The sequence below is a fragment of the Arthrobacter agilis genome (assembly GCF_030816075.1).
Classification (GTDB): Bacteria; Actinomycetota; Actinomycetes; order Actinomycetales; family Micrococcaceae; genus Arthrobacter_D; species Arthrobacter_D agilis_E.
The window spans coordinates 452,836-508,968 of record NZ_JAUSXO010000001.1 but is presented as its reverse complement, the minus strand read 5'-3'; the positions used below and the strand labels follow the sequence as shown (position 1 = coordinate 508,968).

At 71.3% G+C, this 56,133-nt stretch carries 53 protein-coding genes, 1 tRNA gene and 1 pseudogene (2 of these 55 cut by a window edge); 24 read left to right on the top strand and 31 right to left on the bottom strand.

Annotation, left to right across the window (positions count from 1 at the left end; translation table 11 throughout):
* On the bottom strand, positions 1 to 200 hold the 5' portion of the coding sequence (locus QFZ50_RS02355; protein WP_307081545.1) for a stage II sporulation protein M. 793 nt of this gene lie to the left of the window's left edge; the window shows 200 of its 993 coding nt (coding positions 1-200); its start codon is at positions 198 to 200; the stop codon falls past the left edge of the window.
* A gap of 91 nt (positions 201 to 291) precedes the next feature.
* On the opposite strand from QFZ50_RS02355, the gene QFZ50_RS02350 reads away from it, so the two are divergent.
* A complete protein-coding gene (locus QFZ50_RS02350; RefSeq protein WP_307081544.1) occupies positions 292 to 1,092 on the top strand; it encodes an RDD family protein in 801 nt (266 codons plus the stop codon).
* Positions 1,093 to 1,130: 38 nt separating this feature from the next.
* On the opposite strand, the gene QFZ50_RS02345 is transcribed toward QFZ50_RS02350, so the two are convergent.
* From QFZ50_RS02345 to QFZ50_RS02330, 4 genes and pseudogenes are all read right to left on the bottom strand, one after another.
* Positions 1,131 to 2,402 (bottom strand): L,D-transpeptidase, encoded by a 1,272-nt coding sequence (locus QFZ50_RS02345; RefSeq protein ID WP_307081542.1) that lies wholly within the window; start codon positions 2,400 to 2,402, stop codon positions 1,131 to 1,133.
* A gap of 144 nt (positions 2,403 to 2,546) precedes the next feature.
* Positions 2,547 to 4,044: pseudogene (gene ahcY, locus QFZ50_RS02340) on the bottom strand (adenosylhomocysteinase).
* 49 nt (positions 4,045 to 4,093) lie between these two features.
* A complete protein-coding gene (locus QFZ50_RS02335) occupies positions 4,094 to 4,288 on the bottom strand; it encodes a Trm112 family protein (RefSeq protein ID WP_307081540.1) in 195 nt (64 codons plus the stop codon).
* Between the two features lie 86 nt (positions 4,289 to 4,374).
* The gene (locus tag QFZ50_RS02330) at positions 4,375 to 4,761 is read right to left on the bottom strand and encodes a DUF3499 domain-containing protein (RefSeq protein WP_307081538.1); all 387 of its coding nucleotides are present in this window, start codon (positions 4,759 to 4,761) and stop codon (positions 4,375 to 4,377) included.
* Positions 4,762 to 4,898: 137 nt separating this feature from the next.
* Here QFZ50_RS02330 and QFZ50_RS02325 point away from each other — a divergent pair, with 137 nt between their 5' ends.
* Positions 4,899 to 5,393 carry a metallopeptidase family protein gene (locus QFZ50_RS02325; protein WP_307081536.1) on the top strand — a complete coding sequence of 165 codons (495 nt, stop codon included), beginning with the start codon at positions 4,899 to 4,901 and terminating at the stop codon, positions 5,391 to 5,393.
* A gap of 15 nt (positions 5,394 to 5,408) precedes the next feature.
* On the opposite strand, the gene QFZ50_RS02320 is transcribed toward QFZ50_RS02325, so the two are convergent.
* The 3 genes from QFZ50_RS02320 to QFZ50_RS02310 all read right to left on the bottom strand — a co-directional run bounded on the left by QFZ50_RS02320 (position 5,409) and on the right by QFZ50_RS02310 (position 11,304).
* Positions 5,409 to 7,199 (bottom strand): DUF5719 family protein, encoded by a 1,791-nt coding sequence (locus QFZ50_RS02320; protein WP_307081534.1) that lies wholly within the window; start codon positions 7,197 to 7,199, stop codon positions 5,409 to 5,411.
* An 89-nt stretch (positions 7,200 to 7,288) separates the two neighbouring features.
* Entirely contained in the window at positions 7,289 to 10,708 is a 3,420-nt protein-coding gene (locus tag QFZ50_RS02315) for a glycosyltransferase family 2 protein (protein WP_307086597.1), read from the bottom strand.
* A gap of 5 nt (positions 10,709 to 10,713) precedes the next feature.
* A complete protein-coding gene (locus tag QFZ50_RS02310) occupies positions 10,714 to 11,304 on the bottom strand; it encodes a WhiB family transcriptional regulator (RefSeq protein ID WP_307081532.1) in 591 nt (196 codons plus the stop codon).
* 228 nt (positions 11,305 to 11,532) lie between these two features.
* On the opposite strand from QFZ50_RS02310, the gene QFZ50_RS02305 reads away from it, so the two are divergent.
* The gene (locus QFZ50_RS02305) at positions 11,533 to 12,267 is read left to right on the top strand and encodes a TIGR03089 family protein (RefSeq protein ID WP_307081530.1); all 735 of its coding nucleotides are present in this window, start codon (positions 11,533 to 11,535) and stop codon (positions 12,265 to 12,267) included.
* On the opposite strand, the gene QFZ50_RS02300 is transcribed toward QFZ50_RS02305, so the two are convergent.
* Entirely contained in the window at positions 12,242 to 12,811 is a 570-nt protein-coding gene (locus QFZ50_RS02300; RefSeq protein ID WP_307081529.1) for a GtrA family protein, read from the bottom strand. The genes QFZ50_RS02305 and QFZ50_RS02300 overlap by 26 nt on opposite strands.
* Positions 12,812 to 13,089: 278 nt before the next feature.
* On the opposite strand from QFZ50_RS02300, the gene QFZ50_RS02295 reads away from it, so the two are divergent.
* From QFZ50_RS02295 to manA, 4 genes are all read left to right on the top strand, one after another.
* Positions 13,090 to 14,265, top strand: coding sequence for a 5-(carboxyamino)imidazole ribonucleotide synthase (locus QFZ50_RS02295; RefSeq protein ID WP_307081527.1), 1,176 nt, complete (start codon positions 13,090 to 13,092; stop codon positions 14,263 to 14,265).
* A gap of 41 nt (positions 14,266 to 14,306) precedes the next feature.
* Entirely contained in the window at positions 14,307 to 14,810 is a 504-nt protein-coding gene (gene purE, locus QFZ50_RS02290) for a 5-(carboxyamino)imidazole ribonucleotide mutase (protein ID WP_307086595.1), read from the top strand.
* A complete protein-coding gene (locus QFZ50_RS02285) occupies positions 14,807 to 16,381 on the top strand; it encodes an LCP family glycopolymer transferase (protein ID WP_307081525.1) in 1,575 nt (524 codons plus the stop codon). Before purE ends, QFZ50_RS02285 begins: the two co-directional genes overlap by 4 nt.
* A gap of 63 nt (positions 16,382 to 16,444) precedes the next feature.
* Entirely contained in the window at positions 16,445 to 17,788 is a 1,344-nt protein-coding gene (gene manA / locus QFZ50_RS02280) for a mannose-6-phosphate isomerase, class I (protein WP_307081523.1), read from the top strand.
* Positions 17,789 to 17,810: 22 nt separating this feature from the next.
* Here the strand turns inward: manA and QFZ50_RS02275 are convergent, their stop codons facing one another.
* Together QFZ50_RS02275 and glpX are read right to left on the bottom strand one after the other, a co-directional pair.
* Positions 17,811 to 18,845, bottom strand: a complete 1,035-nt coding sequence (locus QFZ50_RS02275; RefSeq protein WP_307081521.1) for a lipid II:glycine glycyltransferase FemX — start codon at positions 18,843 to 18,845, stop codon at positions 17,811 to 17,813.
* Between the two features lie 73 nt (positions 18,846 to 18,918).
* Entirely contained in the window at positions 18,919 to 19,971 is a 1,053-nt protein-coding gene (gene glpX / locus QFZ50_RS02270) for a class II fructose-bisphosphatase (RefSeq protein WP_307081519.1), read from the bottom strand.
* Positions 19,972 to 20,125: 154 nt separating this feature from the next.
* Between glpX and QFZ50_RS02265 the strand changes: the two genes are divergently transcribed.
* From QFZ50_RS02265 to QFZ50_RS02245, 5 genes are all read left to right on the top strand, one after another.
* Positions 20,126 to 20,794, top strand: coding sequence for a DUF4245 domain-containing protein (locus tag QFZ50_RS02265; protein WP_307081517.1), 669 nt, complete (start codon positions 20,126 to 20,128; stop codon positions 20,792 to 20,794).
* A gap of 65 nt (positions 20,795 to 20,859) precedes the next feature.
* Positions 20,860 to 21,480 carry a carbonic anhydrase gene (locus QFZ50_RS02260; RefSeq protein WP_307081515.1) on the top strand — a complete coding sequence of 207 codons (621 nt, stop codon included), beginning with the start codon at positions 20,860 to 20,862 and terminating at the stop codon, positions 21,478 to 21,480.
* A 16-nt stretch (positions 21,481 to 21,496) separates the two neighbouring features.
* The gene (locus tag QFZ50_RS02255; RefSeq protein WP_307081513.1) at positions 21,497 to 22,927 is read left to right on the top strand and encodes a class II fumarate hydratase; all 1,431 of its coding nucleotides are present in this window, start codon (positions 21,497 to 21,499) and stop codon (positions 22,925 to 22,927) included.
* A 111-nt stretch (positions 22,928 to 23,038) separates the two neighbouring features.
* The gene (locus QFZ50_RS02250) at positions 23,039 to 23,719 is read left to right on the top strand and encodes a TetR/AcrR family transcriptional regulator (protein WP_307081510.1); all 681 of its coding nucleotides are present in this window, start codon (positions 23,039 to 23,041) and stop codon (positions 23,717 to 23,719) included.
* Complete coding sequence (locus tag QFZ50_RS02245) at positions 23,716 to 25,401, top strand: MDR family MFS transporter (RefSeq protein ID WP_307081508.1); 1,686 nt, start codon at positions 23,716 to 23,718, stop codon at positions 25,399 to 25,401. The genes QFZ50_RS02250 and QFZ50_RS02245 overlap by 4 nt, the downstream gene beginning before the upstream one ends.
* A 61-nt stretch (positions 25,402 to 25,462) precedes the next feature.
* Here QFZ50_RS02245 and QFZ50_RS02240 read toward each other — a convergent pair whose 3' ends face one another.
* The gene (locus QFZ50_RS02240) at positions 25,463 to 25,933 is read right to left on the bottom strand and encodes an NUDIX hydrolase (RefSeq protein ID WP_307081506.1); all 471 of its coding nucleotides are present in this window, start codon (positions 25,931 to 25,933) and stop codon (positions 25,463 to 25,465) included.
* 5 nt (positions 25,934 to 25,938) lie between these two features.
* Positions 25,939 to 26,445 (bottom strand): prepilin peptidase, encoded by a 507-nt coding sequence (locus QFZ50_RS02235; protein ID WP_307081504.1) that lies wholly within the window; start codon positions 26,443 to 26,445, stop codon positions 25,939 to 25,941.
* Positions 26,446 to 26,502: 57 nt separating this feature from the next.
* On the opposite strand from QFZ50_RS02235, the gene QFZ50_RS02230 reads away from it, so the two are divergent.
* Positions 26,503 to 27,270 (top strand): hypothetical protein, encoded by a 768-nt coding sequence (locus QFZ50_RS02230; RefSeq protein WP_307081502.1) that lies wholly within the window; start codon positions 26,503 to 26,505, stop codon positions 27,268 to 27,270.
* A 9-nt stretch (positions 27,271 to 27,279) separates the two neighbouring features.
* Here QFZ50_RS02230 and QFZ50_RS02225 read toward each other — a convergent pair whose 3' ends face one another.
* Positions 27,280 to 28,611: a PhoH family protein gene (locus QFZ50_RS02225; protein WP_307081499.1), complete on the bottom strand. Its 1,332-nt coding sequence runs from the start codon at positions 28,609 to 28,611 to the stop codon at positions 27,280 to 27,282.
* Positions 28,612 to 28,834: 223 nt separating this feature from the next.
* Entirely contained in the window at positions 28,835 to 29,596 is a 762-nt protein-coding gene (locus QFZ50_RS02220; protein WP_307086593.1) for an isoprenyl transferase, read from the bottom strand.
* 306 nt (positions 29,597 to 29,902) lie between these two features.
* On the opposite strand from QFZ50_RS02220, the gene trhA reads away from it, so the two are divergent.
* Positions 29,903 to 30,544 (top strand): PAQR family membrane homeostasis protein TrhA, encoded by a 642-nt coding sequence (gene trhA / locus QFZ50_RS02215; RefSeq protein ID WP_307086591.1) that lies wholly within the window; start codon positions 29,903 to 29,905, stop codon positions 30,542 to 30,544.
* Between the two features lie 48 nt (positions 30,545 to 30,592).
* Here trhA and QFZ50_RS02210 read toward each other — a convergent pair whose 3' ends face one another.
* Positions 30,593 to 30,931 carry a hypothetical protein gene (locus tag QFZ50_RS02210; protein WP_307081497.1) on the bottom strand — a complete coding sequence of 113 codons (339 nt, stop codon included), beginning with the start codon at positions 30,929 to 30,931 and terminating at the stop codon, positions 30,593 to 30,595.
* Positions 30,932 to 31,014: 83 nt separating this feature from the next.
* Positions 31,015 to 31,941: a mycothiol conjugate amidase Mca gene (gene mca, locus QFZ50_RS02205; RefSeq protein WP_307081495.1), complete on the bottom strand. Its 927-nt coding sequence runs from the start codon at positions 31,939 to 31,941 to the stop codon at positions 31,015 to 31,017.
* Positions 31,942 to 32,022: 81 nt separating this feature from the next.
* Between mca and QFZ50_RS02200 the strand changes: the two genes are divergently transcribed.
* Together QFZ50_RS02200 and greA are read left to right on the top strand one after the other, a co-directional pair.
* A complete protein-coding gene (locus tag QFZ50_RS02200; protein WP_307081493.1) occupies positions 32,023 to 32,454 on the top strand; it encodes a DUF4307 domain-containing protein in 432 nt (143 codons plus the stop codon).
* A gap of 201 nt (positions 32,455 to 32,655) precedes the next feature.
* Positions 32,656 to 33,147 carry a transcription elongation factor GreA gene (greA, locus tag QFZ50_RS02195; RefSeq protein WP_307081491.1) on the top strand — a complete coding sequence of 164 codons (492 nt, stop codon included), beginning with the start codon at positions 32,656 to 32,658 and terminating at the stop codon, positions 33,145 to 33,147.
* 27 nt (positions 33,148 to 33,174) lie between these two features.
* Here greA and QFZ50_RS02190 read toward each other — a convergent pair whose 3' ends face one another.
* From QFZ50_RS02190 to QFZ50_RS02175, 4 genes are all read right to left on the bottom strand, one after another.
* Positions 33,175 to 33,768 carry a rhomboid family intramembrane serine protease gene (locus QFZ50_RS02190; RefSeq protein ID WP_307081489.1) on the bottom strand — a complete coding sequence of 198 codons (594 nt, stop codon included), beginning with the start codon at positions 33,766 to 33,768 and terminating at the stop codon, positions 33,175 to 33,177.
* Positions 33,769 to 33,780: 12 nt separating this feature from the next.
* The gene (gene ilvA, locus QFZ50_RS02185; protein WP_307086590.1) at positions 33,781 to 35,010 is read right to left on the bottom strand and encodes a threonine ammonia-lyase; all 1,230 of its coding nucleotides are present in this window, start codon (positions 35,008 to 35,010) and stop codon (positions 33,781 to 33,783) included.
* Between the two features lie 158 nt (positions 35,011 to 35,168).
* Positions 35,169 to 36,515, bottom strand: coding sequence for an AI-2E family transporter (locus tag QFZ50_RS02180; protein ID WP_307081484.1), 1,347 nt, complete (start codon positions 36,513 to 36,515; stop codon positions 35,169 to 35,171).
* Between the two features lie 34 nt (positions 36,516 to 36,549).
* Positions 36,550 to 37,464, bottom strand: coding sequence for an aldose 1-epimerase family protein (locus QFZ50_RS02175; RefSeq protein ID WP_307081482.1), 915 nt, complete (start codon positions 37,462 to 37,464; stop codon positions 36,550 to 36,552).
* 132 nt (positions 37,465 to 37,596) lie between these two features.
* Between QFZ50_RS02175 and QFZ50_RS02170 the strand changes: the two genes are divergently transcribed.
* From QFZ50_RS02170 to galK, 3 genes are read left to right on the top strand one after another with little or no spacing between them, the layout of a single operon-like run.
* A complete protein-coding gene (locus QFZ50_RS02170; protein ID WP_307081480.1) occupies positions 37,597 to 38,397 on the top strand; it encodes a DeoR/GlpR family DNA-binding transcription regulator in 801 nt (266 codons plus the stop codon).
* A complete protein-coding gene (galT, locus tag QFZ50_RS02165; RefSeq protein WP_307081477.1) occupies positions 38,394 to 39,521 on the top strand; it encodes a galactose-1-phosphate uridylyltransferase in 1,128 nt (375 codons plus the stop codon). Before QFZ50_RS02170 ends, galT begins: the two co-directional genes overlap by 4 nt.
* Positions 39,518 to 40,675, top strand: a complete 1,158-nt coding sequence (gene galK, locus QFZ50_RS02160; protein WP_307081475.1) for a galactokinase — start codon at positions 39,518 to 39,520, stop codon at positions 40,673 to 40,675. Before galT ends, galK begins: the two co-directional genes overlap by 4 nt.
* Positions 40,676 to 40,755: 80 nt before the next feature.
* Here the strand turns inward: galK and QFZ50_RS02155 are convergent, their stop codons facing one another.
* Positions 40,756 to 41,610 (bottom strand): Bax inhibitor-1/YccA family protein, encoded by an 855-nt coding sequence (locus QFZ50_RS02155; RefSeq protein WP_307081473.1) that lies wholly within the window; start codon positions 41,608 to 41,610, stop codon positions 40,756 to 40,758.
* A 298-nt stretch (positions 41,611 to 41,908) separates the two neighbouring features.
* On the opposite strand from QFZ50_RS02155, the gene QFZ50_RS02150 reads away from it, so the two are divergent.
* The 5 genes from QFZ50_RS02150 to QFZ50_RS02130 all read left to right on the top strand — a co-directional run bounded on the left by QFZ50_RS02150 (position 41,909) and on the right by QFZ50_RS02130 (position 46,966).
* Positions 41,909 to 43,261, top strand: coding sequence for a branched-chain amino acid ABC transporter permease (locus QFZ50_RS02150; protein WP_307081471.1), 1,353 nt, complete (start codon positions 41,909 to 41,911; stop codon positions 43,259 to 43,261).
* Between the two features lie 9 nt (positions 43,262 to 43,270).
* Positions 43,271 to 44,251: a branched-chain amino acid ABC transporter permease gene (locus QFZ50_RS02145; RefSeq protein ID WP_307081469.1), complete on the top strand. Its 981-nt coding sequence runs from the start codon at positions 43,271 to 43,273 to the stop codon at positions 44,249 to 44,251.
* A 149-nt stretch (positions 44,252 to 44,400) separates the two neighbouring features.
* A complete protein-coding gene (locus QFZ50_RS02140; RefSeq protein WP_307086588.1) occupies positions 44,401 to 45,387 on the top strand; it encodes an ABC transporter ATP-binding protein in 987 nt (328 codons plus the stop codon).
* On the top strand, positions 45,387 to 46,127 hold the full coding sequence (locus QFZ50_RS02135; RefSeq protein ID WP_307081467.1) for an ABC transporter ATP-binding protein: 741 nt from the start codon (positions 45,387 to 45,389) through the stop codon (positions 46,125 to 46,127). The genes QFZ50_RS02140 and QFZ50_RS02135 overlap by 1 nt, the downstream gene beginning before the upstream one ends.
* A gap of 128 nt (positions 46,128 to 46,255) precedes the next feature.
* Positions 46,256 to 46,966 (top strand): hypothetical protein, encoded by a 711-nt coding sequence (locus QFZ50_RS02130; protein ID WP_307081465.1) that lies wholly within the window; start codon positions 46,256 to 46,258, stop codon positions 46,964 to 46,966.
* A gap of 121 nt (positions 46,967 to 47,087) precedes the next feature.
* On the opposite strand, the gene QFZ50_RS02125 is transcribed toward QFZ50_RS02130, so the two are convergent.
* The 9 genes from QFZ50_RS02125 to QFZ50_RS02085 form a co-directional block, all read right to left on the bottom strand.
* The gene (locus tag QFZ50_RS02125; protein WP_307081463.1) at positions 47,088 to 48,485 is read right to left on the bottom strand and encodes an ABC transporter substrate-binding protein; all 1,398 of its coding nucleotides are present in this window, start codon (positions 48,483 to 48,485) and stop codon (positions 47,088 to 47,090) included.
* Positions 48,486 to 48,713: 228 nt separating this feature from the next.
* Positions 48,714 to 48,786: transfer RNA gene (locus tag QFZ50_RS02120), tRNA-Leu, on the bottom strand.
* A gap of 119 nt (positions 48,787 to 48,905) precedes the next feature.
* Positions 48,906 to 50,345, bottom strand: coding sequence for an NAD(P)/FAD-dependent oxidoreductase (locus QFZ50_RS02115; RefSeq protein WP_307081460.1), 1,440 nt, complete (start codon positions 50,343 to 50,345; stop codon positions 48,906 to 48,908).
* 91 nt (positions 50,346 to 50,436) lie between these two features.
* A complete protein-coding gene (locus QFZ50_RS02110) occupies positions 50,437 to 51,873 on the bottom strand; it encodes a S8 family serine peptidase (protein ID WP_307081458.1) in 1,437 nt (478 codons plus the stop codon).
* 4 nt (positions 51,874 to 51,877) lie between these two features.
* Positions 51,878 to 52,822, bottom strand: a complete 945-nt coding sequence (locus QFZ50_RS02105; protein ID WP_307081456.1) for a Ppx/GppA phosphatase family protein — start codon at positions 52,820 to 52,822, stop codon at positions 51,878 to 51,880.
* Positions 52,822 to 53,466: a DUF501 domain-containing protein gene (locus tag QFZ50_RS02100; RefSeq protein ID WP_307086587.1), complete on the bottom strand. Its 645-nt coding sequence runs from the start codon at positions 53,464 to 53,466 to the stop codon at positions 52,822 to 52,824. The genes QFZ50_RS02105 and QFZ50_RS02100 overlap by 1 nt, the downstream gene beginning before the upstream one ends.
* A gap of 197 nt (positions 53,467 to 53,663) precedes the next feature.
* The gene (locus QFZ50_RS02095) at positions 53,664 to 54,497 is read right to left on the bottom strand and encodes an FtsB family cell division protein (protein ID WP_307081454.1); all 834 of its coding nucleotides are present in this window, start codon (positions 54,495 to 54,497) and stop codon (positions 53,664 to 53,666) included.
* A 97-nt stretch (positions 54,498 to 54,594) separates the two neighbouring features.
* Positions 54,595 to 55,875: a phosphopyruvate hydratase gene (gene eno, locus QFZ50_RS02090; protein ID WP_307081452.1), complete on the bottom strand. Its 1,281-nt coding sequence runs from the start codon at positions 55,873 to 55,875 to the stop codon at positions 54,595 to 54,597.
* A 135-nt stretch (positions 55,876 to 56,010) separates the two neighbouring features.
* Positions 56,011 to 56,133 carry the 3' portion of a MazG nucleotide pyrophosphohydrolase domain-containing protein gene (locus tag QFZ50_RS02085; RefSeq protein ID WP_307081450.1) on the bottom strand. The gene runs 597 nt beyond the window's last position, so only the last 123 of its 720 coding nucleotides appear in the window; the start codon falls outside the window, past its right edge — the gene reads right to left on this strand; it ends in the stop codon at positions 56,011 to 56,013.

The following is a 56,133-nucleotide window of genomic DNA, read 5'->3' as shown; positions in this document are numbered from 1 at the left end:
CGGGACAGGCGTGTGGAGAGCGACCCGGAGAGGGCGCTCTCGGGGTCCACCGAGCGGATGACCGACAGGTGCGTGGACACGCGCTGGTACAGCACGAGCAGTTCGTCCGCCTCCGCGCCGTCGAGCCTGCGGCGCCGCACGAGTTCGTCCAGGCGTTGCCAGTCGCTGCGGTGCACGGCGATGAAAGCGTCCACGTCCATGGGCCCACCCTATAGTCCCGCCTGCCGGCCGCAGGCGGCCTCGCCGACGATAGGCTGGCCCCATCGCATCCAGCCGATCCAGGGGGAACACATGAGTTCGGTCGTCACCGGCGAGGCCGTGGTCCTCGAGCTCAAGCCGGCGGGTTTCGGCGCCCGCGGGCTGAGCATCCTGATCGACATCATCGCGCAGGCCGTCGTCGCGGTGCTCCTGATGCTGCTGATCGGCCAGGTCTTCGGCGGGGTCCTCGACCCGGCGCTCACCACGGCGCTCCTGCTGGCCGTCGTGGTCCTCCTGCTCGTCGTGGTCCCGGTGACCGTGGAGACCCTCACGCGCGGCAAGTCCCTCGGCCGCCTCGTCATGGGGGTGCGGATCGTGCGCGACGACGGCGGCGCGATCCGCTTCCGTCATGCCTTCATCCGCGGGATGCTCGCGGTCTTCGAGATCTACATGCTCGGGGGGTCGCTGGCGTTCCTCGTGTCGCTGTTCAACGAGAAGTCCAAGCGCCTCGGGGACCTGCTCGCGGGCACGTACGCGATGCGGGAGCGCGTCGTGGCCAACCCGCGCGCGCTCGCCGTCATGCCGCCGTCCCTGCAGCAGTGGGCCGCAACGGCGGACATCGGCCGGCTGCCGGATGCCCTCGGCCGCAGGATGTCCCAGTTCCTCGCCCAGGCCCCGAGGCTGGCACCTCAGGCACGGCACGCCCTGTCGTTGGATCTCGCCGCCGAGGCGAGCGCCCATGTCTCACCGCCGCCGCCCGGGGCCACCCACCCCGAGGAGTTCCTCCACGCCGTCATCGCCGCACGCCGTGACCGGGACTACGCCGCCATGATGCGGCAGCGTGAGCGCACCGAGGCGACAGCGAAAAGGCTCCACACGCTGCCCTTCGGCTAGCGTGCGGAGCCTTCGGCCGGGCAGTCCCGGGGGGTCTCCTACGGCTGGTCGACCCACTCGTTCCAGGGCACGTTCCAGTCGCCGAATCCGTCCCAGACGTACATGGGGCCGTAGCCGGTGTTGAGGATCTGCACCACGTCACCCGGGCCGAAGGTGTTGTAGAAGTACTCTGCCCCCTCCGGCGACATGCCGATGCAGCCGTGCGAGACGTTGAAGTTGCCCAGCGCCACCAGCGCCGCCGGCAGCGCCTCGTGCACGAAGGCCCCGCCGTTGCTCAGCCGGCTCGCGTGGTTCACGACCGTGGGCGGGTAGTACGCGGGATCGCCGGGCTTCAGCCCGATCGACTCCGCCTTGAACTGCGTGGAGGCGTAGTGCTCCATCACCACCATGTATCCCTCGGTGGAGGGCCACTCGTCCGTTCCGAGCGTCACGGGGAACGTCCTGTCGAGCTTGCCGTCGAGGTAGACGTTCATGGTCTTCGTGGTGTTGTCGACGACGGCGAGGCGCGTGTTGTGCGTCTTCACGGTCATCGTCTTGTCGCCGTTGCCGATCATGCCGTTGCCGAAGTCCACGCCGAAGAGGTTCAGGTCGACGGTGATGGTGCTGTTCGGCGCCCAGAACGTCTCGGGGCGGTAGCGGACCTTGGTGTCCGTCAGCCAGTAGAAGGCACCGGGCTGGCCGCTGGTGCTCGTGACGGTGATGGCCTTCTCCACGGCGTCCCGGTTGGTGACCGGCTCGCTGAAGCTGAATTCGAGGGGCTGGCCCGTGCCCACCGTGCTGCCATCGAGCGGGAACATCGAGGCGTCGGCCTCGTTGGCGGGTTCGACGGTCGAGAAGCTCGACGTCTCCTGCTGCGACCCGCCCGCGGAATCAAGCACCGTGTAGGAGAACGCGTAGTCGGTGTCGAAGGCGAGCCTGTCGGTGGCCGTCCAGGTCCTCCCGTCGTCGGAGAGCGTGCCGGCCACGGGAGTCCCGCCGGCGCGCGGCGCCAGCTCCACGGCGTCGAGCGTCCCGCCCTCGACCGTGATCGCGGCGACGGTGGCAGGGTTGACGGCGTACGCCTCGTCCGTGGGCGTCAGGCCCACGGTGTACCCGGCGGCCGGGGCCTGCGCCGCACCCGACGGTGCCGCCTTCGGGTCCTGAGCGGCGGCGGGCGACGACGAGGCCGATGACGCCGGATCGTCCCAGGGCGACGCCGTGGCGATCCCCACGCCTCCGCCGACCACGACGACCGCCGCTGCGCCGACGGCTGCGATCTTCCAGCCCTTCCGGCGTGCCGCGTCCCTGCCCGACTCCTGCTTCATGCGCATGCGTCTGCCCTTCGATGTCGCTTCCCCCGTGTGATGCTACGCGACCGCGCCGACGGCGCCGTGGAGGCGGCGGCCGGTTTCGGCAACGATCCGGTCACTGCCGGCGAGGCCGGCAGGAACCGTGCGAGGAGGGCCGCGAAACCCCTAGTAGCGGTACTGCTCGGGCTTGTACGGCCCGGCGACGTCGATGTCGAGGTACTCGGCCTGGCCCTTGGTCAGTTCGGTGAGTTCCACGCCCAGCGCGTCGAGGTGCAGGCGCGCAACCTTCTCGTCGAGCATCTTCGGCAGCACGTAGACCTCGTTCTCGTACTCGCGCTCGCCCTCGGCGTCCTCCTGCTCGAACTTCGTGTAGAGCTCGATCTGCGCGATCGTCTGGTTCGCGAACGAGTTGCTCATGACGAACGACGGGTGTCCGGTCGCGTTGCCGAGGTTCAGCAGGCGGCCTTCGGAGAGCATGATGATCGAGTGCTCCTGCACACCCTCGGCCTCGCTGGCGGGGATGACCCACTCGTGGACCTGCGGCTTGATCTCGATCTTCTCGACGCCGGGGATGCGGGCGAGCCCGGGCGATGTCGATCTCGTTGTCGAAGTGGCCGATGTTCCCGACGATCGCCTGGTGCTTCATGCCGGCCATGTGGCGCGCCATGATGACGTCCTTGTTGCCGGTGGTGGTGATGAAGATGTCACCCTGGGCGAGCACCGTCTCGAGCTTCGCGACCTGGTAGCCGTCCATGGCCGCCTGCAGCGCGCAGATGGGGTCGATCTCGGTGACGATGACGCGGGCACCCTGGCCGCGCAGTGCCTCGGCCGCGCCCTTGCCGACATCGCCGTAGCCGCACACGACGGCGACCTTGCCGCCGATCAGGACGTCCGTGGCCCGGTTGAGGCCGTCGGGCAGGGAGTGGCGGATGCCGTACTTGTTGTCGAACTTGGACTTCGTCACGGAGTCGTTGACGTTGATCGCCGGGAACAGGAGCTTGCCCTGCGCCGCGAGCTGGTACAGGCGGTGCACGCCCGTCGTCGTCTCCTCAGTGACGCCCTTGATCCCGGCGGCGATCGTCGTCCACTTCTGCGGCTCGGACTCGATCGTGGACCGCAGGGTCTCCAGGAACACCGTGTACTCGTGCGAGTAGTCGGCGTCGCCCTCCTGCGGATCCGCCGGCACCGCGCCGAGCGCCTCGAACTCGGCGCCCTTGTGCACGAGCATCGTGGCGTCGCCGCCGTCGTCCAGGATCATGTTGGGGCCGAGGCCCTCGGCCTGGCCCGGCCAGGTGAGGATCTGCGTGGCGGTCCACCAGTAGTCCTCGAGGGATTCGTTCTTCCACGCGAACACGGGGACGCCGGCGGGTTCCTCGACCGTGCCGTTCCCGACGACGACGGCGGCCGCGGCCTCGTCCTGCGTGGAGAAGATGTTGCACGACGCCCAGCGGACCTCGGCGCCGAGGGCGGTGAGCGTCTCGATGAGGACGGCCGTCTGCACGGTCATGTGGAGCGATCCGGCGATCCGGGCGCCCGCAAGGGGCTGTGCGTCGGCGTATTCGCGGCGCAGGGCCATGAGCCCGGGCATCTCGTGCTCCGCGAGGCGGATCTGGTGCCGCCCCGCCTCGGCGAGTGAGAGGTCGGCGACTTTGTAGTCGAACATGGTGCTGTTCCTGCCTGTGGGTGGGGGGTGCTGGTGGGGCGGGGCGGCCCTAGCGGGTGGCTGCGGCGCCGTCGAGTAGTTCGGCGGGCAGGAGTACCGGGATGCCTTCGTCGAGTCCGTAGGTGAGCGTCCCGCCGTCGGGCCCCGGTGCCGTGGACCGGAGGACGGAGTCTTCCTGCACGAGCTTCGACCCCGTGACGGGGCAGCGGAGGACGTCGAGCAGCTGTGCTGGGAGGTTCGCCATGGAGACGCTTTCGCTCGGGAGGGACGGGATTCGCGCACCCCAAGTCTAGCGCGGGCGCGTCGTCCTGCCCGAATCTGCCGGGTACGTCAGGGTTCGCGCAGGATGCGCAGATGGCCGCGCCGGGGACCCGTGACGCCGGCCGGCGGCTCCATGGGCGCCTTGCTGCCGCGCTTGCCCGCCGCGGGCTGCTCCACGGTCGGCTCCGCCGCCGCTTCCCGCACGGCGTCGGCGAGGGCCAGGAGGTCGTCCGAGTTGTGCTCCGGCGGGGCGTCGGGGAGCGTCAGGCGGACCACTTCCCACCCGCGGGGCACCGTCAGGCGCTCCGCGTGCACGGCGCACAGGTCGTAGGTGTGGGGTTCCGCGTACGTGGCGAGGGGACCGAGGACCGCCGTCGAATCCGCGTAGACATAGGTGAGGGTGGCCATCGCCGGCCGCTGGCAGGCGGATCTGGAGCATTGACGGAGTGATCCCACGAGCGGCAAGCCTACCGGGCTTCGGCCCTCCCGGCGCGCAGGACGCGCACCGACGGCCGTTTGCATCCACCGTTGCATCCGCCGACGGCCTCCCTTTCAGGCGTGCGGCAGAAGTGCTCAAGGCTTAGAGTCTTTACATGCAGGATGCCTCCACATTTTCGGTCAGCCTGACCGATCCCTCGTCCTCCGAAGAACGTGCGGCACGGTCCTTCTACGAACGCCGCCGCAACCGTCGTGGTCGTGGCATGCGCGGGGAGCTCCTGCCGCAGCACCTGCCGGGATCCCGGTCGCGGTCCGAGCAGTTCGACGACTGGGTCATGGAGTCCGCGCAGCGGCTCGAGCGCCTCTGGGGCGAGCGCATCCAGGACCTGCAGATCGTGGTGCAGGAGATCCCCGACGGCCTGGAGGACATGACGGCGGAGACCCTGCGCGGCCTGCTCGGCTCGTGCACCCCCGCCACGCCCGGGCGGCCGGCCGTCATCACCATCTACCGCCATCCCGTGCTCATGGCCGCCCGGTCCCTGCTGCCGGTGAACGAGCTCGTCCACGATGTGGTGGTGGAACAGACCGCCGAGCTGATGGGCCTCGCCCCGGAGGCCGTGGACCCCGCCTACGGACGCTCCCAGGCCTGATCCCGAGGGCGGCTGCTAGTACCCGAGTTCCACCGGGATGCTCTGCGGGCCCGTCGAGCCGGCCGGCACACTGGCCACCGAGATACCGGCGCGGTCCCCGGGCAGCGTCATGACCTGGGCGCCGTAGACAGGATCACCGGCCGCGTCGATGATCACCCCGGCCGGAGCCCGGCCCAGTGAGGACGCCGGCACCGTGACGGAGGTACCGCCCGCGATACCGATCACCACAGGATCGCCCAGGGCACCGTCGGCGGCGACGGGGGTCAGGGTCACCTCTCCCCTGCCGCTCGGTGCCCCCAGCACGAGGGCGGCGTCAACGCCCTCGGCCAGGGCCACGGCGTGGTCGGCGCCCAGCCGGACCGCGGACGGGGCCCCGGCGAAATCGACCGGCTTGCCGGCATCGATGCCGCGGGTGACGCGGGCGGAGGCCACCACGGCGACGTCGGAGGTGACGGCGATCGTGTAGGTGCCCTCGGGCAGGTCGGTGAGGGGAACGGTCATCACGGAGCCTGCCGCGGCCGTGCCGACTCCCCCGCCGGGCAGGTCCACCACGCCGTCGGGGCCGTAGACCTTGATGTCCAGCACGGCGTCGCTCGATCCGGGGACGAGCACCTGGAGTTCGGGGGCAGCGGTGCCGTATCCATCCTGCTCGCGGACACGCCGTGCCGTCGCGGCGTCCTGCACGACGACACCGGGTACCACCTGCGTGACCCCCGCGGCCGCCGTGGGCGACAGGAGCTCGATGCCGCCCGGCGTGAGGCCGCGCAGCACGCTCTGCTGGATCACACCCGTGACGCGCCCGCCGTCGCTGCGCACGCGGACGGCCACCTGGTCCTGGTTCCCGGCGAGGCCCGCGAGGACGATCCGCCGGGTCTCACCCGGGGCGACGAGCTGGCCCCTGGAACCGGCCGCGTCGATACGCCCGTCCCTGCCGGACAGCTCGACCGTCACGGTGGCGGGTGTCCCGGTCGGATTGGTCAGCGTCAGGATCGACGACGCACCCACGGTGGTGGAGGCACCGAGGATCCAGAAGTCGCTCGACGGCACCTGGCAGCCCGTCGCGGCGAGCCCGCGGAGGTCGCCGTCGGTGGCGGTGTAGGTGGAGGTCGCGGCGGCCACCGGGGTGAGGCCGCCCTGCGGCTGTGCGCGGAAGAGCGTCGGAGCGTCGACGGCGACCCCGCGGGCGACGCCGGCGATGCGGCTGGTCAGCCCGTCCGCGCCGCTGCTGGCCGGGGCGTCGGCAGCGAGCGATGTCTCGGGCGCGAAGTCCTGGATCATCGACAGGGGCGCGCCGGGGCCGACGGGCAGCAGGCCGCTCCCGGTCAGGGTGGCGCTCAGGTCGCTCAGCACCAGAGCGGCCACGGAGGTCTTCGCGGTCGAGGAGGCCGGGCTGAACTGCGGGTCGGCGCCCTCGGCCGCCGCCTCGAGCAGTCGGGGCGGGGCAGCGCAGACCGCCGTGTAGTCGCCGGCCGGTACGGCGGCCGCGGGTACCGGGAGATCGGTCGCGGGAGGCCGGACCAGCGCGTCCGTCACCGTTCCGGAGGCGATCGCGGCGGTTGCCGCGAGAAGCACCACGCCCGTTCCGGCAGCCACCGCGGCACCGAGGCGTGCCCGACGGCGTGCACCGCCGGTCGCGGCCCTGTCCCGGGCCACCGCGCGCGCAGCGACGGCGGCATCGGTCGGCTCCGGCACGACGGCGGGCTCGACGACGGGCTCGGCGACGGGCTCAGCGGCACGCTCCGGAGCCGGCACGGCGGCACGGTCATCAACCTTCGGCGCAGCGGCGGCGACATCCGGCTCCGGCACGACGGCAGGCTCGGAGGATACCCCCGGTTGGTTGAGCGGTTGGTTCAGCGGTTCGTTCTGCGGTTCCTGCTTCCGCCTGCGTCCCCACATCACATCGGGCTACTTCCACTGGTCACGGGCTGCGGAGCGCCCGAGGGCGCCTGGACGTCGTCGTCCGCACTGATCCCGGCGGTCCGGGTGGGCGGGACGGGACGGCCGCCGTACGGGCGCCGCCCGGCGGGCCGGACCACGCGTGGCCGCGACGGCAGCGGGATGGCCAGCAGGAGGGTGAGCCCGAGGAGCACCGCCTGGACGGCCTCGGCCCACGGGTGGAACGGCCCGACGTAGGAGACGGTCACGTCGCCGCCTCCGGCAGGCAGGTCGAACGCCTGCTGCCATCCGTCGGACGAGGCGTCGAGCTGTTCACCGTCGAGGCTCGCCTGCCAGCCGGCATCGGCCTCCTCGGCGAGCACGAGCCTCCGACCGTCCGCTCCCGGCGGGACGGTCCCCGAGGCGAGGACCGCGGAGGACGACAGGATCGCCTCGGTCCGGCCGTCGGCGTCCACCACCCGGACGCGCGCCGTGCGGTCGCCGGCGTCCTCGGTGCCGTCGTCGAGGGTGGCCGGAGCCACACGCCACAGGCGTCCGGCATCGGTGTCGCCCACGGCGGTGAGGCCGGGCACGGAGTCGATGCGTCCGCTCAGGAAATCGCCGGCGGTCCCGGACTGCTGCAGGACCACGAAGCCGACACCGAGATCGCGCAGATCGTTCCGGGGATCCGCGCCGGTCGCTCCGACGATCACCGCGACGGTGGTCCGGAGGGTCCGCGCGGAGTCGCCGTCCTCGGCGGGGGCGTCCCCGCCCTGCAGGGTGCGCGCGGCGTAGAGCGGGTTCAGCGCGTCCAGGGTGGTCCCGGATCCGTGCATGAGGGAGGCGGTCACCGCATCGTCGTCGTCGACCGTGATGACGAGCGTGCGCGTCCGGTCGGGGCCGTTGCCCCGGTCGGCGGCCGTGGCGGGCAGCGGCCGTTCGGCCACGGGCTCGATCCCCACGGCCGTGCCGAAGCCCGTGGTGCCCGGTCCGGCGTCGGGCGCCTCCTGGAGGGGGGCTCCCGGGATGACCACGGGTTCGGCCACGACGGCCGGCGCGCCGGCCACCTCGGGGGCGACCCACAGGCCGAGGCTCAGCAGCGGACCGACGGCGAGGACCGCCCCGCCGATGATCCCGAGCGACCGGCGGCCCGCGCGCGGACGGGCGACGGGCGCGGTCCCGTCGTCGCCGGGCAGACCGGAGAGAGCGGCGGCGAGGAGGCAGAGGGCGACGACGGACACGAACGGTCCGGGGAAGACCGGGACGAGCGATGCGCTGCCCAGGGCGACGGGAAGGACGGGCGCCACGGCCGCGAGCGCGAGAGCGAGGACGGCGAGCGGCCAGAGGCGGCGTGCGATCCGGCCACCGCCGGCGCGTGAGAAGAGGGCGACGGCGGCCAGCACGACGACGGGACCGCCGATCAGGACCGCGGCGACGAGCGACCACGGCCCCGTGCCGAGGAAACCTGCCGCGTCGGGCGGGAGGAGGGGATCGAAGGACACGGGGAAGCCGAGGAGGTGCTGCCACGGGGCTGCGGGGGGAAAGGGCGTGGGCACGCCCGGGTCGCCGAGGATCCCCCGGGGCGAGCGCACCGCGGACAGCGCGTACGGCAGGTACAGCGCCACGACGGGCAGGAGTGACCACCAGAGCGTGCGGGCGCGGCGGCCGCCGAGGACCAGCGCGAGCACCAGCCCTCCGACGACGGGCACGAGGAGGGACGGGGCGCAGGCCGTGACGATCGCGAGGACGAGTCCCGCCGAGGCCCCTGCGGTCCAGCTGCGGGTCCCCTTGATGCCGGGCGTGATGACGCCCTCCGGCAGCGTCCGCGCGGGCAGGGCGGCGCCGACCGCGCGGATGACCCCGAGCAGGGCCAGGGGCAGGAGGACGTGGGCGAGCAGCGCGCCGAGGCGACCGCTGCCGAGAGCCACCTGGAGGGCGGGTGCTGCACCCCAGAAGAAGGCCGCCCAGAGCCGCAGGCCGCGCGAGCGGGTCAGCGCCCCGGCGGCGATCCACGCGGACAGTCCCGCCAGCGGCAGTGCGCAGACCACCGTGACGACGATCATCGTGTTCGCCGAGCCGAAGCCCACGAGGGACAGGAGCCAGAGCACGAAGGAGAACGGCGAGCCATGGCCGGCGAACCCGGTGCCGAGGCCCGTCCACCAGGTCGTCGCATTCGCCCAGATCTCCTCGGGGGTCTCCGCCGCCGGCAGCAGCGCGCCGCCGGCCAGGGCGCCGGCCCCGACGAGCCGGTGCAGCCCCGTGAGGGCGGCGGCGAGGAGCACGACGACGGTGAGCACAGCTCCGGCCCCGACCCACAGGCGCGCCGGCGTGGCGAGGGCCACGAAATCGTCGTTGCTGTCCCCCGAGGGGATGTACTCCTCCGTGCCCTGCAGGCCGTCGGAGCCGGGCTGCGCGCCGCGCGAGGTGAAGGCGTCCACGACGGACCTGCGGTGGGACCAGACCTCACGCCGCGATGTGACCAGCGACCGGACGATCGAGCGCGGGAGCTGGCGGGTCCTAGCGGCCGCACGGCGTGACCGCCAGAGCTGCAGCGGGCGGCAGACACCGGCGACGCTGCCGAGCAGCTGGCCCGTGCCGTGGGCCGGGTCCTTCGCCAGGAGGCCGAGCAGGAGCCGCCCCAGGCCACCGAGCACGGCACCGACCGCGAGGAACGGGACCTTCCAGGCGGCGGCGTGCTTCAGCCGGAGATACACCTCGGCCGCCCGGGCGGCATGCGGGGTGGAGACGGGGTGGGGTCGTGCCGTCGCGTGGCGGATCACGGCCGCCGGCACCACCACCACGCGGTTCCCGGCGAGCCGGTTGCGCCAGCACAGGTCCACGTCGTCGCCCACCCCGTGGAAGGCCGGGTCGAACCCGTCGAGGGCGTCCCACACGTCGCGCCGCACGAGCATGCCCGCGGAGTTCACGGCGAACACGTCGCTGCGGGCGTCGTACTGGCCCTGGTCGTGCTCGTCGATGTCGATCAGCGTGAGTCTCTCGGCCCACCTGCTGATGGACAGGCCCACATCCACCAGCGCGCGGCGGTCGTCCCAGGCCACCTGCTTGGTGCCCGCGACGGTCACCGAGGGCGCACGCTCGACGGCGAGGAGGAGTTCGGCGAGAGCGTCGGGCTCGGGCGCGGAGTCGTCATGGAGGAGCCAGAGCCAGTCGTCGGCGTCGTCCGACGCCCCGCGGCCGGGGATCTCCCCCACCGCGGTGCGGACGGCGGTCCCGAACCCGGCGCGCGCGGGCGCACCGACCACGGGGCTGCCCGTCGGCAGGCCCAGCTGGAGGACGGAAGCCGAGGCGTCCGTGGATCCCGTGTCGACGCCTACGCAGAAGTCAGCCCGGCGGGTCTGGCGTTCCAGTGCTTCCAGGGTGCTCGGAAGGTACTCGGCGCCATTGTAGGCTACGACAACGGCGGTGACGCGAAGGGGCAGCGGAATCAGACTGCTCGCTTCCGCAACCTGCGCCGCTCGCGCTCGGAGAGCCCGCCCCAGATGCCGAAGCGCTCGTCATTCTCCAGCGCGTACTCGAGGCACTCGGACTTCACCATGCACGAGCCGCATACCTTCTTGGCGTCGCGGGTGGACCCGCCCTTCTCCGGGAAGAAGGCCTCGGGATCGGTCTGTGCGCAGAGGGCGTCGGCCTGCCACGAGAGTTCACCGTCGTCGTCGACGTTCCCGGGGGCCAGGGGCTGCCCGAGCCAGGCCGGGCGGCCGGACTGGGCCGGCGGACGGACGTCCTCCCGCACGCCGGGCAGGATGCTGGAGGTGGAGGGGTCGACGATCGGGAGCACGAGCAGGCTGCTGGGGCCGTCGTCCACCTCGGGAAGGGCCGCAAGTGCCTCATGGGCTGCGAGGAAGGCGGTGGCCTGGTCCTCGAGCGCCGATCGCGTGCCTTCACGGTACCGCTCGCCCGCCAGGGGGTCGGCGGGGTCCAGGAACCAGTCTGCAGGAACGCCCCTCGAGCCGTAGCGGGCGGATGCCTGCGCTGCGATATCTGGTCGTGAGTGAGTGCGTTCTGCCTGCCCCATGGATAGCCCTTCCGGTGTTTCCGTTCCAACATCAGCATGGGTCGACCCTCGCGCCCCGCTGCTGGAACCAATCCGATGTCTAATTACACGGGTGTAAGTCGATTTTCGTCAAGCGACGGAGCGGATGATATAGAGTCGCTACCGCAGAAACACGGGCGCCACGCCGACTTTACTACCTGTCTTTGTCGGCGCGTCCAAGTAGTCCACCCGAGCCGGAAGTGACCCATCATGCCACAGACACCCGCAGGCATCCTGGCCGAGATGCGGTCGGTCAACTCCTCCTCGCCCCGCCTGGTCTGGCACGGCAGGGACGGCCGGATCGAGCTGTCGGGGCGCGTCTTCGACAACTGGGTGGCCAAGAGCTCCAACCTCCTCGTCGACGAGCTCGACGCGACCGATGCGAGCCGCGTCGCCGTCGACCTGCCCCCGCACTGGAAGTCCCTGGCCCTCGCCTTCGCCTGCTGGCAGGTCGGTGCCCTCGTGGTCCTGTCGGACGACACGGCCTCCCCGGCGGCCGGCGCCGACATCGTCCTGACGTCGCGCGCGGTTCCCGCGGTCGACCCCCCGGGCCTGCTCGTCTGCGTGGCGCTCGGATCGCTGGCCCTGGCCTGGGACGGACCGCTACCGCACGGGGCCGTGGACTTCGCCGCCGAGGTGCGCTCACACGGCGACGTCTACCTGGGGCAGACCGGCGACGACGACGCCCCACTCCTGGACACCGGAGGCCGGATCCTGACGTCCCGGGACCTGCTGGCCTCGGTGACCCTGCCGGCCGGCGCGGACGGCGGCGCGGATGGACCCACCCTGCTGCTCGAGCCGGGGACGGACCTCCAGCAGGCCCTCGCCACGGCGCTGGCCGTCTGGACGCAGGGCGGCGTCCTCGTCCTCGTCGAGGACGGGGTCCCCGTCACGGATCGCCTGCTGGCCGGCGAGCGCGTCACTGCCCGGCTGGGGACCGCCTGACCTGCTCACCCGCAGGAGCTGCAGGCGCTGCTGTCTCCGACGGTACGGTCGCGGTCTGCTGGCGCAGCTGGCCGGTGTGGAGGAGCTCCTTGTCGCGGCTGAACTCGGGCTCGGCGTCGAGCTCCGCGTTGAACACCCAGAAGCGGTAGGCGACGAAGCGCACGAGCGTCGCGAGGACCGTCCCGAAGATCCCGACGAGGAACAGCACGCTCGGCTCGGTCACGTCGAAGCCGTACTTGGCCACCCATACACAGCCCGCCGCGATCCCCATGCCGATCACGTTGATGAAGACGAACATCACGAGCTCGCGGGCCGCATTCGGCTGGCGGCGGTGGCGGAACGTCCAGTAACGGTTGGCGACCCAGGCGAAGATCGTGGCCACGCCCGCCGAGACGAAGCGCGCCTTGACCTCGCTGCCGCTCATGGGCCCGTGGATCAGGTACCAGTACAGCCCGTTGTCGATGACGAAGGCCACGCCTCCGACGGCGCCGAACTTCGCCACCTCGCGCCAGAAGAGGGATGCGAGGCCCCTGATCCTGTCCATGAGTCCTGCCACTGCTTACCTCCGCGGTCGGTCCGAACGCCGTCGCAGGGAATGTCTCCCGACGGTTGCAGGACGAACCGCGACAGGGGCCAGCAGAGCAAGCCACCCCGGCTGACCTTTGCATGGCGTGTTTCGACCCCATTTTACGGTGTCGGACGGGCAGCCGCGCAGCCGATCGGCTGTTGGCAACCTGAGAGCTTCCCGGTAATCGGCCCGGCGAGGCCGCGCCGCGCCCGGCCGATGGCAGCGCCCGACCCCGCCGTGGGTACCCTGTAGTGGTGACTTTTCCCGTGATAGGCGTGATCGGCGGCGGCCAGCTCGCCCGGATGATGGCAGGCCCCGCCGTCGAGCTGGGGCTCGAACTCCGCGTCCTCGCGGAGGGACCGGACGTCTCGGCGGTGGCCGCCGTGGCCCATGCGGAGGTCGGCGACTACCGCGACCTGGACGCCGTACGCGCCTTCGCCGCGGGCGTCGACGTCCTCACCTTCGACCACGAGCACGTCCCCGGTGAGCTGCTGGCGGAGCTGGCCCTCGACGGCGTGGCCATCCACCCCTCGCCGCCGGCCCTCCGCCACGCCCAGGACAAGCTGGTGATGCGGCGCGCGGTCGAGGAGCTCGGCCTGCCCAACCCTGCCTGGCGGGCCGTGCGGACCGCCACCGATATCGAGGCCTTCGCCGACGCCACCGGCTGGCCCGTCGTCCTGAAGACACCGCGCGGCGGGTACGACGGCAAGGGCGTGCTCGTGCTGCGCGACGCCGCGGGACTCGCCGCGGCCGAACCGTGGCTCACCGGCGGTGAACTCCTGGTGGAGCAGTTCGTGCCGTTCAGCCGTGAGCTCTCCGTGCTCGTGGCACGGCGTCCCTCCGGAGATGCCGTGACGTGGCCGGTCGTGGAGTCCATCCAGGTGGACAGTGTGTGCGACGAGGTCCTGGCCCCCGCACCCCACCTGCCCGACGACGTCGCCGACGCCGTCACCTCCGCCGCGCTGCGCCTCGCCGAGCGCCTCGGCGTCACGGGCGTCATGGCGGTGGAGCTGTTCGAGACGCCCGGCGTCGGAGCCGGGTACCTCATCAACGAGCTCGCCATGCGCCCGCACAACTCGGGCCACTGGACCATGGACGGAGCCGCCACGGGCCAGTTCGAGCAGCACCTCCGGGCCGTGCTCGACCTCCCGCTCGGCGCGACGCATGCCGTCGCACAGCACGCGGTGATGAAGAACGTCCTCGGGGGCGCCAACACCGACATCTACGGCGCCTACCCGACGGCCCTGTCCTCAGGTCCGTCCGCTAAGGTGCACTTCTACGGCAAGGACGTGCGTCCGGGCCGCAAGATCGGCCACGTGAACGCGCTCGCGGCTCCGGGAGAGCCGCTCGCCGCGGTGCGCGAGAGGGCCTCGAGGGTTGCCGCGATACTCCGCGACGGCACGGACCTGCCCTCCTCCGACAAGGATTGACCGAAGGGAATGCAGTGACGAACGCCCAGGTAGGCCTCGTGATGGGCTCGGACTCCGACTGGCCGGTGATGGAGGCGGCCGCCGCCGCGCTGGCCGAGTTCTCGGTCCCCTTTGAGGCGGACGTCGTCTCCGCCCACCGCATGCCCGAGGCCATGATCGAGTACGGCCGGACGGCCCACGAACGGGGCCTGCGCGTCATCATCGCCGGCGCCGGTGGCGCCGCCCACCTGCCGGGCATGCTCGCCTCGGTGACGCCGCTGCCCGTGATCGGCGTCCCCGTGCCCCTGCGCTACCTCGACGGCATGGACTCGCTGCTGTCGATCGTCCAGATGCCCGCCGGCGTGCCCGTCGCCACGGTGTCGATCGGCGGCGCCCGCAACGCCGGCCTCCTCGCCGTCCGTATGCTGGCCGCCGGCACGGACGACCAGGCGGCTCTGCTCCGCGCGCAGCTCGTCGACTTCGCCCGTGCCCTGAAGGTGACCGCCGAGGAGAAGGGCGCCGCGCTGCGGTCACGCATCGCCGCATCGACGGCAGACGACGCATGATCATGGGTACCCGCGTGCACGGCGCCGCCGAGTCCGGCACACCCGGACTCACCAACCCCGTCCGCTACCCGCAGACCGCGCCACCCGAGGTCCGCACGAAGCGGGCGTTCGTCCTGCTCGCCATGACCCTCGTGCTGCCCGGCTCCGCGCAGGTCGTCGCGGGAGACCGGCGGCTCGGGCGCAGGGCCCTCAGGACCACCTTCGCGTGCTGGGCGCTGATCCTCCTCGGGCTCGTCGTCGCCCTCACCAACCGCACCCTCGCTGTCGGCATCGTCACCCACCGGTGGTGGTCCCTGGCACTGATCGTCGCGCTCCTGGGCATCGCGCTCGGCTGGGCGCTGCTGTTCGTCAACACCCTGCGGCTCATCCGGATGCCCCTGCTCGACCGCGGGGTCCGTCCCCTCGTCGCCGGGGCACTGGCGCTCCTCATGGTCCTCACCAGCGGGTCGCTCGCCTACGGCGCCTACGTGCTCGGGGTCGGCCGGTCGACGGTGGGCTCGATCTTCCAGTCGGGCCCTGCCTTCGACCCCGTGGACGGGCGCTACAACTTTCTGCTCATGGGCGGCGACGCGGGCGAGGACCGCACGGGCCGACGGCCCGACAGCATCTCCGTGATCAGCGTGGACGCCGAGACCGGCTCCACCGTGACGTTCAGCATCCCGCGCAACTTCCAGAACGCCCAGTTCTCCGCGGACTCCCCCCTCTGGGACGTCTACCCCGACGGGTACAACTGCGGCGACCCCTGCATCATCAACAGCCTCTACACCGACGTCACGCAGAACTACACCGACCTGTACCCCGGCGCCGCGGATCCGGGCGCCGAGGCCATGATGGACGCCGCGAGCGGCGTCCTCGGGATCGAGGTGCAGTCCTACCTGCTCGTCGACATGAACGGCTTCGAGCAGCTCGTGGACGCCATGGGCGGGATCAGGATCGACGCGGGCGGCTGGGTGCCGATCACCGCGGGCGAGATCCCCGGCTCCGACCCGATCCGCCACTACCCGCCGGACGGCTGGATCAAGCCCGGCGTGCAGACGCTCGACGGCTACCACGCCCTCTGGTACGCGAGGTCGCGCGAATTCGTGACGGACTACGACCGCATCGCGCGCCAGCAGTGCGTCCAGCAGGCGATGATCGCGCAGCTCGATCCCGCCACCGTGCTCACGCGCTTCCAGTCGATCGCCGCGGCGGGCACGCAGATCGTCGAGACGGACATCCCCCAGGACCAGCTGGCGAGCTTCGTGGACCTCGGCCTCAAGGCCAAGGGCCAGGAGACCCGCCGCCTCACGATCGGCCCTCCGGACTTCGGCACGCCCGCGGAGAACTTCGTGACCTATCCGGACTTCGACCTCATCCACGACCGCGTGCAGGAGATGATCGCCGGCAGCGGTGCCACTCCCGCCGCTGCCGCTGCGCTGCCCCTGGAGCGCGCCGGTGTGGTGTCCGGGCTGCCGGCGCAGACCACCGACGACGGCATCACGGAGGAGTACCTGCAGGAGCTCGCCACGATCGGCGACGACGCGACGCTCGGCGACCTGCTGGCGGACAACGGGCAGTGCTCCCCCGCCTGACCCGCGCTCCCCTGCGCTGACCCGGCCGCACGACCACCCCGACCAGCCGAAGGACCGAACACGATGTACCTCCTGGACAACACCCTCCGCCCCTACGCCTGGGGATCGGAGCGCGCCATCGCCGACCTGCTGGGCAGGGAACCCTCGGGCGGACCGGAGGCGGAACTGTGGATCGGCGCCCACCCCGACTCGCCGTCGCACGCGGTCCAGCCGGACGGCGCCCGGGTGGGCCTCCACGAGCTGATCGAGCGGGACCCCGCGGGTCTCCTCGGCGAACCCGTCGCCGAGCGTTTCGGGAACCGCCTGCCCTTCCTGATGAAGGTGCTCGCGGCCGGTTCGGCCCTGTCCCTGCAGGTGCATCCGAGCCTCGAGCAGGCGTCCGCGGGCTTCGAGGCTGAGGAGGCCGCCGGCGTGCCCCGGGATGCGGGGCACCGCAACTACCGGGACCGGAACCACAAGCCGGAGATGATCTACGCCCTGACGCCCTTCGAGGCCCTCTGCGGATTCCGGCCCCTGCCCGAGGCCGCGGGCATCTTCGCGATGCTCGCCACCGCCGTCCCCCCGGGCTCGAAGGCCCACGCCCTCCTCGACACCGTCGCCGCGCACCTCACGTCGGGCGGCGACGCCGCACTGCGGTCGTCCTTCACGCTGCTGCTCGAGGCACCCCCGGAGGTCGTCGACGAGGTCGAGGCCGCCGCGGGCCGCGCCGGGGAGGGATCGGCGGCCGCCCGCGATCTCGCGACCATCGCCGAGCTCGCCGGCCAGTACCCCGGAGACCCGGGCGTCCTCGTGGCCCTGCTGCTCAACCGGGTCTCGCTGCGCCCCGGGGAGGCCCTCTACCTGCCGGCCGGGAACATCCACGCGTACCTGAGCGGGCTGGGGATCGAGGTCATGGCGTCGTCCGACAACGTGCTGCGGGGCGGCCTCACGCCCAAGCACGTGGACACCGGCGAGCTGCTCGCCACAGTGGTCTTCGAGCCGCTCGCTCCCCCGGCACTGACCCCGGACTCCACACTCCTCGACCAGGAGCTGTACCGTCCGCCCTTCGAGGAGTTCCAGCTCCAGCGCATCGAGCTCGCGGACCCCGCCGCGGGCCCCGGGGGCGAGCCGGGCGAGAGTGCCGGCGGTGCCGACGACGCGCGGGGCCCCCTGCCCGCGGACGAGAGTCTCACCCCCGCGCACGTCCCGGTGGTGCAGAACGGGCCCGTGGTGGTCCTCGCCGTCAGCGGGCCGATCCTGCTCGACACCCCGAACTCGACCCTCCTGGTCCCGCGCGGCGGCAGCGCCTTCGTCGCGGCGTCCGAGGCGCCGCTCGTCGTCCGCCCGGCGGCCGACCGGCACGGGGCGACGGACGGCCCCGTGCTGGCGTTCGCCGTCACCGTCGGCGGCGCACTGCCCTCGCTGTAGGAGCCGGCGGCCGGGCGGGCTGCTAGGCGCGCACGCGCCGCACCGCGCCGACCGCCCTGGCGGCCTGCCGGCGCGCGAGCTGCATGCCGCGCTTCGCGACGGGCAGTGCCCGGCTGAACACGGGGTAGAACGGCGAGAGTGGCAGGTCCCACGTGCCGGCGAGCTGGTCCTCGTGCTGCGCCCAGCCCATCTTGAAGCGGGACACGCCGTCGTTGAGGAGGCCGTTGAAGTCGTAGCGGGCCACACCGCGCGCCTTCATCTCCTGGATGGCGAACCACTTCAGCGCGTAGTTGGCGCGCAGCCGCTCGCCCTCCTCGGTCATGCCGCCGTAGAGCTCGAAGGACGTCGCATCCGTCGCGGAGATCCACAGGAAGGCGACGACGTCGTCGCCCTGGAACGCCGCGTACACCGGCGAGGCGTCGCCGAGGTTGTCGAAGATGTCCAGGTAGTAGGCGTCCGCGTGGATGCCGAACCCTGCGCGCTCGGCCGTCAGCCGGTAGACGTCGAGGCAGGCGCCGAGCTCGCTGCGCACCACGCGGCGGATCGAGAGGCCCTCCCGGCCCGACTTGCGGACGTACTGGCGGTGCTTCTTCGTCATGTCCGCGAGCAGCTCGTCCTCCGTGCGGCGCAGATCGAGGATCAGCGTCCGCCCGATGAGGATGGTGTTGGCGCTCTCCTTCCAGCCCGCGGCCGGCAACGCCTGGACGACGTCGCTCGCCGCATCCCAGTCGGGCTCGATCGAGAGCGCCACCGAGTGGTGGGCCTCCCGGACGTATCCGGCGATCGCCTCGAGGACCTCGATCCCCCGCCCCTCGGCCGTCTGGGGGCCGCGCGGGATGTACGCCAGGTTCCGCAGCGGCAGCGGCAGCGGGCGCACCACGATCTGCGCCGCACCGACGACCACCCCGTCCTCGGCGACCAGCACGCGGTCGGCACTCCAGCCGTGCGCGGCCTTCGTCTGCCCCCACCCCCACAGCTGCTGCGGATGCCCGCCCAGCTGGTTGACGGTGGAGTCCCAGAGGGCGCGGTCGAAGCAGGGCGAAACGGAAAGGCTCATCCGACCAGCCTATAGGGGCGCCCGCCGCCCCGGAGCCGGGGCTGCGGGCGCCTGCGCGCGGAACTTCTGCGGATCAGTCCTTCACGCGGGCGTAGGTCTCCCACTTGTGGGCCTGGTGCTCGCCGTCGACCACCCGGATGGTGCCCGACTTCGAGCGCATGACCATCGACTGGGTGAGGACCTTGTCCTTGCTGTAGCGCACGCCGCGCAGCAGGTCGCCGTCGGTGATCCCGGTCGCCGCGAAGTAGCAGTTGTCGCTGGTCACGAGGTCGTTGGTCGAGAGCACGCGCTCGAGGTCGTGCCCGGCGTCGAGGGCCTTCTGCTTCTCCTCGTCGCTGGTCGGCCAGAGACGGCCCTGGATGACGCCGCCGAGGGACTTGATGGCGCACGCCGCCACGATGCCCTCGGGGGTCCCGCCGATCCCCATGAGGGCGTCGACATCGGTGCCCTCGCGGGCCGCGGCGATCGCCCCGGCGACGTCGCCGTCCATGATGAACTTGGTGCGCGCGCCGGCGGCGCGGATCTCCTCCACGAGGGGCTTGTGCCGGTCGCGGTCCAGGATCATCACGTTGAGCTGGCTGACCTTCTTGTTGTTGGCCTTCGCGATGAGGTGCAGGTTCTGCTTCACGGGCAGGCGCAGGTCCACCATGTCGGCGGCCTCGGGGCCGGTGACGAGCTTCTCCATGTAGAACACGGCGGAGGGGTCGAACATCGAGCCGCGCTCGGCGACGGCGAGCACCGCGAGGGCGTTGTTGATGCCCAGGGCCGTCAGCCGGGTCCCGTCGATCGGGTCGACGGCGACGTCGCACTCCGGTCCGCTGCCGTCCCCCACGCGCTCTCCGTTGAAGAGCATGGGCGCCTCGTCCTTCTCGCCCTCGCCGATCACCACGATGCCGTTGAAGTGGACGGTCTGCAGGAGCGAGCGCATGGCGTCCACGGCGGCGCCGTCGGCCAGGTTCTTGTCGCCGAACCCCACCCAGTGGCCGCCGGCGATGGCCGCGGCTTCCGTGACGCGGACGAGTTCGAGGGCGAGGTTCCGGTCCGGCTCGTCGTCGCCGACGGCGAGCGCCGGTGAGAGCGTGGAGTACTGGGCGTTGCTGGCGTTCTGGGACACGTCAATCCTCATCGTCGAAGGTGGTCGGGCCGTTCGCGGACCCGGTGGTGCCGTGGTGCCATCATAGGCGTGCGGCGCCTCCGGGTCCCTGTGATGCTGCCGACGTTCTCCCCTGTACGGTGGCCGCCGGTTAGGTGGCGCGCGCCGCATCAGCGAAAATGGACGGGTGAGCGATCAAGGCGATGAGCGGACCACCCCCGGCACCGAGGCGGAACTGAACGACGACGCGCCGCCCATCACGCTCTCCCCCAACCAGGCCAAGCGTGCGAGCGCGACGGCACGCGGCATGCTGATCGCCACGGGGGCGACGATCGCCGTCGTGCTCCCCGTCTATTTCCTGAACCCCACGTACAAGGCCGAGACGTACCGGCGCGACATCGACGTCGCGACCATCGCCCGCCAGGCGGCCGGGGACGCCGGTTACCTCCCCGCCTCGCCCGCCCTCCCCGAGGGCTGGTCGTCCAACTACGCCCGCTGGGTGTCCGGCAGCAGCGACGGCGTGGACTTCTGGGAGGTCGGATTCCTGACCTCGGACACCGGTTTCATCCAGCTCACCCAGACCGACGACGCCAACCCCACCTGGGTGGCCCAGCGGATCGGCGACGCGCAGGTCTCGGGCTCACGGACCATCGGCGGGCTGGAGTGGGAACTGCTCGACGCGCCGGACGGCGACACCGTGCTCAGGTCCGACGTCGACGGCGCCACGGTGATCCTCAACGGCGAGGCGGCCCTCTCCGAGTTCGACACGATGGGGACCGCCGTCATCGAGGACGTGCGGCAGAACGCCGCAGAGGAGGCCGAGCGCCTGGCATCGGCCGGCGCGGACGGCGCCTGAGTCATCGAACCGGTCCGGCGCGACTTCCACGCGGCGGGACGCGCGCGGACCAGTACAGTGGGCGCGTGACCCAGCAACTGACCCCGGCCGACGCGTGGCTCCGCCTGCAGGAGGGCAACGCCCGTTTCGTCGCCGCTGACGCCTCCCATCCGAACCAGGACGCCTCCCGCCGCGCGGCCCTCGTGGACCGGCAGAACCCGTTCGCCGTGATCTTCGGCTGCTCGGACTCCCGCCTCGCCGCCGAGATCATCTTCGACCTCGGCCTCGGCGACGCCTTCGTGGTCCGCACGGCCGGGCAGGTGATCGACGACGCCGTCCTCGGTTCCCTCGAGTACAGCGTCGCCGTGCTCGGCGTCCCGCTGATCGTGGTCCTCGGCCACGACAGCTGCGGCGCCGTGACCGCGACCATGAACACGATCGAGACCGGCGACATGCCCGTGGGCTTCATCCGTGACCTGGTGGAGCGCATCACGCCGTCGGTCCTCGCGGCGCGGCGCGCGGGGGTCACGGACGTGAACTCGACGGTCGTCGAGCACACGCGGCAGACGGCGCACCGGCTGGTGGACAGCTCGCGCGTGATCGCGGACGCGATCGAGGCGGGGGCCACCGCCGTCATCGGCGTCTCCTACCGCCTCGACGAGGGCAAGGCCGTGCTCGTGTCCGGATTTGGCGCGGTGGAGAACTGAAGGCGAGAATTGCCGCATGACGCCAACGCCTGAAGCCAGCCCCGAGTACCGCATCGAACACGACACCATGGGCGAGGTGCGGGTCCCGGTCGACGCCCTGTACCGGGCGCAGACGCAGCGCGCCGTCGAGAACTTCCCGATCTCCGGCACCACCCTCGAGCGCGCCCACATCGAGGCGCTGGCCCGCATCAAGAAGGCGGCGGCCACGGCCAACGCCGAGCTCGGCGTCCTCGACGAGGAGCGCGCCCGTGCCATCGAGGCGGCGGCCGAGGACGTCGCGTCCGGGCGGTACGACGGCGACTTCCCCGTGGACATCTACCAGACCGGCTCGGGCACGTCCTCGAACATGAACGCCAACGAGGTCATCGCGACCCTCGCGAGCCGGGCCCTCGAGGCGGCCGGCAGTGCCACGACGGTGCACCCGAACGACCACGTCAACGCCTCGCAGTCCTCCAACGACGTCTTCCCGACCTCGGTCCACGTCGCGGCGACCTCCGCCCTCGTGAAGGACCTCATCCCGTCGCTGGCGCACCTCGCCGAGGCGCTGGAGCGCAAGGCCGAGGAGTTCAGCACGGTGGTGAAGTCCGGCCGCACGCACCTCATGGATGCCACACCGGTCACCCTGGGCCAGGAATTCGGCGGCTACGCCGCGCAGGTCCGCTACGGGATCGAGCGCATCGAGGCCTCGCTCCCGCGCGTGGCCGAGGTCCCCCTCGGCGGCACCGCCGTGGGGACCGGCATCAACACGCCCGCGGGCTTCTCCGCCCGGGTCATCGAGCTCCTCGCCGAGGACACGGGGCTCCCCCTCACGGAGGCGCGCGACCACTTCGAGGCCCAGGCGAACCGTGACGCGCTCGTCGAGGTGTCGGGGATGCTGCGCACCATCGCCGTCTCCCTGACCAAGATCCACAACGACCTGCGCTGGCTCGGATCCGGCCCCAACACGGGCCTCGGCGAGATCGCCCTCCCCGACCTGCAGCCCGGCTCGTCGATCATGCCGGGCAAGGTCAACCCCGTCATCGCCGAGGCCGTCATCATGGTCTGCGCCCAGGTGGTCGGCAATGACGCCACCGTGGCGTGGTCCGGCACCAACGGTGCGTTCGAGCTCAACGTCGGCATCCCCGTGATCGCCCGCAACGTGCTCGAGTCGATCCGTCTCCTGAGCAACTCGACGCGGGTGTCCGCGGACCGCATGATCGACGGCATCACCGCCAACGTCGAGCGCGCACGCTTCCTCGCCGAGGCCTCCCCCTCGATCGTCACGCCCCTCAACAAGCACATCGGGTACGAGAACGCGGCGAAGATCGCCAAGAAGGCCGTGGCCGAGGGCCTCACCGTCCGTGAGGCGGTGCTCGCCCTCGGCTTCGTGGAGCGCGGGGAGCTGACCGAGGAGCAGCTGGACTCCGCCCTCGACGTGCTGTCGATGACGCGGCCGCCGCAGGCCTGACCCGCAGGCAGGACCAGGCACGGAGAAGGGCGCGCCCACCACGGGTGCGCCCTTCTCCGTGCCTCTTCTGCGCCCCGCATCAATTTGCACTGAAGCTATCAAAGTGCAAATATGTACTCCGTGATGGATAGTGCAAAAAGAGAGGATCTCGGGCTGCGGGAGCGCAAGCGCCTCCAGACCCGGTCCTCCCTCGTGGCGGCCGCCCGCCGGCTGACCCTCGACCACGGCCTCGGCGGGTTCACCGTCGAGCAGCTCTGCGACGAGATCGGCATCTCCCGCCGTACCTTCTTCAACTACTTCCCCTCGAAGGAGGATGCCGTCCTCGGACACTCCGACGAGGAGATGCCCGAGGAGATCCTCGACGCGTTCGTCCTGTCAGGGCGCACCGACCCGCCGAAGCCGCTGATCGACGCACTCACGGACCTCTTCGCCGAGTTCGGCTCCAGGCTCGCCATCTCCCGCGAGGAGTACGAGATGATGTCGGCCGTCCTGCAGCGGGAGCCGCAGCTCATGCCCAGGCTGTTCGCCCGCGCCGAGTCGAAGTCCCAGCTGCTGGTCGACCTCATCATCGCGCGGGAGGGCCTGCCCGCTGACCATCCCACGCCCCGCGTCGCCACGTTCGTGCTGGGCGGCCTAGCCCGCCGGTCCCTCGACGAGTTCTTCGCCGAAGGCAACGAGCTGAGCTACCCCGACGTCATCCGCCGGAACATCGACGCGCTCCGTCTCCTCTTCCCCTCCCACCCCGGGGTCGCCCGCGACCTCCCCGCCTCCCAGAACCAGGACCACGCATGAGTACAACGACGGCGCCGACAGGCCCGCTCCTCCTGACGCAGAAGCGTATCTGGATCATCTTCTCCGCCCTCATCGCCGGGATGCTGCTCTCCAGCCTCGACCAGACCATCGTCTCCACCGCCATGCCCACCATCGTGGGTCAGCTCGGCGGCGTCGAGCACCAGACCTGGATCACCACGGCGTACCTGCTCGCCACCACGATCGTGATGCCGATCTACGGCAAGTTCGGCGACGTCCTCGGGCGCCGCAACCTGTTCCTCTTCGCCATCGCGCTCTTCACCGTCGCCTCCATCGGCTGTGCCTTCGCCACCGACTTCTGGGCCTTCGTGATCTTCCGGGCCATCCAGGGACTGGGCGGCGGCGGGCTCATGATCCTGTCCCAGGCGATCATCGCCGACATCGTGCCCGCCAACGAGCGCGGCAAGTACATGGGCCCCCTCGGCGGCATCTTCGGCCTCAGCGCCGTCGCCGGCCCGCTCCTCGGCGGCTACTTCGTGGACCACCTGACCTGGAACTGGGCGTTCTACATCAACATCCCGGTCGGCATCGCGGCCTTCGCGATCGCCTGGTTCACGCTGCGCCTGCCGACCAAGAAGGCGACCAAGCGCATCGACATCCCCGGCGTCGTCCTGCTGTCCATCGCCACGACCTGCCTGATCTTCTTCACGGACTTCGGCGGGGACGCCGAGGAGGGCTGGACCTCGCCGCTCACGTGGGCCTTCGGTGCCGGCATGGTCCTCGCGGCGGTCGCCTTCGTGATGGTCGAGCGCCGCGCGGAGGACCCCATCATCCCGCTCGAGCTGTTCCGCAACCGCACGTTCGTCACCAGCACCGGCATCGGCCTCACGCTGGGCCTCGGCATGTTCGCCGCGCTCGCCTTCATGCCCACGTTCCTGCAGATGGCCTCCGGCACCTCGGCAGCGGTGTCCGGCCTCCTGCTCCTGCCCATGATCGTGGGCCTCATGGGCACGTCGATCTTCTCCGGCATCGCGATCTCCCGCACCGGCCGCTACCGGAAGTACCCCATCATCGGGGTGTCGCTGACCCTGGCCACGCTGCTCTGGATGTCCACCCTCGCGGCGAGCACGCCCATCTGGGTCATCTGCACGATGCTCTTCTTCTTCGGCGCGGGCCTCGGGCTCATCATGCAGGTGATCATCCTCGTGGTGCAGAACTCGGTGGCGCCCACCATGATCGGCGTCGCGACGAGCACCAACAACTACTTCCGGGAGGTCGGCGCGTCCCTCGGCGTCGCCGTCTTCGGCGCGATCTTCACGAGCCGCCTCTCCGAGCGGCTGCGGGAGACCTTCGCGGCCTCCGGCGCGAGCCCGGAGGCCGCCGGACAGGCGACCTCCACCCTGGACCCCGCGGCGCTGAACGCACTGCCGGACCAGGTGCGCGACGCCGTGGTGAGCGACTACGCCGAGTCCCTGGCACCCGTGTTCCTGTACCTGGTACCGTTCCTCGTCATCGCGCTCGTCCTGGCGCTCCTGCTGCGTGAGATCCCGCTGTCCGAGACCTCGGGCATGGTGGCACGCGGCGAGGCGATCGGCGGCGAGGAGGCGCTCCGGCTGGAGCGTGAGCGCGCCGCCGGCATCACGCCCACCAAGGCGGCCGGCGCCACGCCCGACGGGCGCTCCGCGGGCTCGCCGGCCGGCCCGTCGAAGGGCTCCGGTTCCTGACCCGGCCCCTGCTGCACACCGCCGGCCCGGCAGTCCCCCGAGGACTGCCGGGCCGGCGGCGTCAGGAGAGGAAGCGGGTCACGCCGTCGAACGCCCCGGCCTGCTGCACGAGCGCCAGGTGCCGTGGCTTGAGCGGCGGCAGGTTGTCCAGGGGGAACCACCCGACGTCGAGCGACTCGTCGTCGTTCACCCGCGCGGTCCCGCTCACCCACCGGCACCGGAAATCGAGGGTGAGGAACGTGCACACGTCGCCGTTGGGGAACGTGATGGGGCCCTCGACCCCGGTGGCGAGCAGGTACTCGACCTCGACGACCACGCCCGTCTCCTCCTCCACCTCCCGTCGCAGCGCCACGGCGGGGTGCTCCCCCGGATCGACCATGCCCGTGATGATGGCCCACCGGCCGTTGTCCGCCCGCTGCCCCAGGAGCACCTGCCCGTCGTCGTCGAGGACCACGCCGCCGACACCGGGCAGCCACAGCGGATCGTGGCCGATCTTACGGCGCAGCGACAGGACGAAATCGGGAGTGGGCATGCTCTTCAGGCTAGTACAGCGAGCGCCAGCGCAGCCCCGCCGATGAGGAACGGGCCGAACGCCACCGGGGAGGCCGGCGTGGCCCGGCCGGCCAGGACGAGCGCGAGGCTCCAGAGCCCGCCGAGCACGACGGCGAAGACGGGCCCCCACCAGAGCCCGGCGCCTCCCGCGAAGCCCAGGTAGAGGCCCAGCAGCCCCGCGAGCTTGACGTCGCCGAAGCCGAGGCCGCGCCGGGACAGCAGGTGCAGCGCCCCGAAGCCGATCCAGAGGACGGCTCCCCCGGCGATCATCCCGAGGACCCGGTGCCACTCGCCGGCGGCCCCCGCGGCGAGGCCGAGCAGGAGGGCGGCCGCCGGATAGGAGGGCAGCACGATCCGGTCCGGGAGGCGGTGCGTGCGCCAGTCGATCACGCTCAGCCGTCCGCCGACCGTCAGGAAGCCCAGCAGCGCGGCCGTGAGCAGGGCGAAGGCGAGCGGCTCCTGCACCAGGTAGTCGGCGAGCACGGCGGTCACGCCCCCACGCTACGCGACGGCCCTGACCGGCCGGCGAAGGCCGGTTACACTGTGGAAATGTCGGGCCAGCGCAGCACCAGTTCCGCCTCCACGCCGGTGGAAACCTTCCGCTCCCTCTGCCGCTCCTCCCCTTGGCGCTGGGAGACGCTGCAGTTCACCATCGCGTGGCGGGCGCCGTCCGACCAGGGCGCCGATACCGCCCCGCCGCTCAGGGCCTGGCTGCGCCGGCCCGCGGCGCTGCGGGTCGAGGCGGCGGACGGGACGCTGCTGCATTCGACCACCGGCAACGAACAGTCCCGCGACGCGCTCTACGTCAGTGCCACCCGGAAATCCTGGCTCCTCGCACCGCGCCTCGTCACGCCCGTGTACGACGGCGCCGGCCTCGTGCGCCGCCGGCCCGAGGCCGCGTACGGCGAGGCCGTGTTCGGCGATCCCCGCTGGTCCTCCATGCTGGACCCGGTGGAACTGGCCGGCAACGCGCCGGTGGCCATGGTGTACCCGGGCGCGAACCGGGTGGAGGTGGAGGACGTCGCGGAGGAGACGTTCGCGGGCCGCCCCGTCCTGGCGGCCACCGTCACCCCGAACCCCTCCTACGAGCCCGCGGCGCCCGGCCGCCCCCTCGTCGGGGAGGGCCGGACCCGCGTACTCATCGACGTCGGCACCGCGGTCTGCGTGTCCACGACGGCGCTCGACGGTCCCACGCGGGGCGCAGGCCACGACCTCGCCATCCTCGGCGTCGACGAGTACCTGACCGACGACTACTTCCGCGCGGCTCCTCCGGAGCTCAGCGACGTGAGCCGCCACGTCCCCTGGATCGTGGGCTAGCGGGCCCTCCTACACGTCCGTCCCCTCCAGCAGTTCGGTCACGAGGGCCGCGATGGGCGAGCGCTCCGAGCGCGTCAGCGTGACGTGGCCGAAGAGCGGGTGTCCCTTGAGGATCTCGACGACGGCCGCGATCCCGTCGTGCCGGCCGACCCGGAGGTTGTCGCGCTGCGCCACGTCGTGGGTGAGGACGATCTTCGAGTTCTGGCCGATGCGGCTCATGACGGTGAGCAGCACGTTCTTCTCGAGCGACTGCGCCTCGTCGACGATCACGAACGAGTCGTGCAGGCTGCGGCCCCGGATGTGGGTGAGCGGCAGCACCTCGAGCATCCCGCGGTCCAGCACCTCCTCGACCACTTCGGGCGAGACGAGCGCACCGAGGGTGTCGAACACGGCCTGCGCCCACGGGTTCATCTTGTCGTTCTCGCTCCCGGGCAGGTAGCCGAGTTCCTGGCCGCCCACGGCGTACAGGGGCCGGAAGACGACGACCTTGCGGTGCTCGCGGCGCTCCAGGACCGCCTCGAGGCCCGCGCAGAGCGCCAGGGCGGACTTCCCCGTCCCGGCGCGGCCGCCCAGCGAGACGATCCCCACCTCGGGGTCCATCAGCAGGTCGATGGCCAGGCGCTGCTCCGCGGACCTGCCGTGCAGCCCGAAGACGTCCCGGTCGCCGCGGACCAGCCGGATGTGCTTGTCGGCGCCCACCCGCCCGAGGGCCGAGCCGCGCGGGGACAGCAGGATGACCCCCGTGTTGACCGGCTGCTCGGCCCCGCCCGGCGTCAGGACGGCCTCGTGGTCGTACAGGGCGTTGACCTCCTCGACGGTGGCATCGAGCTCGGCCACGCCCGTCCAGCCGGAATCCTTGACCAGTTCGTTGCGGTACTCGTCGGCCTGCAGGCCCATGGCGGATGCCTTCACGCGCATCGGCAGGTCCTTGGAGACCACCGTCACGTCACGCCCCGCGACGGCGAGGTTCTTGGCGACGGCGAGGATCCGGGAGTCGTTGTCGCCGCTGCGGAAGCCGACCGGCAGCACCTCGGGCGAGACGTGGTTCAGCTCCACGCGGAGCGTGCCGCCCTCGTCCCCGAGCGGGACGTCGGTGTCGAGCCCGCCGTTCTCCACCCGCAGGTCGTCCAGCAGCCTCAGGGCCTTCCGCGCGAAGTACCCGAGCTCCGGATCGTGGCGCTTGCCCTCGAGTTCGCTGATGACGACGATCGGGAGGATCACCTCGTGTTCCGCGAACCGCAGGATGGCATGGGGATCGGACAGGAGCACCGAGGTGTCGATGACGTAGCTGCGCCGCGGGTCGCTGGCGTCGCTAGGGTGCGGGGTGTTGGTTGTAGCCACAGGAACTCCGCTCCGGGGTGGGCACCCCGAACTCGTAGGGGGTGGGTGTTCCGGCCAGGAGGCCGGACGGCCTCCCCGACTCGTGCGAGGTGCTTGGCACCATCGGCGTCATCAGCGGCCTTCCGTCGGCGGATCCGGCGTCCGTCGATGGATAGACCCTACGCCGTCGGCCCGCGCAGCGCAGGCCCCTTCATCGTGTCGCGGGTGAAGGGCCGGTGAACGTTCAGGAGCCGAAGCGGCGCTGCCGGCGGCCGTAGTCGCGCAGGGCGCGGAGGAAGTCGACGCGGCGGAAATCGGGCCAGAGGGCCTCGCAGAAATAGAACTCGCTGTAGGCGCTCTGCCACATGAGGAAACCGGACAGCCGCTGCTCCCCCGAGGTACGGATCACGAGGTCCGGGTCCTGCTGCCCGCGGGTGTACAGGAAGGAGGAGATGTGCTGGTCCGTCAGTTCCTCGGCAAGGGTCTCGAGCGACATGCCCTTCGCCGCGGCATCCCTCATCAGCTCCTTGACGGCGTCGACGATCTCCCGCCGTCCCCCGTACCCCACGGCCACGTTGACGTGGAGGCCGTCGATCTTCTCGGTGGATGCCGCCAGGTCTGTGAGCTTGTCCGCGAGGTCTTCGGGCAGGAGATCGAGGGCACCGACGGGCTGCACCCGCACGCGGTTGCTCTCCCCCAGGCGGTCGAGGGTGTTGGCGATGATGTCGAGGAGCTGGTCGATCTCCTCCTGGGGCCGGCCCATGTTGTCCGTGGACAGCATGTACAGGGTCACGACGTCGACGCCGAGTTCCTCGCACCAGCCGAGGAACTCGTGGATCTTGTCCGCACCCGCCTGGTGCCCGTGGCTCGTCGGAGCCCCTGCGAGCCGGGCCCAGCGCCGGTTGCCGTCCACCATGACGCCGATGTGGTGCGGGATGCGCTCGGGCGCGAGGTTCCGCTGCAGCCTGCGTTCGTAGAAGCTGTAGCCGACTCCGGGGAACTTCAGACTCACGCCCGGCTGCCCTCCCCTGGTTTCCGCTCCGGTCCGGGCCGGAGGCATTCACGACACGGGGCGCCTGCGCCCCGGATACCTCCACCGTACCGGCAGTTGCCGGGCAAAGGCCTGCATACCCGGCCGGACCGGCCGCGGACACCCCCTCCTCGACAGCTGGCGGGCCGGGGTATCGGCTAGAATTCCGGCATGACCCCGCGCCATCCGGCTCCCCTTCCGGGCCCCTCGGATTCCGCGGACAGCCGCGACAGCACCCTCCAGCAGGCCGTGTCCTCGGTCGCGGGACCCCTCGCGGACGCGATGGCCGCCAAGCCCCTCTGGCGCGGGTGGATCCACGCCGTCGCCACGCCCCTCGCGGTCGCCGCGGGCATCGTCCTCGTGACCGTGGCGCCCACGCCCGGGCTCCGGATCGCCTCCGCCGTGTACGCGCTCACGGGCGTGCTGCTCTTCGGTGTGAGCGCGGTGTACCACCGGGGCAACTGGAGCCCGGGCGTGAAGGTGGTCCTCAAGCGCCTGGACCACACGAACATCATGCTGGTGATCGCCGGGTCCTACACGCCGCTCGCCTGGGCCCTGCTGGACCGGGGGAAGGCCGAGACCCTGCTGTGGATCATCTGGGGCGGTGCCCTCGCCGGCGTCCTCTTCAGGAATCTGTGGGTCGACGCCCCGCGCTGGCTGTACGTACCGATCTACGTGGCCCTGGGCCTCGGCTCGGTGTTCTACATGCCGGACTTCTTCGCCGCGAACGTCCCCGCCGCCACCCTCATCTGCGTGGGCGGTGTGCTGTACATCGCGGGGGCGGTGTTCTACGGCATCAAGCGGCCGAACTTCTCACTGCGCGTGTTCGGCTTCCACGAGCTCTTCCACGCGTTCACGGTGGCGGCCTTCGCGGCGCACTTCATCGCGATCACGATCGCCGTCCTGCACCCGTCCGGCGCCTAGGACCAGCCGGGTCCACCGGCTGCCCGCAGCGGTTGTGCGCAGCGTGCCTCAGCGGTTGTCCGGGCCGTGCTTCCCGCCCGGCAGGGGGCGTCCGCCGTCGTCGCCCCCGGCCTCCCGTGCCTGCGGACGGTCCCGGCCGGCGTCGTCCGCACCCGACGGCATCCCGCCCGCACGCTGCAGGCGTGCCTGCTCCACCTCGGCGGTGTACCGGACGCGCCGGATGCGCTTGACCATGTCGCGGATCAGGAAGATGACCAGCACGACGACGAACAGCGTCGCGAGGAAGCCGAGCGTCCCGGGGGTGACCGACGACGGATCGAGGCCCGGTTTCAGCGTCGGGTCCCCCGACGGCGTCACGGTCGCAGCCAGGCTGAGGTCAAGGAACACGCAGGCACCACTTTCGAAGCTCGCGGCGGATCAGGGTGGCCCGCCACCGATAATTCTACGCGGGATAGAAATGCGTGGCGGACCTAGGTGCCGGGCGTGATGCCGGCGAAGAAGTCGTCCTCGGGCACGGCGGAGTCCACGCGCGAGGTGATGAGCGAGTAGTCCTCCCACGGCCATACCTGCTGCTGCAGTTCGACCGAGACGGCGAAGAAGAAGCCCTCGGGGTCCACCTGCGTGCGGTGGGCGATCAGCGCCCGCTCGCGGTGCCCGAAGAAGTCGCCGCAGCGGATCTGCGTGGTGGTGGCGTGCGCCGGCGCGGGCGGCTGGTGGCCTTCCGCGTCCGCCTCGAGCCACTGGGCGAGGCGCTCGGCGTAGGGCGACTGCAGACCGGCCTCTTCGAGGGCGAAGTGCAGGGCGCGGAAGCGTTCCGGGTTGAAGGCGCGGTCGTAGTAGAGCTTGGACGGGGCCCAGGCCTCGCCCGTGCCCGGGTAACGCGCGGGATCGCCGGCCGCCTCGAACGCCTCCACCGCGACGCGGTGCGCCATGATGTGGTCCGGGTGCGGGTAGCCGCCGTTCTCGTCGTAGCTGAGGATCACGTGGGGGCGGAATTCGCGGACGAGCTTCACGAGGGGCGCTGCGGCACGCTCGAGGGGCTGGAGCGCGAAGCAGCCGAAGGGCAGGTCCGGGAGGGGGTCGCCCTCGGGCAGTCCCGAGTCGGTGAAGCCCAGCCACCGCTGCTGCACGCCGAGCTCGGCGACGGCACGCGCCATCTCGACGCGCCGGAGGCCCGGCAGGTCACGCTTGGCGTGGGCGTCGCCGTCCATTGCCGCGTTGAGGATGTCACCGCGCTCGCCGCCGGTGCAGGTCGCCACCATGACCTCCGCACCCGCCGCGACGTAGGCGGCCATGGTGGCCGCGCCCTTGCTCGACTCGTCGTCGGGGTGGGCGTGGACCGCGAGGAGGCGGAAGCCCGCACTCGACGCGCGGGGAAGATCCTGGCTTGGCAACACGTGCTCCTGGCTCTGCGGGGACGGACGGCCGCGAAGGGACCGGCCGGCGGGGACTGCGACGGGGGACGGTAAAATGGGACGGTGAGCTCCGCCCCTACGCCCTCAAGAGTAGCCAATCGCTACGGCAACCCGAAGCCCGTCCGACGGCTGAGCCGTGCGCGGTTGCTGATCATCGCAGTGCTCCTCGCCGCGGTGGCGGCGGTCGGTGCCGTGGCGCTCACCTCCGGCAGCCCCGACGTCTCCTCGAAGGACGTCGGCTTCTCCCTCGCCTCGGACGGCCGGGCGAGCGTGGACTTCGAGGTGACGAAGGACCGCTCGGCCACGGCGCAGTGCGCGGTGCAGGTGCTCAGCGAGAACTACGCGGTGGTCGGGTGGAAGGTGGTCACCATCGGACCCAACAGTGCCGAGGACGGCGTGAACGCCGGCGGCACGACGGCGCACCGCACCGACGTCCGCACCGATTCGCCCGCCGTCTCCGGTGGGGTCAACGCCTGCTGGATCGTCGAGGACTGACCGGCACCGCGCGGATCTCTTGGGTTCTGGCCCCGGCCCCCCTAGACTGGTCGGATACGTAGCGCCCCGCTTCACCGGCGTACCGGTCCACCGGTCCCACGAGGCGGGGTGTTTGTTTGCCGCGGATGGTGTCTCCGCCATCGTCCGCTCGACCTCAAGCCCCTCCGTCCGCGGGGGCGGCCGTACCGAAGGAGCAGTCCCGTGTCCACTAACAGCGCCCCTGTCGCCTGGCTCACGCAGGAGTCCTACGACCGACTCAAGAGCGAGCTCGAGCACCTCTCCGGTCCCGGTCGCACGGAGATCGTCGCCCGGATCGAGCAGGCCCGCTCCGAGGGCGACCTCAAGGAGAACGGCGGCTACCACGCCGCGAAGGAGGAGCAGGGCAAGGCAGAGGCCCGCATCCGGCAGCTCACCCACCTGCTCGAGAACGCGCACGTCGGTGAGGCGGCGCCCGACGACGGAGTGGTCGAGCCGGGCAAGATGGTGTCCGCGAAGATCGCCGGCGACGTCGAGAACTTCCTGCTCGGCAGCCGCGAGGTGGCCGGCGACACGAACGTGGACGTCTACAGCGAGAAGTCCCCGCTGGGCGCCGCGATCCAGGGCAAGAAGGCGGGCGACACCGTCACCTACGCCGCCCCGAACGGCAAGCAGATCACGGTCGAGATCCTCTCGGCCACCCCATACGTCGGCTGACGGCGTCCGCCCTGCCGGCCGGCCCGGTCAGGCGCCGAAGCGGTCCGTCCCTCCGGGGGCGGGCCGCTTCCGTCTGAGCAGGAACGCGGCCAGGATGCCGCCGAGCGCCCCGAAGAGGTGGGCCTGCCACGAGATGTTGGATCCGAGTCTCGGCAGGACGCCCCACAGGATGGACCCGTAGACGGCGAACAGGACGACGGCGAGGAGGATCTGCCTCCAGTCGCGGTTGTAGAACCCCCGGGTGATCAGGTAGGCGAAGAGCCCGAACACCACGCCCGAGGCTCCGATGGTCAGCCCTCCGCCGAAGAGCCAGGTCCCCAGCCCGGACGCGAGCCAGCTGGTGCCGACGGCGACGGCGAAGCGCCGTGCACCCTCGAGGAAGGCCAGGAACCCGAGCACCAGCAGGGGCAGGCTGTTGCCGGCCAGGTGCTCCATGCCTCCGTGCAGGAGCGGCGCGAAGATCACGCCGTCGAGCCCGTCGAGCTGGCGGGGTTCGATCCCGAGGGTCCGCACCAGGAGGTTCCCGAGGAGCAGGTCGAGCACGAACACCACCCACATCACGGCCACGAGGCCGCCGACCGTGATCAGGCCGGCCTGGGCCCTGCGCGCGAGCGGTGTCACGGGCACGTTCCCTCAGCCCTTGATGACGACCGGCTGGAAGCCCTCGGCGCGCAGGTTGCTGAGGACCTGCTCGCAGTGCTCCTCGCCCTTGGTCTCCATGTTGATGGTGATCGCGACGTCGCCCATGCTGATGGAGCCGCCCACCCGCGTGTGGTCCACGCCCGTCACGTTGGCGTCCGACTCCGCGATGATCCGGGAGATGGTGGCCAGCGAGCCGGGCCGGTCGTCGAGCAGCATCCGCACCACGAGGTAGCGTCCCGCCGCGGCGAGGCCGCGCTGGATGACCTTCAGCATGAGCATCGGGTCGATGTTGCCGCCGGAGAGCACGACGACGGTGTTGCCGGGCTGCGCGCCGTCCTCGGTCAGTTTCCCGTCGAGCAGGGCTGCGACGCCCACGGCGCCGGCGGGTTCCACCACCATCTTGGAGCGTTCCAGGAGGAAGATGAGCGCGCGGGCGAGGGAGTCCTCGCTGACCGTCACGACGTCGTCCACGAGCTCCCGGATGATCGAGAAGGGCAGCTGCCCGGGACGTCCGACGGCGATGCCGTCCGCGATGGTGGAGACCTTCGTCAGGGGCACGAGCGCATCGGCCGCCAGGGACGGGGGGTACGCGGCGGCGTTCTCAGCCTGGACCCCGATGATCCGGATGGTCCGGCCGAGTTCCTTCGCCCGGGCCTTGACGGCGACGGCCACGCCGGCGAGGAGCCCGCCTCCGCCCACTCCCATGAGGATGGTGTCGACGTCGGGCACCTGCTCGAGGATCTCGAGGCCGAGTGTTCCCTGGCCCGCGACCACGTCCACGTTGTCGAACGGGTGGACGAACACGGCGCCGGTCTCGTCCGCGTACCTCCGGGCCTCGGTGAGCGCCTCGTCGACGTTGTGGCCGTGCAGCACCACCTCGGCGCCGTGGCCGCGGGTCGCCGCGAGCTTCGGCAGGGCGACTCCGAGGGGCATGTAGATGCGGGCGGCGATCCCGAGGCGGGCCGCGGCGACGGCGACGCCCTGGGCGTGGTTGCCGGCGGATGCCGCGACGACGCCGCGGGCGCGCTCCGCCTCGCTCAGCTTGGCCATGCGGTTGTAGGCGCCGCGGACCTTGAAGGACCCGGCGCGCTGCAGGTTCTCGCACTTGAAGGACACGGGTGAGCCGGTGAGGCGGCCGAGGGCCCGCGACTGCTCGATCGGCGTCCGGGCGATCACGCCCTCGAGGGTGCGGTGGGCGGCCTCGACGTCGGCGAGGGTCACCGGGAGGTCGGTCCCGGCGGGAAAGCCCGGGACCGCCGTCGACCCGGTGACCGGATCGGCGGTGAGGCCGGTGGTCCCCCCGGGGGTGGTCCCGGTGGCTCCGGGCGTGGCTTCGGGGGTGGTTTCGGTGGTGCGGGTGGTCGCTACGGTCTGCTCGGTCACTGGGAGGTCTCTTTCTGGAGGGCTGGCGCCGACGCGGCGGCGGGAGGTCCCGGGGTGCTGGCCGGCGACGTCGCGGAGTCCTGCTCCGCCGCCACCGGCCCGCTAATGCCTCCCCCTCCGGGCCAGCCCTCCCGCGCCACGACGGGATCGTACTCCCAGGCCCGCTGTGCGATGTAGCGCACGGAGGTGTTGAGGACCGCGAGGAGCGGAACGGAGAAGAGGGCGCCCGGGATCCCGGCGAGCAGCGTGCCACCGGCGACCGCGAGGACGACGGCGAGCGGGTGGAGGGCGACGGCGGGCCCCATGATGAGCGGCTGGAGCACGTGCCCTTCGACCTGCTGCACGAGCAGGACGATCGCGAGCATCACGAGGGCGTTGACCCACCCGTTGGCGACGAGGGCCAGCAGGACCGCGACGGAGCCCGTGGCGAGGGCCCCGACGATGGGGATGAAGGACCCGAGGAACACGAGCACACCCAGCGGCAGGGCCAGGGGCACGCCGATGACGGCGGCCCCCACGCCGATACCGACGGCGTCGACGGCCGCGACGACCATCTGGACCCGCACGTAGCTGGCCATGGACATCCAGCCGCGCCGCCCCGCGCCGTCGACCGCCGCGCGCGCCCGCCGGGGCGTGAGGCCCACGAGGAACCGCCAGATCCGGCCGCCGTCGAGCAGGAAGAAGATCAGGGCGAACACCGTGAGCAGCGTGCCCGCGGCCACGTGACCCGCCGTCGTCCCGAAGGAGAGCGCCCCGCTGAGGATGGAGGCGCTGTTGCTCTGGACGGCGGTGCCGATGTCCCGGAGGTACTGGTCGATCTGCGACGTCGTGAGCTGGAGGGGGCCCTGCGAGAGCCAGTCCAGCAGCTGCCGGACGCCGTCCTGCGCCTCACCGCCGAGGCTGGAGACCCCGAGGGCGAGCTGCCGCCCGACGAGGAGCAGCGCTCCCGTGATGATCCCGAAGAAGCCCACGAGCGTGATCGCGACGGCCAGGCCGTTGGGGACCCTCCGGTGCCGGAGGGCGTTCTTCAGCGGCATGAGCAGCGCCGCGACCAGCCCGGCGATCATGAGGGGGATGACGAGGAGGGAGATCCGGCTCAGGAGGTAGATCAGGGCCGCGCTGATGACGATCACGAGCCCCAGCCGCCACGACCAGGACGCGGCGATCCTGAGGGCGACGGGGACGTCGGAGCGGTCGGGGGTGCTGTCGTCCCGCTGGTCCGCGTGCACCGTCCCGGGCGCGTCCGCGGGGTGCCGGGGCAGCGGATCCGGCAGGGCGGCGGCGCCACGGCTCACCACACGCTGGATGGCGCGCTGTGGTTTCGCTCCGGGGAGACGCTGCATGCGCCAATCCTTCCATAGAAGGCCCGGGCGCCCGCTATCCGAGACCCGGGAGTATGCCCCATTTCGCGGAGAACGTCGCCCCCGGCTCGAGCCACCGGAGGCCCTCCCCCGAATTGAAGGCGTTCGCGGGGGCCGTCATCGGCTCGACCGCCACGGCCTTGCTCACTCCGGGGTAGATCGTGCTGATGAAGACATGGGCGTAGGCGAAGGCTGCGTCGGCCCAGAGGGTCACGCGCCGCCCGTCCGGAGCCGAGAGCACGTGCTCGTGGCGTCCGTCCACGAGGTCGAGGTCCGTGAAGGCCGTGTCGAACCGGATGTCGCCGATCCTCTGCCCCTTCCGCAGGTCGTGTTGCCCCGAGACGGCCGCCCTGCCGGTCGGGATCGACTGGTCGTCGGCCTCGAACATCTCCGCCGCCCGCAGGGTCAGGGTGAGGTCCTCGGTGGGGACGTCGGAGATCTTCAGGTAGGGGTGCGCGCCGAGCGCGAAGGGGGCGGGATCCGCCGAGAGGTTCGTGAGTTCCTGCGTGACGGTCAGCTGCTCCTCCGTGAGCTCGTACGTCGCCCGGTGGATCAGGTGGAAGGGGTACCCGTGCTGGGGGAAGATCTCGGCGTCGAGCACGACGCGGGAGGCGCCGACGTCCACCGCACGGTAGCCGGTGTTGCGCAGGAGGCCGTGGATCGCGTTGCCCTTCGAGGGCTCCGTGATGTCGAGGCGCTGGTCCTTGCCGTGCAGCGTCCAGCGCCCGTCCGCGACCCGGTTCGGCCAGGGCGCCAGCAGGATGCCGCCCCCGCCCGCGGGGATGGCGTCGTCACCCCAGGTCTCGGTCAGGGCCACGCCGTCGTACCGGTAGGACCTCAGGGCGGCTGCGAGGGTCGCCACGACGACGGTCGCGGCGCCGGCCCTCAGCGTGTAGTTGGTGCCGCTCGCCGGTCGGGTCTCCGAAGTCATGCAGCGATGCTACAGCCGCTCCCGGCCCGCCTTTTCCTGGCCGCCGGGTGGCGCCGATGCGTATGATAGGTTTTGTTCGTTTTGGTGCGGTCTGGTTCGAATACCCCGTGCCTGCCCGCCGACAGGAGGATCATGCTCGCAGCCGAACGCCACGCGGCGATCCTCGACCGCCTGGCCCGGCAGCCCGCGGTCCGCGTCAGCGGCCTGGCCGTGGCGCTGGGCGTCTCCGAGATGACCGTCCGCAGGGACATCGACATCCTCGAGGCCAGGGGCGCGCTCGTGCGCGTGCACGGCGGCGCGGTGCGCCCGGGCAGCCTCAGCTCGGTGGAGGCCGGCTTCGATGCGAACCGGACGCGGGGCGGGGAGGCGAAGCGGAGGATCGCCGTGGCGGCCGTCTCCCTCCTGGCGCCGGGCATGACGGTCTCGATCACGGGTGGCACCACCACCTATGCGCTGGCGCCCCTCCTCGCGCGGATCCAGGGGCTGACCGTCATCACCAACTCGCTCCCCCTCGCCGACGAGCTGCACCGGCTGCACGCCGGCTCCCCCGGCGACGCCGCCCCGCAGGTCCTGCTCTCGGGCGGGCAGCTCACGCCGTCAAAGGCCCTCGTCGGCCCCCTCGCCACGAACGCCATCGCCTCGCTCCGTGCCGACCTGTGCTTTATGGGAGCGCACGGCGTGGACGCGGACGCCGGCATCACCACCCCCAATCTCGCGGAGGCCGAGACGAACCGTGCCTTCGCCCGGACCTGCGGACAGCTCGTCGTCCTCGCCGACGCGTCCAAGCTCGGCGTCGTGAGCCTCGCCCGTGTCTCGGGCCTCGACGCCGCCGCGGCCCTCGTCACCGACCGGCAGCCGGGGGACGACTACGCCGCCCGCACCCGCATCCTCTGCGACCCCGTTCCCGACCCCCACCTGGAAGAGCGACCATGACCCACGTCACCCCCACCCGACTGTCCGACGGGCGCGAGCTGATCTACTTCGACGCCCGGGAGGAGAGTGCCGCACGGCACCGGGATCCCGCCGCGACCCACGACCCCCGCGGCCTGCCTCCGCGCGGCCCGGCCGGCACCGCCCGCTACGACGCCCTGACCGGGGAGTGGATCGCGGTGGCCGCCCACCGGCAGTCACGGACGCACCTGCCGCCCGCCGACCAGTGCCCCCTGTGCCCGACGACGCCGTCGAACCTCTCGGAGATCCCCACCGACTACGAGGTCGTCGTCTTCGAGAACCGCTTCTCGTCCTTCGGCCCCGATCTCGGCGACCTCCCGGCGTCCCCCGCGTGGGGTACGACGGCGACGGCCTACGGACGGTGCGAGGTGGTCGCCTTCGACTCGGCGCACGAGGGCTCCTTCGGGTCCCTCAGCCCCGACCGCGCACGGACCGTCATCGACGCGTGGGCGCAGCGCACCGAGGCCCTGTCCGCCATGCCCGGCATCAAGCAGGTGTTCTGCTTCGAGAACCGTGGGGCGGACATCGGCGTGACGCTGCTGCACCCGCACGGACAGATCTACGCGTACCCGTTCATCCCGCCGCGCGCCGCGACCCTGGCGGCCCGGGCGTCCGAGTTCTTCGAGGCCTCCGGCGGCACGCAGACCCTCATGGGTTCCGCGCTGGCCGCCGAACGCTCGTCGGGCGAGCGCATGGTGATCGAGGGCAGGCACTTCAGCGCCTTCGTGCCCTTCGCCGCCCGCTGGCCGCTCGAGGTGCACCTGGTCCCCCACCGCCAGGTCGCCGACATCGCGGGCCTCACGGGCGAGGAGCGCGACGAGCTGACCACGGTCTACCTGGAGCTCCTCGGTAGACTGGACGCCCTCTACCCCACACCCACCCCGTACATCGCGGCCTGGCAGCAGGCACCGATCGACGATGCCCTCCGCCCCGCCAGCTACCTGCACCTGCAGCTGACCTCACCTCGCCGCGCCGCCGACAAGCTGAAGTTTCTGGCCGGCTCGGAGGCCGCGATGGGCGCCTTCATCAACGACACCACCCCGGAGAAGGTCGCGGAGGCACTCCGCGGCGCCACTCCCGCTCCAGTACGTAAGGACCAGGCATGAACTCCACACCCCTCGATCTCGCGGCGGCCTTCACCGAGCGTTTCGGCACCGAACCGGACGGCCTCTGGTCCGCGCCCGGACGCGTCAACGTGATCGGCGAGCACACCGACTACAACGACGGCTTCGTGCTGCCGTTCGCCCTCAAGCACTCGACGACGGTCGCGGCCGCCGTCCGGCCGGACCGGATCGTCCGCGTCGCGTCCACCTTCGCGCCCGACGAGGCCCCCGTGACCGTCGACCTCGACACGCTCGAGGAAGGCGGCATCGAGGGGTGGGCGGCGTACCCGCTCGGCGTCCTGTGGGCGATGGAGCAGTCGGGGTACCGCTGCCCCGGCATGGACCTCCTCGTGGACTCCTCGGTGCCCGTCGGCGCGGGCCTCTCCTCCTCCGCGGCCCTCGAGTGCTCCGTGGCCGTCGCGGCGAACGACCTCTCGCAGGCCGGCATCTCCCGCCGGGAGCTCGCGGTGATCGGGCAGCTCGCCGAGAACCGGATGGTCGGCGCGCCCACGGGCATCATGGACCAGTCCGCCTCCCTCCTCGGCGAGGTGGGCCACGCGGTGTTCCTCGACTGCCGCTCGGGTGATTCCCGGCTCGTCCCCCTCGACCTGGAGGGCGCGGGACTGGAGCTCATGGTCATCGACACGCGGGTCAGCCACGCGCACTCCACCGGCGGCTACGCGGCACGGCGGCGCTCGTGCGAGCTCGGCGCCGAGCTCATGGGGGTCCCCGCGCTCCGCGATCTCTCGGTCCCGGACCTCGCGGAGGCGGCCGGTGTCCTGGACGAGGAGACCTTCCGCCGTGTCCGCCACATCGTCACCGAGAACGCGCGGGTCGAGGACGCCGTGAAGGTCCTCACGAGCACGGGCCCGGCGGACCTGGGCCCGCTGCTCGTGGCCAGCCACGCCTCGATGCGCGACGACTTCGAGATCTCCTGCGCCGAACTGGACGCCGCCGTGGAGGCGTCGCTCGAGGCCGGCGCCCTCGGTGCCCGCATGACCGGCGGCGGTTTCGGCGGCGCGGCGATCGCCCTGGCACGGGTGGACGACGTCCCGGCCATCCGCTCGGCCGTCGAGAGCGCCTTCGCCGCCGCGGGCTTCCGCGCCCCGGTCATCTTCAGCGTCCTGCCCGGTGCGGGAGCGGCACGCATCGCCTGATCCGGGGCGAGAACGGAAGAGACCCGCAACCGGTGGTTGCGGGTCTCTTCCGTCTCAGGACGCCGGGGCGCCCGGGACTGCTAGTCGTCGCCGCGAAGGATCGCGAGCAGGCGCAGGATCTCGACGTACAGCCACACGAGGGTGACGGTCAGCCCGAAGGCAGCGGTCCACGAGTAGCGCTGCGGCGCACCCTGCCGCACACCCTCGCTGATGGAGGTGAAGTCGATGATGAGCGAGAAGGCCGCGAGGCCGATGGCCAGGATGCCGATGACGACGCCGAACGGGATGCCCGTCCCGAGGAAGTCGGCGCCCCGGAGGCCCCACGGGTCGTCGTTCACGCCGAAGACCATGAGGCCGAGGTTCAGCAGCGAGAAGGCCGCGTAGCTGATGAGCGCGATCATGAAGAACTTCATCGCCCTCGGCGTCGCGCGGACTTTGCCGCTCTTGAAGAGGGCGAGCGTCACGCCGAACACCACGAGGGTGCCGAGGACCGCCTGCACGGCGATACCGGGATACATCGACTCGAGGAACATGGTCAGTCCGCCGAGGAAAAGGCCCTCGAGCCCGGCGTAGGCGAGGATCAACGCGGGTGAGGGCTCACGCTTGAACGAGTTGACGAGACCGAGCACGAACCCGCCGAGCGCGCCGACCACCATGAGGGGGAGGGCGAGGCCCGGTACGAGGAACGCCGGGATGGCAGCACCCACGAGCACGAAGCCGAGGCAGAGCAGCGTCTTGACGATGACGTCGTCGAAGGTCATGCGCCCGGTCTCCGCGGGGCCGGCCGACGGCTGGTTGTACATGTGCTCCAGCTGCTGCTGGTTCGCGACGGCCGTGCCGCCGTAGGTCATGGTCCCGAAACCCGCGGTCTCGTTGCCCCGGGTAGCGGAACGGAAGTTCTTTCCGTTGAATACCGGATTGCCGCCAAGTGCCATTGTGAGTTAGTCCTCCAGTAGGGGGCTGCGTGTTCGTCCAACCCTACCAATTCCAACGGTTCCTACCCTGTTTTGTTCCCGGACGGATCGCTCCGGACGGGGGTCGCCGGATGCGGAATTTCAACTGCAAAGGGCCCTTGGTAAAACATTCGTTACCGAATTGCTACCTTGCCGGGATGCTTTTGCGAAATGGCGAAACATGCCGCTAGTAACATGACACCCACGTCCGTGACACTCGTCACAACTGTTGATCCCGGCGGCTGCCGTCGGGCCTGCCCCCACCGTGGAGGTTCCCATCTTGATCACCCTATCGACGCCTGCACGGATCAGGAGGTCGCTGCTCCTGGTGCTCGGCCTTCTGACGATCGTGCTGCTCGGCGCCCCCGCGGCGCAGGCGTCCCCCGAACCGCCCGCCCCGGCACAGCACGTCACCGTGCTCCAGGCCCAGAGCGCGGGCACCGTCCAGGCCGCCGAATTCGACAACCGGATCGGCGGCGTCCTCCGCGGGGCCGACGGCCCCATCGCCGACGTCACCGTGACCGCGACCGGCAACGGCTTCGAAGGGGAAGCCACGTCCGGAGCCAACGGTGCCTGGAGCATCGGGGTGCCCGAGCAGGGCACCTACGAGGTGGCCATCGACGAGGACACCCTCCCCGAGGGCATCGCCCTCGCCGAGGGGCAGGAGAACCCGCGCCAGGTCACCTTCGCCAACACCTCCAGCGCCACGACTCTGTTCCTGTTCGGCGAGGGCATCGTCACGCAGAAGACCTCGTTCCTGGAGACCCTCGCCGAGCGCGCCCTGGCCGGTTTCAGCTTCGGCCTCCTCCTCGCCCTCAGCGCCGTCGGACTCTCACTGATCTTCGGCACCACGGGCCTGACCAACTTCGCCCACGGCGAGATGGTCACCCTCGGTGCCGTCCTCGCGTTCGCCTTCGCGGGTGCCGGCCTCCCGATCGCCGTCTCGATCGTCCTGGCCGTCCTCGGCGGCGGGCTGCTCGGCTACGTGCAGGACGCCGGGCTCTGGAAGCCCCTGCGGCGGCGCGGCACGGGCCTGGTCCCCATGATGATCGTCAGCATCGGCCTCGCACTGGCCCTGCGGTACATCATCCAGTTCTTCTTCGGCGGGGCCACCCAGCAGCTGCCGGGCTCGCAGAGCCAGATCATCGACCTCGGGTCGGTCTCCATCTCGCGCAACAACCTGACCTCGCTCATCGTGAGCCTCGTGGTCATCCTCGCGGTCGCGTTCCTGCTGCTGCGCACGCGCATCGGCAAGGCCACGCGCGCCGTCGCGGACAATCCCGCGCTCGCCGCCGCCTCCGGCATCGACGTGGACCGCGTCATCCGCATCGTCTGGGTCGTCGGCGGGATGCTCGCGGCCCTCGGCGGCATCCTCTGGGCCTACTACCGGCCGGGCGTGTCCTACAACATGGGCCAGCAGATCCTGCTGCTCATCTTCGCCGGTGTCACCCTCGGCGGACTGGGCACCGTCTTCGGCGCGCTCGTCGGTTCCATCATCGTCGGGCTGTTCGTGGAGATCTCCACGATCTGGCTCGAAGCAGACCTCAAGTACGTGGGAGCGCTGCTGATCATGATTCTCGTGCTCCTGTTCCGGCCGCAGGGTATCCTCGGCCGCCGAGAGCGCATAGGTTAGGGGCTCCCCATGGACTTCGGAAACATCCTCGTCAACGCCTTCGGCGAACTGATCAGCCCGACGACGGCGGCCTACGCGCTCGCCGCGCTCGGCCTCGCCGTCCACTTCGGCTACTCCGGCCTCCTGAACTTCGGCCAGGCCGGCTTCATGGCCGTCGGTGCCTACGGGTACGCCATCTCGACGCTCAGCTTCAACGCCCCCCTGCCCGTGGCGGTCCTCGTCGCGCTGCTGTCCTCGGTGGTCTTCGCGATCGTGCTCGGCATCCCCACACTCCGGCTCAGGGCGGACTACCTCGCCATCGTGACCATCGCGGCGGCGGAGATCATCCGCTACATCGTGACGACCAACGGGCTCACCGACATCACGGGCTCCGCCAACGGACTCGCGGCGTTCGAGGGCGGCTTCTACGGGCTCAACCCGTTCCCGCCCGGCACCTACCACATCGGTCCGCTCGGCATGAACGAGCGCGACTTCTGGATCCGCATCGTCGGCTGGACCGTCGTCATCATCGCCTGCCTCGTGGTCTGGCTCCTCATGCGCAGCCCCTGGGGCCGCGTGCTGAAGGGCATCCGGGAGGACGAGAACGCGGTGCGCTCGCTCGGCAAGAACGTCTACGCCTACAAGATGCAGGCCCTCGTGATCGGCGGTGTCCTCGGCTCCCTCGCGGGCATCATCTTCACGCTGCCCCGCGGCGCCGTGCAGCCCGCGAACTACGCGACGGAACTCACCTTCTTCCTCTACACCTGCCTCCTCCTCGGCGGCATGGCCACTGTCCTCGGACCGGTCATCGGGGCGATGATCTTCTGGGTAGTGCTCTCGTTGACGCAGGGACTCCTGTACGGCGCGATCGAGGTCGGCGCCATCACGTTCCTGTCCAACTCACAGGCGGGTCAGCTCCGCTACATCCTCGTGGGTGTGGCCCTGATGCTGCTCATGGTCTTCAGGCCGCAGGGCGTCCTGGGTAACAAGAAGGAGTTGGCGTTCGCATGACCGGCAACCACAGCACCAGCAATCCCGACGACACCGCCGCGACACCGGGTGACGACGCGCTGACCGGAGGCTCCCACGCCGTCGGCGGAGGGGCGTCCACCGACGCCGCCTCCCCCGCAGCCGCCGGCGCCTCCGGCGCTTCCGACCACATGAACGATTCGGCGCCGATCACCACCGGTGAGTCGGGACCGGGGTGCCGCAAGCGGGACCCCATCGTGATCGCGCAGAACGTGACGCGCAGCTTCGGCGGCATCAACGCCGTCGACGTCGAGTACCTCGAGATCCCCCGGCACAAGATCACCGCGCTGATCGGCCCCAACGGCGCCGGCAAGACGACGCTGTTCAACCTGCTGACCGGCTTCGACACCCCGAACAGCGGTGACTGGGAGTTCGACGGCAAACCGCTGGCCAAGGTCGCCCCGCACAAGGTGGCCCGCATGGGCATGGTGCGGACGTTCCAGCTCACCAAGGTCATGGGCAAGCTCACCGTCATGGAGAACATGCGCCTGGGTGCCACCGACCAGCCGGGCGAGAGCCTCGCCCGGGCCCTTTTCAAGGGCATCTGGGGCGGCCGCGAGCGCGAGATCACGCAGCAGGCGGAGGTGCTGCTGACCAAGTTCAAGCTCGACACCAAGCGGGACGACTACGCGGCCTCGCTCTCCGGCGGCCAGCGCAAGCTCCTCGAGATGGCGCGGGCGCTCATGGTGCGCCCGCGGCTCGTGATGCTCGACGAGCCGATGGCCGGCGTCAACCCGGCGCTGACGCAGTCGCTGCTCGACCACATCAAGAACCTGAAGGCCGAGGGCATGACGGTCCTGTTCGTGGAACACGACATGCACATGGTCCGGCACATCGCCGACTGGGTCGTGGTCATGGCCGAGGGCAAGGTCGTCGCGGAGGGCCCGCCGGACATCGTGATGAAGGACCAGGCCGTCATCGACGCCTATCTCGGCGCGCACCACGACGTCGACCTCGGTGACTCCACGGGCATCGAGCGCCTCGAGGAGGAGCTGGCCCACGACGACGAGTCGGTGGTCGGTACCGAGAACGAGGGGATCCTCGGGCACGGCGTGACGGAGGTCGAAGGCGGAGCCTACGCCTCCGGCACGGCACACAAGGACGAGGAGACGAAGTAATGGACGAATTCGAGGGCGACTCCGTCGTCAAGGTCACGGACCTCGTCGCCGGGTACCTCCCGGGCGTGAACATCCTGAACGGCTGCAGCATCGAGGCACGCCGCGGCGAGCTCATCGGGATCATCGGGCCGAACGGGGCCGGCAAGTCCACGCTCCTGAAGGCGATGTTCGGCCTGGTGAAGGTCCACTCGGGCACCGTCGTGGTGCGCGGACAGGACCTCACGGGCCTGAAGGCCAACAAGCTGGTCAGCCGGGGTGTGGGGTTCGTGCCGCAGAACAACAACGTCTTCGGCACGCTGACCATCGAGGAGAACCTCCAGATGGGCATGTACCAGCGGCCCAAGGACTTCAAGGAGCGCTTCGACTTCGTCGCGAGCCTCTTCCCCGAGCTGGGCAAGCGGCGGGCGCAGCGCGCCGGTTCGCTCTCCGGCGGCGAACGGCAGATGGTCGCCATGGGGCGGGCCCTCATGATGGATCCCGCCGTGCTGCTGCTCGACGAGCCGTCGGCGGGCCTCTCCCCCGTGAAGCAGGACGAGACGTTCCTGCGCGTCCACGAGATCAACCGGGCCGGTGTCTCGGTGATCATGGTGGAGCAGAACGCCCGGCGCTGCCTGCAGATCTGCGACCGCGCCTACGTGCTGGACCAGGGCAAGGACGCGTACACGGGGACCGGCCGCGAGCTGATGAAGGATCCGAAGGTCATCCAGCTCTACCTGGGGACCCTCGCCGACACCGCCTGACACACCACGGCGGCGCGGAGCGCAAGGGATGGGCGGGGCCGGCAACGGTTCCGCCCATCGGCGCCTCCGGGCCGATACGTTGGCAGGAGGGACGCCGGACGGCGTCCGCCCGAGGAAGGGGTGTCCGGATGGCGGGACTGGCCAGCAGTGCGATCGGCAAGGGCTTCGAGGTGGTGTTCCGCGGCATCAAGCACGTCCGGCGCCACCGCCCCATCCACTCGCGCGGCCTGAGGCTGGACGGCACGGTGGTGGTGCACGATCACGGCCGGACCAGCGGGATCTCCTGGATCGACCGTCCGAGCGAAGGGCCCGCCACGGCACGGGTCTCGCGGTCCGCCGGCACCCCTGACGGGCTGCCCGACATCGTGGGGCTCGCCGTGCGCGTCCACCACCCCGCCTCCGGGCCGACGCCGTCCACCTTCTCCGACATCCTGCTGTCCTCCACGGGCTGGGCCGTCCCCGGCCGCTTCCTCCTGGTGCCGAGGCTCAGCGTCTCGCGGGCCCCCCTGAGCACGATGATGCCGTACCGCGGCGACTCCGGACCGGTGCTCCTGGCAGCCCGGACCCTCGGACCCGCGGGGCTGCCCTCGTCCCTCCGCGGTTTCGCGCGCTCCCTCGGCGCCTCACCGTGGCAGCTCGGACTCTACTTCGCCACGCCCCGCGGGCCGTGGCAGCACTTCGGCACGCTCACGCTCCGGCTGAACCCCGCGGCCGAGGAGAAGGACCTGCGGTTCGACGCCGTCCTCCACCCCCTCGCGGGCGCCGGGACCTACGACTGGGCCCGGACGGTGCGGGAGCCCTCCTACGCCCTCTCCAGGCGCGAATCAGGCGACTCCTGACCCCGGGCCGGACCCGCCCGGCGCGAAAGAACCCCGACCGCACCTTCCTGGGGAAGGGCGGCCGGGGTTCTCTTCCCGGGGTGTCGCCTGCTACCGCCGGCCTGATCGGCCGGTGGAAGCCCTAGAGCTTGCCGACCTCGGAACGGCTCGGCTGCGGCTTGTTGTCGGCGTCGTACTTGTAGATGCCGATGGCAGCCTCGGTGGGATCGCCCTTCGCGTCGAAGGAGACCGGGCCGGAGATGCCGTCGTAGTCGATGTCCTCACCGTTGCGCAGCAGGGTCACGCAGCCGGCGAAGTCGAAGCACTTGGTGCCGTCCTTGGACACACCCTCGAGTTCGGCGGCGATCGCGGTGCCCTCGACGCTTCCCGCGGCCTCGGCGGCGAGCGAGATGAGGTTCACGGCGTCGTAGCTCTCACCGGCGTAGGCGTAGCTGGTCAGCGCGGGGTCGACCGTGGCGAGGGCGTCCTGGAAACCGGTGCCGGTGAAGGGGCCGGGGATGGTGCCCTGTGCGCCCTCGAGGGTACCCGGATCGAGGTCCTTGCTGTAGTCGGAGGTGTTGCCGTCGACCATGAAGATGGTGCTGGCGTCGATACCCTTGGCGACGAGCAGCGGCACGATGCTCTTGGCCTCGTCGAAGCTGATGAGCACGAGGGCGTCCGGCTTCGCGGCGGCGATGGCGTCCACCTGGCTGGAGAACTGCGAATCGCCCGTGTTGAACATCTCGTTCGCGACGACCTGGCCGCCCGCGCCCTCGACGGTCTCCTGGATGTTGCCCTGCAGGCCGGTGCCGTAGGAGTCGTTCAGGGTGATCATGCCGACGGTCTGCGCGCCGCACTCCATGATGTAGTTGCCGAGCGTGCGTCCCTGGAGGACATCGGAGGGAGCGGTACGGAAGTACAGGCCCTTGTCGTCCCAGTCGGTGAACTCGGGCGAGGTGTTGGCGGGCGAGAACTGCACCACGCCGGCACCGGTGATCTGGTTGATCACGGTCTTGGAGACGCCCGAGGACGCGGCGCCGACGATCGCGCTGACGTTCTGGGACAGCAGGTCCGTGACGGACTGGGTGGCGATGTCGGTGGTGGTGTCACCCGAGTCGCGGTGCGTGATGGAGATGTCCTGGCCGAGCACGCCGCCAGCCGCATTGATCTCGTTGGCGGCGAGGTTGACGCCCGCGATCTCGGGCGGGCCGAGGAACGCCAGGGTACCGGTGGTCGGCAGGATCGAGCCGATCTTCAGTGGCTCGGGGCTCGTGGTCTTGGAGGCGGGGACGGCCGCGGGGTCGCCCTTCTCGCCCTGCTCCTCGCCGGCGCCGCCTTCGCTCTCGGGACAGGCCAGCGCGGAGGACGCAGCAGCTGCGCTGGTCTCCGTGTCGCCGCCCTCGGCCTCGGACCCCGTGGAGCCCCCACCGCCACAGCCGGAGGCGAAGAGCGCGATGCCCAGACCCAGTGCAGCCACCTTCGCCGCTCGCGGGGCACTCTCCCCGATGCCGAAAAGCACCGAGTTGCGTGTTGCAATCATGAATTAGTCTCCTCGACCGAAAGGCTCTTGCTGCCTTTGATGCTGTTTGCCAGGTGTTCCTGGCTTGTAGGAAAAGCTAATCCAAATTTGTGTCTGAGATAAGGGAATCGGGTTACATCCTTGTAACGCTCGTCACAGGCATCGCAGAGGACCCTTGACACCGGGCACTGCACAGCGCACTGACCATCCGACCGCGCAGTACACGCCGGGACCCCGCGGGAGGACCCGTGCCCCAGCAGGGACTCGAACCCTGACTGAACAGATTTTAAGTCTGCTGCCTCTGCCATTGGGCTACTGGGGCGGTTCCGCCGGACCAGCCTACCCCGGGCCGTGCGGGGTGCCGCCTCCGGCGGGGAGACGACAGAACGACGGCGACCCCGGTCAGGAGGTCGCCGTCGTTCGTCGTGCGGTTCCGTGCTTTCAGGCAGTGGCCTTCGCCGACGCGGCCTGTCCGGCCGGCGTGGGCGGCTGGCTCTGCAGCGCGGTGTCCTTCTTGGGCGGCGGGGTGGCCGCTTCGCGGAACTGGCGCTGCGGGGTCTGCAGGTCCGACAGCGGGGCGAGGTCGCGACCGAACAGGAAGCTCATGCTCCAGTTGATGATCACGCGGGCCTTGCGCTCGTACATCGGCATGGCGAAGCCGTGGTAGCCGCGGTGGGCGAGCCAGGCCGGGAAGCCCTTCATGCCGAAGCCCATGATGTTCGCGACACCCTTGAACTGGCCGAAGCCGGCGACGGCGCCGAGGTTGGTGTGGCGGTACTCCTTGACCTCACCGACGCCGTAGTTCTCGGCGAGGATGTTCGCGGCGAGGAGCTTCGCCTGGCGGACGGCGTGCTGGGCGTTGGGGACGCAGAAGCCTCCGACTCCCCCACCGGTCAGGTCGGGGACGGCCGCGACGTCGCCGGCGGTCCAGGCGTGCGCGACGGGTCCGTCGTCGCCCGTGATGCGGAGCTCGGGGGTGGCGCGGACGCGGCCGCGCTCGTCGACCGGGAAGTCCGTGGAACGGACCACCGGGTTGGCCTGGACGCCTGCGGTCCAGAGCAGCGTGTCGGTCTCGAACTCGTCCGCAGGGGTCTTGTCCGGCATGTTGATGAGCTTGAGCGTGCCGTCCTTGGCGCTGGAGAGCGAGGTGTTCAGCAGGACCTCGATCTCGCGGGAGCGGAGGTGCTCGACGACCCACTCGGCCTGCGCGGGGGTGACCTCGGGCATGATGCGTCCCATGGCCTCGACGAGGACGAAGCGGAGGTCGGAGCGGCTGAGGCGGGCGTTGGCCTTGACGGCGTCGCGGGCCGCGTCCTCCATCTCCGTGATGGCTTCGATGCCGGCGAAACCGCCGCCGACGACGACGAAGGTCAGCGCGCGGTCGCGCTCGGGGCCCGCGGGCATGACGGAGCCGGTCTCGATGCGCTCGAGCATCCTGTCGCGCAGCGCGACGGCCTCCTCGATGGTCTTCAGGCCGATGCCCTGGTCCTTCAGGCCGTCGATCGGGAAGGTGCGCGTGATGGAGCCGGCGGCCACGACGACGTCGGTGTAGCCGAGCTCGAAGGACTCCCCGCCGCCCGTGGGCTCGATGGTGGCCTTGCGTCCGGCGTGGTCGATCGAGGTGACCTTGCCCGAGATCAGTTCCGTCTTCCGCAGGTGCTTGCGGTGGGAGACGATCGCGTGGCGCGGCTCGATGCTGCCGGCGGCGACCTCGGGGAGGAAGGGCTGGTAGGTCATGTAGGGCAGGGGGTCGACCAGCGTGACGATGCCGCCGTGGTCCTTGACCTGTTTCTGCAGCCCGCGCGCGACGTACAGTCCGACGTAACCGCCGCCGACGACGAGGATGCGCGGGCGGTCGGAGAAGTGTGGGTTCGATGCCATGCCCCCGATGCTACCGGAGTTTGTGAAAATCTTCACTAGCTCCCTGGGCGTCGGGGAACCCCGGACCGGCCCTGCTCGTTACGGCCTGCCGTCAGGCGGAGGGATCGTCCGGGGACCGCCCGTCGTGCACCGGTCCGGGCCGTGGGGGGCGGCGCACGCGCAGCACGTGCACCGCCCCGCCCAGCAGCACCGCGAGCAGGAGTCCGCCGAAGCCGAGCACCACGAGCGCGGGGACGTTGTGCACCGAGGTGAGGGGGTCCTCGGCCTGCGGGGCGGGAGGCGCGGGGATGACCTCCGCCGGGGACTCCTCGACGGGGGCCGGTGAGGGTGCGGGGGTCTGCCCGCCGCGCCGGTAGAGCTGGATCCACTCGGCCATGCTGCCGAGCCGGTTCTCGTCGGGCACGGCCACGTCCCTGCCGACGGCCGAGGCGACGTCGAGGACGCCGTACCCGTAGAGGGTGTCGAAGCCGGGGGCCCCGGCGTCCCGGGCCGTGCCCACGATCCGGTTCACCACCTGCGCCGCCGAGAGGTCGGGATACCGGGCGCGGATGAGGGCGGCGACGCCCGAGACGAGGGGCGCGGCGCCGGAGGTCCCGGACCAGTCGGCGTAGAAGCCGCCGGGCAGTCCGCCGACGAGGTCCTCGGACGGCGCGGCGACGGCGATGCTGATGCCTTCGCTGGAGGCCTCGGCGCTGGCCACCCCGGACCGGTCCAGCCCGGCGACGGCGAGTACCCCGGGGATGGTCGCGGGTGCGCCGACCTGGGTCAGGCCCCCGGCGCGGTTCCCGGCGGCCGCGACGACGACGACGTCGTTCTGCTCCGCGTACAGGAAGGCGTCGTCCCAGCTCTCGGGCCAGGCGGTGCTCGTGCTGCCGAGGGACATGTTGATCACGTCGGCGCCGTGGTCGACCGCCCAGTGGACGGCGTCGGGGATCTGCTGATCCACCGACACGCCGGCGGGGTTGGGGCCGCTGTTCTGGCCCTCGATGAAGACGGAGACGGCCAGCAGGTCCGCCTGGGGCGCGACGCCGACGATGCCGTCGGGGCCCGCGCCGTACTGCTCGAGCGGTCCGGCATCGGCGGGTGGGGTCGCGGGCGGGCGGGCCGGTGGTGTCGCCCTGCCGGTGCTCCCGCCCGAGGGTGCGGGTGCGGGCGCGGGTGCGGCGTCGTCCGTGTGGCCCCGCCCGGCGAGGAGCGTGCCGACGAGGGTGCCGTGGCCCGTGACCTCTCCGATGCCGCGCTGCCCGCCGGGGTCGCCAGCCCCGGAGGCGTCCGTGCCGCCGACCACGGCCCCGACGAGATCGGGGTGGGTGCCGTCGATCCCGCTGTCGATCACGGCCACCGTGACGCCCTCGCCCTGGGTGGTCTTCCACGCCTCGGTGATGCCGTAGTCCTCGAGCCAGTACTCCTTGTCGCGGATCTCGTCCGCGGCCGCGGGCACCGCGGCCGGCAGCAGGACGGTGAGGGCGGCGGCGGCGACCGCGCCCGCCCGGGCCGTCCGCCGCATCCGGCGCCCTCGGCTGCGCATCAGCTCACCCGACCCGGTCCGCGACGCTCAGCGCGATCCCGTCCAGGATGTCGTGCTCGCTGGAGATCGCGGTCCCCACGCGCCCGTCGGTGACGGCCGCCACGCGCTCGACGATGGTCGCCCAGATCAGGGCACCGGCGCCGATCACGTCGACGCGGCCGGGGTGCATGTAGGGCAGTGCCGCCCGTGCCGTGCGGGGCCGGTGCAGGAGGTCCGACGCCGCTGCCGCGATCGCGGGGATGGGCAGTTCGGCGCCGTGGATACGCTCGGGCTGGTAGGTGGGCAGGTCCAGGGCGTGTGCCGTGACGGTCGTGACGCTGCCCGCGACGCCGACGATCTTCGTGATGCGGTCCAGGGGCACCTCGGCCGACGCCTCGTCGATGAGGCGGCGCACCTCCTCGGTCATCGCGGCGATCTGGATGTCGGTGGGCGGGTCGTCCTGCAGGAAGCGCTCGGTGTAGCGGACGCAGCCCATGTTCGTGCTGCGGGAGGCGATCAGTCCCGCCGTGGTACCCGCCACGAACTCCGTGCTGCCGCCGCCGACGTCGATCACCAGGACGGTCTCGTCCGCGGCGGTGGCGAGCACGCTGACGGCTCCGTCGAAGGAAAGCCTCGCCTCCTCGTCGCCAGAGATGACCTCGGGCTCCACGCCGAGCCGGGCACGGATGCCGTCGACGAACTCCTGGCGGTTCTCGGCGTCGCGGGACGCGGAGGTCGCGACGAACCGGAGGGGCGGGGCGCCGTGCTCCTCGATGAGGGCCGCGTACTCCTCCGCCGCGGTGAAGGTGCGGGCGAGCGCCGCCTCGGACAGGCGTCCGGTGGCATCGACGCCCTCGCCGAGCCGCACGACGCGCATGAGCCGGACGACGTCGGTCAGGACGCCGTCCTCGCTGTCGGCGATGAGCAGGCGGATGGAATTGGTACCGCAGTCGATGGCTGCTGTGCGCATTACTTCTCCTCGGTGGGTGCGGTGGAACCGGTGGGGCCCGCGGTGCTGCCCGCGGCCGATGGCGCGGCGGCACCGCGGCGGGCCGCGCGCTTCGCGTCGAGCTCCTCGGCGCTCAGGCCCTGCGTCCGCGTGTGCCTGCTCAGATCGGCGTGCGGTGCCTGTCCGGTGGTGTCCCACGCCCCGTCGCAGGAGCAGCGGTCGGGCGTCCACCACGGCGCGATGCGGGCGATCGCCTCGTCGCCCAGCGGATTGACGCCGGGTCCGGCGGCCAGGGAGTGTCCCACCAGCACGTGCAGGCACTTGACGCGGGTGGGCATCCCGCCGGCGGACACGCCGTCGATCTCGGGGACCGGCCCGGTGCCCGCACGTTCGCCGACGGCGGCGCGGGCGGCGAGATAGGCCTCGTGGGCGGCGCGGTAGCGCGCGGCGAGGTCGGGGTCACCCACCAGCCGCTCGCTCATCTCCGTCATGACGCCCTCGGCCTCGAGGCGTGACACCGCAGCCGTGACGACGGGGTGGCTGAGGTAGTACGTGGTGGGGAAGGGGATGCCGTTGGAGAGCCGCGGAGCGGTGGTGGCGACGAGCGGGTTCCCGCACACGCACCGGGCACCGATCTCGACGACGTCCCGTACGGGCCGGCCCAGCTGGCGGCTGAGGACGTCGAGGTCCCGCGCACTCGGGGTCCTCGGATCGTCGCCCGCCTGCCGGCCGGAGCCGTCGCGGTGGTCGTCGTGCTGGTCGTCGTGCTGGTCCTGCTGGGTCACGCTGTTCCTTCCTGGGACACCGGTTCCGGGTGTCCTGGTCGCGGCGGGGATCCTTCGGGCTGCCCGCCGCTGGTCGCTCAATCCGTTGCTGCGCGCACGACCGAGCTCCAGAGGGAGTCGACCCAGGGCAGATCGGTGGGTTCGGCGGCCGAGCCCTCGCCCGTGCCGTCCTCGATGCCCTCGCCGCCCTTCACCAGGTAGCGGGTCTCCCCCGGCATGACGAGGAAGATGCGCTCGCGCGCCTGCTGCTTGACGAAGGCCGGATCGTCCCAGCGGGCGAGCTCGGACTGGTAGTCCGCCTGTTCCTGCTGCTGGCGGGCGATGTCCGCCCGCAGGGCGTCCAGTTCGCCCTGCTGCTGCACGTACCGGCTCACCGACGGCGCGAGGAGCACGATCACGGCGACGAGGACCACGGCGAGGGCCAGCAGCCGCCCCGAGAAGGCCTTCGCCGGGATGGGCGTGGCCTCCTCGGCCGGCTGGATCGGGGATTCGGCGCGCTTCGAGCCGACCCTTCCGCGGCGGATGCTCCCCGCCAGCTGGGAACGCTCCGCGGCCCGCGCGGCGGACGGGGACGACGCCCGGGCCGCGCTCCCGGACGCCGCGGGGCGCCCGGTGCGGGGCGATGCCGCACTCTCGGTCCCCGCGGCGCGGGGCCGGCCTGCGGCGGGGGCCGCCGCTGCCCTCGGGTCCTTCGTGGCCGAGGGACCGGAGACGCGCGGCGTGGCCGGCTTCCGCGGGGAGGCGCCGGGCCGGGCCGGGGACAGCCCCGGTCGGGAGGGGGCCGGCTGGTGGCCGGCTCCACGGGTGCCGTGGTCGGTGGTCTGGCCCTTGGCCGTGCCGGGGGCCGGCCGTTCCTCCGCCGTAGGCGTCGGACGGCCGGCTCGCGGCACGTTAGGGCGGCGGGCTGTCATGGAGCTCCTCGTCAACGCTTTCGCGTGTTGTCGCGTCGGGTCCCTCGCCGGGCCCGTTTAACGAGGGTAACCGCCCTCCTGATCAACTGCCGATCTACTACGCCGTGAAACGCGGGAAGGCGCTGCGGCCGGCGTAGCGTGCGGCGTCGTCGAGCTCCTCCTCGATGCGCAGCAGCTGGTTGTACTTGGCCACGCGCTCGCTGCGGGCCGGGGCGCCGGTCTTGATCTGCCCGGCGTTGGTGGCCACGCAGATGTCGGCGATGGTGGTGTCCTCGGTCTCGCCGGAGCGGTGCGAGGTGATGGTCGTGTAGCCGGCGCGCTGCGCCATGGAGATGGCGTCGAGGGTCTCGGTGAGGGTACCGATCTGGTTCACCTTGACCAGCAGCGAGTTCGCAGTCTGGTTCGAGATGCCCTTCGCGAGGCGCGTGGGGTTCGTGACGAAGAGGTCGTCGCCGACGAGCTGGACGCGGTCGCCGATGGCGTCGGTGAGGTGCTTCCAGCCCTCCCAGTCGTCCTCGTCGAGGGGGTCCTCGATGGAGACCAGCGGGTAGTCGCGGACGAGCTCCTCGAAGTAGGCACTCATCTCCTGCGTGCTCAGCGACCTGCCCTCGAACTGGTAGGCGCCGTCCTTGTAGAACTCGGAGGCGGCGACGTCGAGCGCGAACGCGATGTCCGTACCCGGGGTGTAGCCGGCGCGCTCGACGGCGGTGGTGATGAGGTCCAGCGCGTCGCGGTTGGACGGCAGGTTCGGGGCGAAGCCGCCCTCGTCACCGAGGCCCGTGGCGAGGCCCTTCTCCTTCAGCACGGACTTCAGCTCGTGGTACACCTCGACGCCCCAGCGGAGGCCCTCGGAGTAGGACTGCGCGCCGAGCGGCACGATCATGAACTCCTGGATGTCGACGTCGGAGTCGGCGTGCGAGCCGCCGTTGAGGATGTTCATGAGCGGGACGGGCAGCACGTGCGCGTTCGGGCCGCCGAGGTAGCGGTACAGCGGCAGGGCCGAGGACTCGGCAGCGGCGCGGGCGATGGCGAGGGAGACGCCGAGCATCGCGTTGGCGCCGAGGTTGGACTTGTTCTCGGTGCCGTCGAGGTCGATCATCGCCTGGTCGATGGCGCGCTGGTCGGCGGCGTCGAAGCCGAGGAGGGCAGGCTGGATCTGCTCGATGACGGCTTCCACGGCCTGCAGGACGCCCTTGCCGAGGTAGCGGCCCTTCTCGCCGTCGCGGCGCTCGTTGGCCTCGAACGCACCGGTGGAGGCACCGGAGGGGACGGCCGCGCGGCCGAACGTGTCGTCGTCGAGCAGTACCTCGACCTCGACGGTCGGGTTGCCGCGGGAATCGAGGATTTCCCTCGCGTGGATGGCATCGATGATGGCCATGGATTTGCTCCTCTTCGTTGGAGTGTAGGAATTCACATCGTGTTGGGACGTCTTTGTCAGAGCAACGGAGGTGTTGCTCCCAGCCTAGTTCACGCGCGTGCCGACGTGGGCTGGATCACCGGGACACCCATCGGCTCAGGGGCCGTCGGCGTCGCGCTGGTAGTCCAGCACCGCGCGGCGCAGCGCCCGCTCCGGGTCGATACCGGCAGCGAGGGCCCGGCGGGCGAGCGCCAGCAGCTCCCGGCCGAGCTGCTCCTC

Coding starts and splice junctions, on each gene's coding strand:
- QFZ50_RS02350 (WP_307081544.1), top strand. CDS start 292: ATGAGTTCGGTCGTCACCGGCGAGGCCGTGGTCCTCGAGCTCAAGCCG.
- QFZ50_RS02345 (WP_307081542.1), bottom strand. CDS start 2,402: ATGCGCATGAAGCAGGAGTCGGGCAGGGACGCGGCACGCCGGAAGGGC.
- QFZ50_RS02335 (WP_307081540.1), bottom strand. CDS start 4,288: ATGGCGAACCTCCCAGCACAGCTGCTCGACGTCCTCCGCTGCCCCGTC.
- QFZ50_RS02325 (WP_307081536.1), top strand. CDS start 4,899: ATGCAGGATGCCTCCACATTTTCGGTCAGCCTGACCGATCCCTCGTCC.
- QFZ50_RS02310 (WP_307081532.1), bottom strand. CDS start 11,304: ATGGGGCAGGCAGAACGCACTCACTCACGACCAGATATCGCAGCGCAG.
- QFZ50_RS02305 (WP_307081530.1), top strand. CDS start 11,533: ATGCCACAGACACCCGCAGGCATCCTGGCCGAGATGCGGTCGGTCAAC.
- QFZ50_RS02300 (WP_307081529.1), bottom strand. CDS start 12,811: ATGGACAGGATCAGGGGCCTCGCATCCCTCTTCTGGCGCGAGGTGGCG.
- purE (WP_307086595.1), top strand. CDS start 14,307: ATGGGCTCGGACTCCGACTGGCCGGTGATGGAGGCGGCCGCCGCCGCG.
- QFZ50_RS02285 (WP_307081525.1), top strand. CDS start 14,807: ATGATCATGGGTACCCGCGTGCACGGCGCCGCCGAGTCCGGCACACCC.
- manA (WP_307081523.1), top strand. CDS start 16,445: ATGTACCTCCTGGACAACACCCTCCGCCCCTACGCCTGGGGATCGGAG.
- QFZ50_RS02275 (WP_307081521.1), bottom strand. CDS start 18,845: ATGAGCCTTTCCGTTTCGCCCTGCTTCGACCGCGCCCTCTGGGACTCC.
- glpX (WP_307081519.1), bottom strand. CDS start 19,971: ATGAGGATTGACGTGTCCCAGAACGCCAGCAACGCCCAGTACTCCACG.
- QFZ50_RS02255 (WP_307081513.1), top strand. CDS start 21,497: ATGACGCCAACGCCTGAAGCCAGCCCCGAGTACCGCATCGAACACGAC.
- QFZ50_RS02250 (WP_307081510.1), top strand. CDS start 23,039: ATGTACTCCGTGATGGATAGTGCAAAAAGAGAGGATCTCGGGCTGCGG.
- QFZ50_RS02245 (WP_307081508.1), top strand. CDS start 23,716: ATGAGTACAACGACGGCGCCGACAGGCCCGCTCCTCCTGACGCAGAAG.
- QFZ50_RS02240 (WP_307081506.1), bottom strand. CDS start 25,933: ATGCCCACTCCCGATTTCGTCCTGTCGCTGCGCCGTAAGATCGGCCAC.
- QFZ50_RS02230 (WP_307081502.1), top strand. CDS start 26,503: ATGTCGGGCCAGCGCAGCACCAGTTCCGCCTCCACGCCGGTGGAAACC.
- trhA (WP_307086591.1), top strand. CDS start 29,903: ATGGCCGCCAAGCCCCTCTGGCGCGGGTGGATCCACGCCGTCGCCACG.
- QFZ50_RS02180 (WP_307081484.1), bottom strand. CDS start 36,515: ATGCAGCGTCTCCCCGGAGCGAAACCACAGCGCGCCATCCAGCGTGTG.
- QFZ50_RS02175 (WP_307081482.1), bottom strand. CDS start 37,464: ATGACTTCGGAGACCCGACCGGCGAGCGGCACCAACTACACGCTGAGG.
- QFZ50_RS02170 (WP_307081480.1), top strand. CDS start 37,597: ATGCTCGCAGCCGAACGCCACGCGGCGATCCTCGACCGCCTGGCCCGG.
- galT (WP_307081477.1), top strand. CDS start 38,394: ATGACCCACGTCACCCCCACCCGACTGTCCGACGGGCGCGAGCTGATC.
- galK (WP_307081475.1), top strand. CDS start 39,518: ATGAACTCCACACCCCTCGATCTCGCGGCGGCCTTCACCGAGCGTTTC.
- QFZ50_RS02155 (WP_307081473.1), bottom strand. CDS start 41,610: ATGGCACTTGGCGGCAATCCGGTATTCAACGGAAAGAACTTCCGTTCC.
- QFZ50_RS02145 (WP_307081469.1), top strand. CDS start 43,271: ATGGACTTCGGAAACATCCTCGTCAACGCCTTCGGCGAACTGATCAGC.
- QFZ50_RS02140 (WP_307086588.1), top strand. CDS start 44,401: ATGAACGATTCGGCGCCGATCACCACCGGTGAGTCGGGACCGGGGTGC.
- QFZ50_RS02135 (WP_307081467.1), top strand. CDS start 45,387: ATGGACGAATTCGAGGGCGACTCCGTCGTCAAGGTCACGGACCTCGTC.
- QFZ50_RS02130 (WP_307081465.1), top strand. CDS start 46,256: ATGGCGGGACTGGCCAGCAGTGCGATCGGCAAGGGCTTCGAGGTGGTG.
- QFZ50_RS02125 (WP_307081463.1), bottom strand. CDS start 48,485: ATGATTGCAACACGCAACTCGGTGCTTTTCGGCATCGGGGAGAGTGCC.
- QFZ50_RS02115 (WP_307081460.1), bottom strand. CDS start 50,345: ATGGCATCGAACCCACACTTCTCCGACCGCCCGCGCATCCTCGTCGTC.
- QFZ50_RS02110 (WP_307081458.1), bottom strand. CDS start 51,873: ATGCGCAGCCGAGGGCGCCGGATGCGGCGGACGGCCCGGGCGGGCGCG.
- QFZ50_RS02105 (WP_307081456.1), bottom strand. CDS start 52,822: ATGCGCACAGCAGCCATCGACTGCGGTACCAATTCCATCCGCCTGCTC.
- QFZ50_RS02095 (WP_307081454.1), bottom strand. CDS start 54,497: ATGACAGCCCGCCGCCCTAACGTGCCGCGAGCCGGCCGTCCGACGCCT.
- eno (WP_307081452.1), bottom strand. CDS start 55,875: ATGGCCATCATCGATGCCATCCACGCGAGGGAAATCCTCGATTCCCGC.